52 protein-coding genes and 1 riboswitch (1 of these 53 running past the window's edge) are annotated in these 56228 nt (G+C 71.5%); of the genes, 33 read left to right on the top strand and 19 right to left on the bottom strand.

Annotation, left to right across the window (positions count from 1 at the left end; translation table 11 throughout):
* From AB0L37_RS25655 to AB0L37_RS25640, 4 genes are all read left to right on the top strand, one after another.
* Positions 1-1581, top strand: the 3' portion of a protein-coding gene (locus AB0L37_RS25655; protein ID WP_365509866.1) for a YifB family Mg chelatase-like AAA ATPase. Its footprint begins 39 nt before the window's first position; 1581 of the gene's 1620 nt are visible here — the last part of the coding sequence; the start codon falls outside the window, past its left edge; it ends in the stop codon at positions 1579-1581.
* The gene (gene dprA / locus AB0L37_RS25650) at positions 1578-2756 is read left to right on the top strand and encodes a DNA-processing protein DprA (RefSeq protein WP_365509863.1); all 1179 of its coding nucleotides are present in this window, start codon (positions 1578-1580) and stop codon (positions 2754-2756) included. The genes AB0L37_RS25655 and dprA overlap by 4 nt, the downstream gene beginning before the upstream one ends.
* Before the next feature lie 331 nt (positions 2757-3087).
* Positions 3088-3927, top strand: a complete 840-nt coding sequence (whiG, locus tag AB0L37_RS25645) for an RNA polymerase sigma factor WhiG (RefSeq protein WP_365509860.1) — start codon at positions 3088-3090, stop codon at positions 3925-3927.
* 119 nt (positions 3928-4046) lie between these two features.
* Positions 4047-4604: a helix-turn-helix domain-containing protein gene (locus tag AB0L37_RS25640; protein WP_365510110.1), complete on the top strand. Its 558-nt coding sequence runs from the start codon at positions 4047-4049 to the stop codon at positions 4602-4604.
* Between the two features lie 16 nt (positions 4605-4620).
* Here the strand turns inward: AB0L37_RS25640 and AB0L37_RS25635 are convergent, their stop codons facing one another.
* Positions 4621-5118, bottom strand: coding sequence for a M23 family metallopeptidase (locus AB0L37_RS25635; RefSeq protein ID WP_365509858.1), 498 nt, complete (start codon positions 5116-5118; stop codon positions 4621-4623).
* A gap of 297 nt (positions 5119-5415) precedes the next feature.
* Between AB0L37_RS25635 and rpsB the strand changes: the two genes are divergently transcribed.
* From rpsB to AB0L37_RS25585, 10 genes are all read left to right on the top strand, one after another.
* Positions 5416-6318 (top strand): 30S ribosomal protein S2, encoded by a 903-nt coding sequence (rpsB, locus tag AB0L37_RS25630; protein ID WP_365509855.1) that lies wholly within the window; start codon positions 5416-5418, stop codon positions 6316-6318.
* Positions 6319-6442: 124 nt separating this feature from the next.
* Positions 6443-7279, top strand: a complete 837-nt coding sequence (tsf, locus tag AB0L37_RS25625; RefSeq protein ID WP_365509852.1) for a translation elongation factor Ts — start codon at positions 6443-6445, stop codon at positions 7277-7279.
* A gap of 162 nt (positions 7280-7441) precedes the next feature.
* Positions 7442-8212, top strand: coding sequence for a UMP kinase (gene pyrH, locus AB0L37_RS25620; RefSeq protein WP_365509849.1), 771 nt, complete (start codon positions 7442-7444; stop codon positions 8210-8212).
* A gap of 131 nt (positions 8213-8343) precedes the next feature.
* Complete coding sequence (gene frr, locus AB0L37_RS25615) at positions 8344-8901, top strand: ribosome recycling factor (protein ID WP_365509846.1); 558 nt, start codon at positions 8344-8346, stop codon at positions 8899-8901.
* 32 nt (positions 8902-8933) lie between these two features.
* The gene (locus tag AB0L37_RS25610; RefSeq protein WP_365509843.1) at positions 8934-10199 is read left to right on the top strand and encodes a phosphatidate cytidylyltransferase; all 1266 of its coding nucleotides are present in this window, start codon (positions 8934-8936) and stop codon (positions 10197-10199) included.
* A 260-nt stretch (positions 10200-10459) separates the two neighbouring features.
* Positions 10460-10675 (top strand): DUF6243 family protein, encoded by a 216-nt coding sequence (locus AB0L37_RS25605; protein ID WP_365509840.1) that lies wholly within the window; start codon positions 10460-10462, stop codon positions 10673-10675.
* Positions 10676-10796: 121 nt separating this feature from the next.
* Positions 10797-11903 (top strand): 23S rRNA (adenine(2503)-C(2))-methyltransferase RlmN, encoded by a 1107-nt coding sequence (gene rlmN, locus AB0L37_RS25600; protein ID WP_365509837.1) that lies wholly within the window; start codon positions 10797-10799, stop codon positions 11901-11903.
* A gap of 24 nt (positions 11904-11927) precedes the next feature.
* Positions 11928-12033: riboswitch (TPP riboswitch) on the top strand.
* A gap of 94 nt (positions 12034-12127) precedes the next feature.
* Positions 12128-13222 (top strand): thiamine ABC transporter substrate-binding protein, encoded by a 1095-nt coding sequence (locus tag AB0L37_RS25595; RefSeq protein WP_365509834.1) that lies wholly within the window; start codon positions 12128-12130, stop codon positions 13220-13222.
* 56 nt (positions 13223-13278) lie between these two features.
* Positions 13279-14892: an iron ABC transporter permease gene (locus AB0L37_RS25590; RefSeq protein ID WP_365510107.1), complete on the top strand. Its 1614-nt coding sequence runs from the start codon at positions 13279-13281 to the stop codon at positions 14890-14892.
* Positions 14892-15965: an ABC transporter ATP-binding protein gene (locus AB0L37_RS25585; protein ID WP_365509831.1), complete on the top strand. Its 1074-nt coding sequence runs from the start codon at positions 14892-14894 to the stop codon at positions 15963-15965. Before AB0L37_RS25590 ends, AB0L37_RS25585 begins: the two co-directional genes overlap by 1 nt.
* Here the strand turns inward: AB0L37_RS25585 and AB0L37_RS25580 are convergent.
* From AB0L37_RS25580 to AB0L37_RS25550, 7 genes are all read right to left on the bottom strand, one after another.
* Positions 15962-16588: an LAETG motif-containing sortase-dependent surface protein gene (locus AB0L37_RS25580; protein ID WP_365509828.1), complete on the bottom strand. Its 627-nt coding sequence runs from the start codon at positions 16586-16588 to the stop codon at positions 15962-15964. The genes AB0L37_RS25585 and AB0L37_RS25580 overlap by 4 nt on opposite strands.
* Before the next feature lie 188 nt (positions 16589-16776).
* Positions 16777-17925 (bottom strand): LOG family protein, encoded by a 1149-nt coding sequence (locus tag AB0L37_RS25575; RefSeq protein WP_365509826.1) that lies wholly within the window; start codon positions 17923-17925, stop codon positions 16777-16779.
* Positions 17926-18050: 125 nt separating this feature from the next.
* Entirely contained in the window at positions 18051-18458 is a 408-nt protein-coding gene (locus tag AB0L37_RS25570) for a VOC family protein (protein WP_365509823.1), read from the bottom strand.
* Positions 18459-18552: 94 nt separating this feature from the next.
* A complete protein-coding gene (locus tag AB0L37_RS25565; protein WP_365509820.1) occupies positions 18553-19746 on the bottom strand; it encodes a hypothetical protein in 1194 nt (397 codons plus the stop codon).
* On the bottom strand, positions 19728-20477 hold the full coding sequence (locus AB0L37_RS25560) for an ATP-binding cassette domain-containing protein (protein ID WP_365509817.1): 750 nt from the start codon (positions 20475-20477) through the stop codon (positions 19728-19730). The genes AB0L37_RS25565 and AB0L37_RS25560 overlap by 19 nt, the downstream gene beginning before the upstream one ends.
* 188 nt (positions 20478-20665) lie before the next feature.
* Positions 20666-22045: an aspartate aminotransferase family protein gene (locus AB0L37_RS25555; RefSeq protein ID WP_338701049.1), complete on the bottom strand. Its 1380-nt coding sequence runs from the start codon at positions 22043-22045 to the stop codon at positions 20666-20668.
* Positions 22030-22548: an Lrp/AsnC family transcriptional regulator gene (locus AB0L37_RS25550; protein ID WP_338701051.1), complete on the bottom strand. Its 519-nt coding sequence runs from the start codon at positions 22546-22548 to the stop codon at positions 22030-22032. Before AB0L37_RS25550 ends, AB0L37_RS25555 begins: the two co-directional genes overlap by 16 nt.
* A 176-nt stretch (positions 22549-22724) precedes the next feature.
* On the opposite strand from AB0L37_RS25550, the gene AB0L37_RS25545 reads away from it, so the two are divergent.
* On the top strand, positions 22725-24164 hold the full coding sequence (locus tag AB0L37_RS25545; protein WP_365509812.1) for a gamma-aminobutyraldehyde dehydrogenase: 1440 nt from the start codon (positions 22725-22727) through the stop codon (positions 24162-24164).
* Entirely contained in the window at positions 24161-24640 is a 480-nt protein-coding gene (locus AB0L37_RS25540; RefSeq protein ID WP_365509809.1) for a DUF1990 domain-containing protein, read from the top strand. The genes AB0L37_RS25545 and AB0L37_RS25540 overlap by 4 nt, the downstream gene beginning before the upstream one ends.
* 75 nt (positions 24641-24715) lie before the next feature.
* On the opposite strand, the gene AB0L37_RS25535 is transcribed toward AB0L37_RS25540, so the two are convergent.
* Positions 24716-25276, bottom strand: coding sequence for a hypothetical protein (locus AB0L37_RS25535; protein ID WP_365509807.1), 561 nt, complete (start codon positions 25274-25276; stop codon positions 24716-24718).
* Positions 25277-25281: 5 nt separating this feature from the next.
* Positions 25282-25680 carry a hypothetical protein gene (locus AB0L37_RS25530; protein WP_365509804.1) on the bottom strand — a complete coding sequence of 133 codons (399 nt, stop codon included), beginning with the start codon at positions 25678-25680 and terminating at the stop codon, positions 25282-25284.
* 131 nt (positions 25681-25811) lie between these two features.
* Here AB0L37_RS25530 and AB0L37_RS25525 point away from each other — a divergent pair, with 131 nt between their 5' ends.
* Both AB0L37_RS25525 and AB0L37_RS25520 read left to right on the top strand, forming a co-directional pair.
* Positions 25812-26465, top strand: coding sequence for a response regulator transcription factor (locus AB0L37_RS25525; RefSeq protein ID WP_365509801.1), 654 nt, complete (start codon positions 25812-25814; stop codon positions 26463-26465).
* A complete protein-coding gene (locus AB0L37_RS25520; RefSeq protein WP_365509799.1) occupies positions 26462-27619 on the top strand; it encodes an ATP-binding protein in 1158 nt (385 codons plus the stop codon). The genes AB0L37_RS25525 and AB0L37_RS25520 overlap by 4 nt, the downstream gene beginning before the upstream one ends.
* Before the next feature lie 6 nt (positions 27620-27625).
* Here the strand turns inward: AB0L37_RS25520 and AB0L37_RS25515 are convergent, their stop codons facing one another.
* Positions 27626-28648, bottom strand: a complete 1023-nt coding sequence (locus tag AB0L37_RS25515) for an aldo/keto reductase (RefSeq protein ID WP_365509796.1) — start codon at positions 28646-28648, stop codon at positions 27626-27628.
* 168 nt (positions 28649-28816) lie between these two features.
* Between AB0L37_RS25515 and AB0L37_RS25510 the strand changes: the two genes are divergently transcribed.
* Together AB0L37_RS25510 and AB0L37_RS25505 are read left to right on the top strand one after the other, a co-directional pair.
* On the top strand, positions 28817-29668 hold the full coding sequence (locus tag AB0L37_RS25510; protein WP_365509793.1) for a helix-turn-helix transcriptional regulator: 852 nt from the start codon (positions 28817-28819) through the stop codon (positions 29666-29668).
* Between the two features lie 101 nt (positions 29669-29769).
* Positions 29770-30972 carry a spermidine/putrescine ABC transporter substrate-binding protein gene (locus tag AB0L37_RS25505; RefSeq protein WP_365509790.1) on the top strand — a complete coding sequence of 401 codons (1203 nt, stop codon included), beginning with the start codon at positions 29770-29772 and terminating at the stop codon, positions 30970-30972.
* A gap of 41 nt (positions 30973-31013) precedes the next feature.
* On the opposite strand, the gene AB0L37_RS25500 is transcribed toward AB0L37_RS25505, so the two are convergent.
* Positions 31014-32474: an MFS transporter gene (locus AB0L37_RS25500; RefSeq protein ID WP_365509787.1), complete on the bottom strand. Its 1461-nt coding sequence runs from the start codon at positions 32472-32474 to the stop codon at positions 31014-31016.
* A gap of 221 nt (positions 32475-32695) precedes the next feature.
* Here AB0L37_RS25500 and AB0L37_RS25495 point away from each other — a divergent pair, with 221 nt between their 5' ends.
* Both AB0L37_RS25495 and AB0L37_RS25490 read left to right on the top strand, forming a co-directional pair.
* On the top strand, positions 32696-33355 hold the full coding sequence (locus AB0L37_RS25495) for a TetR family transcriptional regulator (protein WP_365510104.1): 660 nt from the start codon (positions 32696-32698) through the stop codon (positions 33353-33355).
* Between the two features lie 9 nt (positions 33356-33364).
* On the top strand, positions 33365-33970 hold the full coding sequence (locus AB0L37_RS25490) for an HXXEE domain-containing protein (RefSeq protein WP_365509785.1): 606 nt from the start codon (positions 33365-33367) through the stop codon (positions 33968-33970).
* Here AB0L37_RS25490 and AB0L37_RS25485 read toward each other — a convergent pair.
* The 3 genes from AB0L37_RS25485 to AB0L37_RS25475 all read right to left on the bottom strand — a co-directional run bounded on the left by AB0L37_RS25485 (position 33954) and on the right by AB0L37_RS25475 (position 36973).
* Positions 33954-35099, bottom strand: coding sequence for a serine hydrolase domain-containing protein (locus AB0L37_RS25485; protein ID WP_365509782.1), 1146 nt, complete (start codon positions 35097-35099; stop codon positions 33954-33956). The two genes, AB0L37_RS25490 and AB0L37_RS25485, sit on opposite strands and share 17 nt — an antisense overlap.
* 115 nt (positions 35100-35214) lie before the next feature.
* Positions 35215-35892 (bottom strand): glycerophosphodiester phosphodiesterase, encoded by a 678-nt coding sequence (locus tag AB0L37_RS25480; RefSeq protein WP_365509779.1) that lies wholly within the window; start codon positions 35890-35892, stop codon positions 35215-35217.
* A 46-nt stretch (positions 35893-35938) separates the two neighbouring features.
* Entirely contained in the window at positions 35939-36973 is a 1035-nt protein-coding gene (locus AB0L37_RS25475) for an adenosine deaminase (RefSeq protein WP_365509776.1), read from the bottom strand.
* 107 nt (positions 36974-37080) lie between these two features.
* Here AB0L37_RS25475 and AB0L37_RS25470 point away from each other — a divergent pair, with 107 nt between their 5' ends.
* A complete protein-coding gene (locus tag AB0L37_RS25470) occupies positions 37081-37515 on the top strand; it encodes a DUF4190 domain-containing protein (RefSeq protein WP_365509774.1) in 435 nt (144 codons plus the stop codon).
* A gap of 21 nt (positions 37516-37536) precedes the next feature.
* Here AB0L37_RS25470 and AB0L37_RS25465 read toward each other — a convergent pair whose 3' ends face one another.
* Positions 37537-38091: an NADAR family protein gene (locus AB0L37_RS25465; protein WP_365509771.1), complete on the bottom strand. Its 555-nt coding sequence runs from the start codon at positions 38089-38091 to the stop codon at positions 37537-37539.
* A gap of 218 nt (positions 38092-38309) precedes the next feature.
* Here AB0L37_RS25465 and AB0L37_RS25460 point away from each other — a divergent pair, with 218 nt between their 5' ends.
* The 6 genes from AB0L37_RS25460 to AB0L37_RS25435 are packed head-to-tail and all read left to right on the top strand — an operon-like array spanning position 38310 to position 45549.
* Positions 38310-39815 carry a gamma-aminobutyraldehyde dehydrogenase gene (locus AB0L37_RS25460; protein ID WP_365509768.1) on the top strand — a complete coding sequence of 502 codons (1506 nt, stop codon included), beginning with the start codon at positions 38310-38312 and terminating at the stop codon, positions 39813-39815.
* Between the two features lie 55 nt (positions 39816-39870).
* Positions 39871-41130 carry a spermidine/putrescine ABC transporter substrate-binding protein gene (locus AB0L37_RS25455; protein ID WP_365509765.1) on the top strand — a complete coding sequence of 420 codons (1260 nt, stop codon included), beginning with the start codon at positions 39871-39873 and terminating at the stop codon, positions 41128-41130.
* A 59-nt stretch (positions 41131-41189) separates the two neighbouring features.
* On the top strand, positions 41190-42365 hold the full coding sequence (locus AB0L37_RS25450) for an ABC transporter ATP-binding protein (RefSeq protein WP_365509763.1): 1176 nt from the start codon (positions 41190-41192) through the stop codon (positions 42363-42365).
* Positions 42362-43294 carry an ABC transporter permease gene (locus tag AB0L37_RS25445; RefSeq protein ID WP_365509760.1) on the top strand — a complete coding sequence of 311 codons (933 nt, stop codon included), beginning with the start codon at positions 42362-42364 and terminating at the stop codon, positions 43292-43294. The genes AB0L37_RS25450 and AB0L37_RS25445 overlap by 4 nt, the downstream gene beginning before the upstream one ends.
* Complete coding sequence (locus tag AB0L37_RS25440) at positions 43294-44082, top strand: ABC transporter permease (protein ID WP_365509757.1); 789 nt, start codon at positions 43294-43296, stop codon at positions 44080-44082. The genes AB0L37_RS25445 and AB0L37_RS25440 overlap by 1 nt, the downstream gene beginning before the upstream one ends.
* Before the next feature lie 39 nt (positions 44083-44121).
* On the top strand, positions 44122-45549 hold the full coding sequence (locus AB0L37_RS25435) for an FAD-dependent oxidoreductase (protein ID WP_365509754.1): 1428 nt from the start codon (positions 44122-44124) through the stop codon (positions 45547-45549).
* Positions 45550-46418: 869 nt separating this feature from the next.
* Here AB0L37_RS25435 and AB0L37_RS25430 read toward each other — a convergent pair.
* Positions 46419-46793, bottom strand: a complete 375-nt coding sequence (locus AB0L37_RS25430) for a DUF4440 domain-containing protein (RefSeq protein ID WP_365509751.1) — start codon at positions 46791-46793, stop codon at positions 46419-46421.
* Between the two features lie 154 nt (positions 46794-46947).
* On the opposite strand from AB0L37_RS25430, the gene AB0L37_RS25425 reads away from it, so the two are divergent.
* Together AB0L37_RS25425 and AB0L37_RS25420 are read left to right on the top strand one after the other, a co-directional pair.
* The gene (locus tag AB0L37_RS25425; RefSeq protein WP_365509748.1) at positions 46948-47406 is read left to right on the top strand and encodes a hypothetical protein; all 459 of its coding nucleotides are present in this window, start codon (positions 46948-46950) and stop codon (positions 47404-47406) included.
* Between the two features lie 113 nt (positions 47407-47519).
* Positions 47520-49346: a glycoside hydrolase family 18 protein gene (locus AB0L37_RS25420; protein WP_365509746.1), complete on the top strand. Its 1827-nt coding sequence runs from the start codon at positions 47520-47522 to the stop codon at positions 49344-49346.
* Here AB0L37_RS25420 and AB0L37_RS25415 read toward each other — a convergent pair.
* Together AB0L37_RS25415 and gabT are read right to left on the bottom strand one after the other, a co-directional pair.
* Complete coding sequence (locus AB0L37_RS25415) at positions 49300-49839, bottom strand: phosphatase PAP2 family protein (protein ID WP_365509743.1); 540 nt, start codon at positions 49837-49839, stop codon at positions 49300-49302. The genes AB0L37_RS25420 and AB0L37_RS25415 overlap by 47 nt on opposite strands.
* A gap of 427 nt (positions 49840-50266) precedes the next feature.
* Positions 50267-51601 carry a 4-aminobutyrate--2-oxoglutarate transaminase gene (gene gabT / locus AB0L37_RS25410; protein WP_365509740.1) on the bottom strand — a complete coding sequence of 445 codons (1335 nt, stop codon included), beginning with the start codon at positions 51599-51601 and terminating at the stop codon, positions 50267-50269.
* 297 nt (positions 51602-51898) lie between these two features.
* Here gabT and AB0L37_RS25405 point away from each other — a divergent pair, with 297 nt between their 5' ends.
* Together AB0L37_RS25405 and AB0L37_RS25400 are read left to right on the top strand one after the other, a co-directional pair.
* Positions 51899-54265, top strand: coding sequence for an ATP/GTP-binding protein (locus tag AB0L37_RS25405; RefSeq protein WP_365509737.1), 2367 nt, complete (start codon positions 51899-51901; stop codon positions 54263-54265).
* 184 nt (positions 54266-54449) lie between these two features.
* The gene (locus AB0L37_RS25400; RefSeq protein ID WP_365509734.1) at positions 54450-56090 is read left to right on the top strand and encodes a PucR family transcriptional regulator; all 1641 of its coding nucleotides are present in this window, start codon (positions 54450-54452) and stop codon (positions 56088-56090) included.
* The last annotated feature ends 138 nt before the right edge of the window (positions 56091-56228 follow it).

The following is a 56228-nucleotide window of genomic DNA, read 5'->3' as shown; positions in this document are numbered from 1 at the left end:
GTCGAGGGCGTCGTCGTCGAGGTACAGGCGGATCTGGAGCCGGGCATCGCGGCGTTCACGCTCGTGGGGCTGCCCGACAAGAGCCTGGTCGAGAGCCGGGATCGAGTGAGGGCCGCCGTGGTCAACTCCGGGGCGGACTGGCCGCAGAAGAAGCTCACGGTGGGGCTCAGCCCGGCGTCCGTGCCCAAGGGCGGTTCGGGATTCGATCTCGCTGTCGCGTGCGCAGTTCTTGGCGCCGCCGAGCGGATCGATCCCCGGATCCTCGCCGACATCGTGATGATCGGGGAGCTGGGGCTCGACGGGCGGGTGCGACCCGTCCGGGGCGTGCTGCCGGCCGTCCTCGCCGCCGCCGACGCGGGCTACGAACAGGTCGTGGTTCCCGAGAGCACGGCGGGCGAGGCGGCCCTGGTGCCGGGGATCTCCGTCCTCGGAGTGCGCAGTCTGCGCCAGCTCATCGCCGTGCTCACGGACGAGCCCGTGCCGGAGGAGGAGCCGACGGAGCGGGGCCGCCCCGATCCGATGCTCGCCGGGCTCAGCATGCCGGGCAGCGGGGCGGGCACCGGTCTGGGCGGTCCGCTGAACGAGGGGCACGGGCTCGATCTCGCCGATGTCGTCGGGCAGTTGTCGGCCCGCACCGCGATCGAGGTCGCAGCCGCGGGCGGGCACCACGTGATGCTGTCGGGGCCGCCGGGCGCGGGCAAGACGATGCTCGCCGAGCGGCTGCCGGCCATCCTGCCGCCGCTCACCCGCGAGGAGTCCCTGGAGGTCACGGCGATCCACTCGGTGGCCGGGATGCTGCCGCCGGGCAAGTCCATGATCGACACCGCGCCGTACTGCGCACCGCACCACTCGGCGACCATGCAGTCCCTCGTCGGAGGAGGTCCTGGGGTGGCGCGGCCGGGGGCGGTCTCGCTGTCGCACCGCGGGGTGCTGTTCCTGGACGAGGCGCCGGAGTTCAGCTCGCGGGCGCTCGACGCCCTGCGACAGCCGCTCGAATCGGGGCACGTGGTGATCGCCCGCAGCGCCGGGGTGGTGCGGCTGCCCGCACGGTTCCTGATGGCCTTGGCCGCGAACCCCTGCCCCTGTGGGCAGTACCGGGCGCTGGGCGGCGAGTGCGACTGCCCGCCGGCTACCGTCCGGCGCTATCAGGCACGGCTCTCCGGGCCGCTGCTCGACCGGGTCGACCTGCGGGTCGAGGTGGACGCCGTCACGCGCAACGAACTGGCCGGGTACGGACCGCGGGGCGAGAGCACCCAGGTCGTCGCGGACCGGGTGCGCGAGGCCAGGGAGCGGGCCGTCGCGCGGCTCGTGGACACGCCCTGGCGGACCAACAGCGAGGTGCCGGGCCATGCCCTGCGCACCCGCTGGCCCACCGCGCCCGGCGCCCTGGACGAGGCCGAACTGGACCTGGAGCGCGGCTTCTTGACGGCGCGCGGACTCGACCGGGTGCTGCGGGTGGCCTGGACCGTGGCGGACCTCGCCGGGCACGAGCGGCCCTTCGCCCAGGACGTGGCCCTCGCGCTGCAGCTGAGGACCGGGATCTCGCGCGGGGTGCCGATGACGATCGGGGCGGCGGGGTGACGGGCGCCGGCGCGATCCCCGAGCAGCTGCGTCTCGCGCGGGCACGGCTGACGCGGATCGTCGAGCCGGGGTGGGAGCCGGCCGGGCGGTGGCTGAGGGAGTTCGGGGCGGTGGAGACGGTGCGGCGGATCGACGCCGCCGCCGACGGGGACGAGGAGCCGCTGCCCGGGGTGCGGGCCGAGCGCTGGGCGGGGCTCGTGGGGCGGGCCCGTGAAGCGCCGCCGCCCGAGCGGGACTTGGCGCGGGCCGAGGAGTGCGGGGTGCGGTTCGTGTGCCCGGGGGACGCCGAGTGGCCGGGGCAGTTGGACGACCTGGGGGACGCGAAGCCCCTCGGCCTGTGGGTGCGGGGCGGACCGAATCTGCGGATGTGGGCCCTGCGGTCCGTGGCGGTGGTCGGCGCCCGGGCCTGCACCGACTACGGGGTGCGGATGGGCGCGAGCCTCGGCGCCGGGCTCGCCGAGCGGGGGTGGGTCGTCGTCTCGGGCGGGGCGTACGGGGTCGACGCGGCGGCCCACCGCGGGGCGCTCGGGGCGACCGGTGCCACGGTGGCGGTCCTCGCCTGCGGGGTCGACCGTGCCTATCCGCGCGGGCACGCCCAGTTGATCGACCGGGTCGCGGAACAGGGCCTGGTGGTGGGCGAGTTGCCGCCCGGTGACCATCCGACGCCCAGCCGCTTCATCCTGCGGAACCGGGTGATCGCCGCCCTCACCCGCGGCACCGTCGTGGTCGAGGCGGCGTACCGCAGCGGAGCCCTGGGCACGGCCCGCTGGGCGCAACGGCTCGGGAGACATGCGATGGGCGTTCCGGGCCCGGTGACCAGCAGCGTCTCCGCGGGTGTGCATGAACTGCTGCGCAAGGAGGCTGTGCTGGTGACGGACGCGGCGGAAGTCGTGGAGCTGGTCGGGGAGATGGGGGAGCTGGCGCCGGAGCGGCGCGGGCCCGTGCTCTCCCGCGATCTGCTGGCACCGGCGGCGGCGCGGGTGCTCGCGGCGCTGCCGGCGCGCGGGACACGGACGGTCGCGGAGCTGGCGCGGGGGGCCGGGGCGACCGAGGACGAGACGATCGGGAGGTTGTACGAACTGCGCTCGTTGGGGTTCGTCGAACGACACGGCGACGGCTGGCAGTTGACACGCCAGGAGATCCGTTCGGTCTTTCCGGAAGGGGGAGTTCCCTGACGCAGAGTGTTCCGCCGTCCGAATGACCCCCGATGACCTTGGCAATTCCGGCAGTTGGCGCCTCGCACGGTCACCTACGGAGAGGGAGGCGTCGGCGCAAGTCGCTCAACGGAACGTATCTGCGCGCACACGATCCCCTCCCCTTCGCACACTGCGACACTCCAGTCACGCTACGCTCACCAGGATTCGGGTTCGTCCCCTCAAATCCGGAATCAGGCAGGCAGCTCGGCAGCAGTCATCACCAGACAGGCAACACGGCATTTTCACCAGTAAAGCGATCACTCCTCTTCCTCAGTCCCTCGGTACGCAGCAGAACGGCACAAGGCGGCGCATGCCACAGCACACCTCCGGGTCCGACCGGGCGCCGGTACCCCCCGCCGCCCGCGGCTCCAGCGTGCGGCCTCCGGCTCCCTCCTCCCTCGAGGAGCTGTGGAGGTCGTACAAGGCGACGGGCGACGAGCGACTGCGCGAGCAGCTGATCCTGCACTACTCGCCGCTGGTGAAGTACGTCGCGGGGCGGGTCAGTGTGGGGCTGCCGCCCAACGTCGAGCAGGCGGACTTCGTCTCGTCCGGGGTCTTCGGCCTGATCGACGCCATCGAGAAGTTCGACATCGGGCGCGAGATCAAGTTCGAGACGTACGCGATCACCCGGATCCGGGGCGCGATGATCGACGAACTGCGGGCCCTGGACTGGATCCCGCGGTCCGTCCGGCAGAAGGCGCGCAACGTCGAGCGCGCCTACGCCACCCTGGAGGCCAAACTGCGGCGCACCCCGTCGGAGAGCGAGGTGGCCGCCGAGATGGGGGTGGCGCTGGAGGAACTGCACGCCGTTTTCAGCCAGTTGTCGCTGGCGAACGTGGTGGCGCTGGAGGAGCTGCTGCACGTCGGCGGTGAGGGCGGCGACCGGCCGAGCCTGATGGACACGCTCGAGGACCACGCCGCGGACAACCCGGTGGAGGTCGCCGAGGACCGTGAGCTGCGGCGGTTCCTGGCGCGGGCGATCAACACGTTGCCGGACCGGGAGAAGACCGTGGTCACCCTCTACTACTACGAGGGCCTCACGCTCGCCGAGATCGGGAACGTGCTCGGGGTGACCGAGAGCCGGGTCAGTCAGATCCACACGAAGTCGGTGCTGCAGCTGCGGGCGAAGCTGGCCAGTTTCGGACGGTGAGGAGTGGCTGCTTCCCGGTGGTGAGGAATCGTCCCTGCCGGGCCGGGCGGACGGTGCGGCTCCCGCCATGAGCGGCGCGTCCGTAAAGTGGAGACGTGCCAAGGATTCGAGCGGCCTCTGTGGCCGAGCACCGGTCGATGCAGCGCGGCGCCCTTCTGGACGCGGCGCGTTCCCTGCTGTCCGAGGGCGGGACGGAGGCGCTGACCTTCCCCGCGCTGGCGGAGCGGACGGGGCTGGCGCGGTCGTCCGTGTACGAGTACTTCAAGTCCCGGGCGGCCGTGGTCGAGGAGCTGTGCGCGGTCGACTTCCCGGTGTGGGCCGCGGAGGTCGAGGCCGGGATGGCCCGGGCCGCGACGCCCGAGGGCAAGGTCGAGGCGTATGTGCGCGAGCAGCTGGCGCTGGTCGGGGACCGGCGGCACCGGGCTGTCGTCGCCATCTCCGCCAGTGAGCTGGATGCCGGGGCGCGGGAGAAGATCCGGGCCGCGCACGGTGGGCTCGTCGCGATGATCGTGGAGGCGCTGGGGGAGATGGGGCATGAGCAGCCCCGGCTCGCGGCGATGTTGTTGCAGGGTGTGGTCGACGCGGCGGTGCGCCGGATCGAGCTCGGGGCCGCCGAGGAGCCGGGCGTGATCGTGGACGCGGCTGTGGGGATGGCGCTGCGGGGCGTTCGGGGCTGACGTTGCGGCCGGGCTGCTACCAGACAGGGAGCAGTCTTGCCGGGGGCCTGCGCACCAGTGACGGGTCCAGCAGGGACAAGGGGTCCAGGTACGTGTCCGCTCGGCGGAGGCCCCAGTGCAGGCAGGACGGGGCTGTCGGCGGGCAGTGGCCCGTCGGGAGTTCGAGGGTGCCCAGGAGAGCGCCGGCGCTGACCTCGTCGCCCACGGCCACCGTCGCCGTCACCGGTTCGTAGGTCGTGCGAAGAGGTGGGTCCCCGGTGCCGGAGAGCTCCACGGACACCACGCCTCTGCCCGCTACCTGCCCCGCGAACGAGACGCGGCCGTCGGCCACGGTGCGGACCGGGGCGCCGATCGGGGCCGCGAGGTCGACGCCGCGGTGGCCTGGGCCGTAGGGCGTGGCCGGAGGGGCCCAGGGTCGGACCACCGTGGGGTGCTCGCCGGTCGGCCACAGGCGGGCGTCGCCGGCGGACGCGGGACGAACGGCAGTGACGTAGAAGAGAAGCGTCAGCGTCACGCAGAGTAGTTTTCTCATGCCTCGGATGATTCCGGAGCGGGGCGAATTCCGGGGATCATGGCCGGGAAACGTGGACTACCGGGCGGTTGTGGACAGCGGCGTCACCCGGTACCTCCAGGGTCCCGTACACTTCATGTGGCGATCCGGGCCACCGGATCGACTTCGCACGCCCCGACACCTGGACGCGAGTCCAGCGGGTGCAGCGCCCATCGGTCCCCGTACCAGCGAAAGCGACGTACGCGGCAGGCGCGCATCGGGGCGTCAGGAAACAACCGAGAACACCAGAGGAGTACGGCCATGGCCGTCGTCACGATGCGGGAGCTGCTGGAGAGCGGCGTCCACTTCGGTCACCAGACCCGTCGTTGGAACCCGAAGATGAAGCGCTTCATCTTCACGGAGCGCAACGGCATCTACATCATCGACCTGCTCCAGTCGCTGTCGTACATCGACCGCGCCTACGAGTTCGTCAAGGAGACCGTCGCCCACGGCGGCACGGTCATGTTCGTCGGTACGAAGAAGCAGGCGCAGGAGGCGATCGCCGAGCAGGCGACCCGCGTCGGCATGCCCTACGTGAACCAGCGCTGGCTGGGCGGCATGCTCACCAACTTCTCGACCGTCTACAAGCGTCTGCAGCGCCTCAAGGAGCTCGAGCAGATCGACTTCGAGGACGTCGCCGCGTCGGGTCTCACCAAGAAGGAGCTTCTCGTGCTCTCGCGCGAGAAGGCCAAGCTGGAGAAGACCCTCGGTGGTATCCGCGAGATGTCCAAGGTTCCCAGCGCCGTCTGGATCGTGGACACCAAGAAGGAGCACATCGCTGTCGGCGAGGCCCGGAAGCTCAACATCCCGGTCGTCGCGATCCTCGACACGAACTGTGACCCCGACGAGGTCGACTACAAGATCCCGGGCAACGACGACGCGATCCGCTCCGTCACCCTGCTCACCCGCGTGATCGCCGACGCCGTCGCCGAGGGCCTCATCGCCCGCTCCGGTGTCGCCACGGGCGACCAGAAGCCGGGCGAGAAGGCCGCCGGCGAGCCGCTCGCCGAGTGGGAGCGCGACCTGCTCGAGGGCGAGAAGAAGGCCGACGAGACCGCCGAGGCTCCGGCCGCCGAGGCCGCTGCTGAGGCGCCCGCCGCTGAGGCCCCTGCCGCCGAGGCGCCCGCCGCCGAGGCCCCGGCCGCCGACGCCGAGCAGGCCTGACCCTCACGGGTACGAGGTTCATGAGGTGACGGCGGGGGCCATGTCCGGTCCCCGCCGTCACCTGTGAACCTCTTCTTCAGACCTCGAGTCAGACTCCAGACTTCGTAGAGAGAAAACCAGGATCATGGCGAACTACACCGCCGCTGACGTCAAGAAGCTCCGTGAGCTCACGGGCGCCGGCATGATGGACTGCAAGAAGGCGCTCGACGAGGCCGACGGCAACGTCGACAAGGCCGTCGAGGCCCTGCGCATCAAGGGCCAGAAGGGCGTCGCCAAGCGCGAGGGCCGCTCCGCCGAGAACGGCGCCGTCGTCTCCCTCATCGCCGACGACAACACCTCCGGTGTCCTCGTCGAGCTGAAGTGCGAGACGGACTTCGTCGCCAAGGGTGAGAAGTTCCAGGCCGTCGCCAACGAGCTGGCCGCGCACGTCGCCAAGACGAGCCCCGCCGACATCGAGACGCTGCTCGCCTCCGAGATCGAGGCCGGTAAGACCGTCCAGGCGTTCGTCGACGAGGCCAACGCCAACCTCGGCGAGAAGATCGTCCTGGACCGCTTCGCGCAGTTCGCCGACGGCTTCGTCTACGCGTACATGCACCGCACCATGCCCGACCTGCCCCCGCAGATCGGTGTTCTGGTCGAGCTGGACAAGGCCGACGCCGACCTCGCCAAGGGTGTCGCGCAGCACATCGCCGCCTTCGCGCCGAAGTACCTCTCCCGTGAGGACGTCCCGGCCGAGGTCGTCGAGTCGGAGCGTCGCGTCGCCGAGGAGACCACGCGCGCCGAAGGCAAGCCCGAGGCTGCCCTCCCGAAGATCGTCGAGGGTCGCGTCAACGGCTTCTTCAAGGAGGCCACGCTGCTCGGCCAGCCGTACGCCCTCGACAACAAGAAGTCCGTCGAGAAGGTCCTCCAGGAGGCCGGTGTCACCCTGAAGCGCTTCGCGCGCATCAAGGTCGGCATCTGAGTCCGTACCGCGCCCGACGCGAGACCCCGCTAGGGTCGACAGCAGTCGTCCGGGTACGTGCCGGACGACCGCAGATGTGACGAGGAGGCCATTGCCGCGCATGGGATGCGAAACACCCCACCGGCAGTGGCCTTCTTCGTATGTGCACCACGAGGAGATTCCATGACCAGCACCCAGGCCGACAAGAGCGACAACAGCGACGACGGCAAAGGCGCGGGACGCTTCATGCTGAAGCTCTCCGGCGAGGCCTTCGCCGGGGGCGGGGGTCTCGGAGTCGACCCCGACGTGGTGCACGCCATCGCCCGTGAGATCGCGGCCGTCGTCCGCGACGGGGCCCAGATCGCCGTCGTCATCGGCGGCGGCAACTTCTTCCGCGGCGCCGAGCTCCAGCAGCGCGGCATGGACCGGGCCCGCTCCGACTACATGGGCATGCTCGGCACCGTGATGAACTGCCTCGCCCTCCAGGACTTCCTGGAGAAGGAGGGCATCGACAGCCGCGTCCAGACCGCCATCACGATGGGCCAGGTCGCCGAGCCCTACATCCCGCTGCGCGCCGTGCGCCACCTGGAGAAGGGCCGCGTCGTCATCTTCGGCGCCGGTATGGGCATGCCCTACTTCTCCACCGACACGACCGCCGCGCAGCGCGCCCTGGAGATCGACGCCGAGGCGCTGCTCATGGGCAAGAACGGTGTCGACGGCGTCTACGACTCGGACCCGAAGACCAACCCCGAGGCCGTGAAGTTCGACGCGCTCAGCTACGGCGAGGTCATCACGCGCGATCTGAAGGTCGCCGACATGACCGCGATCACCCTGTGCCGCGACAACAGCCTTCCGATCCTTGTCTTCGAGCTCCTCACGACGGGCAATATCGCGCGCGCCGTCAAGGGTGAGAAGATCGGGACGCTCGTGGGCGAGCAGGGCACCCGCGCCTGACCCTCCCGTCCGTAACACCCCGCGAGGGATGGACAATGTCCTGCCGGTCGGACACCGTGCAGGCAAGACACGCGACGCAGCCGGCCGCCCCCGTGCACGCCGGGCCTCACTCAAGACAGCAGGAGCAAGTGGTGATCGAAGAGACCCTCCTCGAGGCCGAGGAAAAGATGGAGAAGGCCGTCGTGGTCGCCAAGGAGGACTTCGCCGCGATCCGCACCGGTCGTGCGCACCCGGCGATGTTCAACAAGATCGTGGCCGACTACTACGGCGCGCTGACGCCGATCAACCAGCTGGCCTCGTTCTCGGTGCCCGAGCCGCGGATGGCCGTGGTGACCCCGTTCGACAAGAGCGCGCTGCGCAACATCGAGCAGGCGATCCGCGACTCCGACCTCGGCGTCAACCCGAGCAACGACGGCAACATCATTCGTGTGACGTTCCCCGAGCTGACCGAGGAGCGCCGCCGCGAATACATCAAGGTCGCCAAGTCCAAGGCGGAGGACAGCAAGGTCTCCATCCGCTCCGTCCGCCGCAAGGCCAAGGAAGCCATCGACAAGGCGATCAAGGACGGCGACATCGGCGAGGACGAGGGCCGTCGCGGCGAGAAGGAACTGGACGACACCACCTCCAAGTACGTGACCCAGGTGGACGAGCTGCTCAAGCACAAGGAAGCCGAGCTGCTCGAAGTCTGAGCGAGCGCGGAAGATCGAGGTTCGAGGAATCCGTGAACGACTCTTCCTGGGGGGCGCCGGCCGGGCCCGGACACTGGGGGCCCGCCGACCAAGGGCCCGCATACGGTCAGGGGCCCGCGCAGGCTCAGGACCCGGCCTACGGGCAGGGTCCGGGCTACGGTCAGGCACCTTCGTACGGTCAGGGACCTGCCTACGGGCAGGGGCCCTCGTACGACCAGGGGCGCGCCCCGGCGGGTCCCGCGTACGAACGGCACGCGGTTGAGGAGACTCGGCCCATGCCCATCGTGCCCGATATGCCCGACGTGCCCGCCGGTGGCGGTGACGACGACCAGGATGGCGACCGGGGGGCTGCTCGGCTGAGCGGCCCCCTGTTCCGCGACGAGACGCCCGCTCGGGCGCCGCAGACTCCGCAGGAGCCCATGCCCACCGCAGCACCGCAGCCGACGCCGCAGCCTCAGGCGGAGCCGGCTCCGAAGCAGAAGAAGAGCGCGGGCCGGGACCTCGGGGCGGCCATAGGGGTCGGTGTCGGGCTCGGCGCGGTGATCATCGCGTCGCTCTTCATCGTCAAGGCCGTGTTCATCGGCGTCATAGCGGTCGCCGTCGTCGTGGGGCTCTGGGAGCTGACCTCGCGGCTCGAGGAGCGCAAGGGCATCAAGGCGCCGCTCGTGCCGCTGGCCGTGGGTGGCGCCGCGATGGTCGTCGCCGGATACGTCCGGGGCGCCGAGGGTGCCTGGGTGGCGATGGCGCTGACCGCGCTCGCCGTCCTGGTGTGGCGCATGACGGAGCCGCCCGAGGGTTACCTCAAGGACGTCACGGCCGGTGTCTTCGCGGCCTTCTACGTCCCGTTCCTCGCGACGTTCGTGGCGCTCATGCTCACGGCGGACGACGGGGCGTGGCGCGTTCTGACGTTCCTGATCCTGACCGTGGTCAGCGACACCGGGGCGTACGCGATCGGCTGGCGCTTCGGCAAGCACAAGCTCGCGCCGCGCATCAGCCCCGGCAAGACCCGCGAGGGGCTGTTCGGCGCGGTGTCGTTCGCGATGGTGGCGGGCGTGCTGTGCATGCAGTTCCTGATCGATGACGGGACCTGGTGGCAGGGCCTGATCATCGGCGCCTGCGTCGCCGCGAGCGCGACCCTCGGCGACCTCGGCGAGTCCATGATCAAGCGGGACCTCGGCATCAAGGACATGGGCACGCTGCTGCCGGGCCACGGCGGCATCATGGACCGCCTCGACTCGCTGCTGCCGACCGCGCCGGTGGTGTGGTTGTTGCTGGTGCTGTTCGTGGGGTCCAGCTGAGGCGGTGTGACCCGCACACGGTGTCGTACGAGCCCTCGCCCTTCGTGGCGGGGGCTCGCTGCGTCGGGCAACCGAAAAGGCCGGCGCGCGGGGGCGACGCGACGGGGTAACGTCCTTGTCATGTTCTTCCCGACGCCGATGTACGAGTGAGCGCGTGACGGGCCCCGCCGACGTCTTTCCGATGTAGCCGCCCGTCCCCCACCGATGAATCCGCAGATCACCGCACCTCACTTCACTTCACCTCACCGCCGGGAGAACCCGTGACCGACAGCAAGAACATCAACAACCCCGTGGGCCAGGGCGGGGGCCAGCGCAAGAAGCAGTCCCGCGCCGAGCGGCAGAACCACGGTCCGCACCGCAACCTAGACCGCCGGCTCGCCGCCGACGCGAAGGCGGAGCTGGTGCGCAAGATGCGCGAGAAGACCGGCACGGCCGAGGGCACCGCGCAGGCGGCCGACGACGCCGCGCAGAGCTGACGCAGCCTCCCGCGGGGCGGCGCGAGCCGGCCGGTCGAGTCGCGGGGCGGTCGGGCCGTGGGGCGGTCGGAACTCTCGGGTTTCCGGGTCACCCCCATTCATCTGCGACACTGGATGAGCCATGCCTAAGCCCGGAGAACTCACTTTCGTCGCCCCCCGCGGAGCCAAGAAGCCGCCGCGGCACCTTGCTGATCTTTCGCCTGCGGAGCGGAAGGAAGCCGTTGCCGCGATCGGTGAGAAGCCGTTTCGCGCCAAGCAGCTCTCGCAGCACTACTTCGCGCGGTACGCGCACGACCCCGCGGAGTGGACCGACATCCCCGCCGGGTCGCGCGAGAAGCTGCGGGAGGCGTTGCTGCCGGAGCTGATGACCGTCGTGCGGCATCTGTCGACCGACCAGGACACCACCCGCAAGACGCTGTGGCGGCTGTTCGACGGGACGCTCGTCGAGTCCGTGCTCATGCGGTACCCGGACCGGGTGACGATGTGTATCTCGTCGCAGGCCGGGTGCGGGATGAACTGTCCGTTCTGTGCCACCGGCCAGGCCGGGCTCGACCGGAACCTGTCGACCGGTGAGATCGTGCACCAGATCGTCGACGGGATGCGGGCGCTGCGGGACGGGGAGATTCCCGGTGGGCCCGCGCGGCTGTCCAACATCGTCTTCATGGGGATGGGGGAGCCGCTCGCCAACTACAAGCGGGTGGTCGGGGCGATTCGCGCGCTGACCGATCCCGAGCCGGACGGTCTTGGCCTGAGCCAGCGCGGCATCACCGTGTCGACGGTCGGGCTCGTCCCGGCCATCAACCGGTTCTCCGACGAGGGGTTCAAGTGCCGCCTCGCCATCTCGCTGCACGCCCCCGATGACGAGCTGCGCGACACCCTCGTACCCGTCAATACGCGGTGGAAGGTGCGGGAGGTGCTCGACGCGGGGTGGGAGTACGCCGCGAAGTCGGGCCGCCGGCTCTCGATCGAGTACGCGCTGATCAGGGACATCAACGATCAGGCGTGGCGTGGGGACCGGCTCGGGCGGTTGCTGCGCGGCAAGCCCGTGCATGTGAACCTGATTCCGCTGAATCCGACGCCCGGCTCGAAGTGGACCGCGTCGCGGCCCGAGGACGAGAAGGCGTTCGTCGAGGCCATCGCCGCGCACGGCGTGCCGGTGACCGTCCGGGACACCCGCGGTCAGGAGATCGACGGGGCCTGTGGACAGCTGGCGGCCACCGAGAGGTAGCCTGGCCACCGTCATCACATCTGCATATTCCGACAGGGGAGCGCCACAGCGCTGAGAGTGCGGTAGCGACCGCAGACCCTCTGAACCTTGCCCAGGTCATTCTGGGTAGGAAGTTCGGACATCACTCAAGCTGTTGCGCCCTGCCCGCAAGCCGTCGCGATCCTCGCGAGGGTGCGCGGGCGGGGCCGCGTCTCTTCCTGGTCACTTCCAGGAGGAATGAATCAATGAGCAAGAACATGGGGCGGCGTCCGGTCTATGTCGCCGTGACTGTCGGGCTCGGGCTCGTCGCGCTGTCCGCGTGCGGGTCGTCCGACGACTCGGAGAGTGCGGCCGGCGGCTCCAAGACCGTCACCCTCGTCAGCCACGACTCGTGGGCGGTCTCGAAGAACGTCCTGAAGGACTTCGAGAAGCAGTCCGGGTACGAGGTCAAGGTGCTGAAGGACGGCGACGCCGGCGAAGCCGTCAACAAGGCCATCCTGTCCAAGGGGAACCCGCAGGGCGACGTCTTCTTCGGCGTCGACAACACGCTTCTGTCGCGCGCGCTCGACAACGGGATCTTCACCTCGTACAAGGCCAAGGGGCTCGGGGAGGTGGGGAGCGAGTATCAGCTCGATGCCGGGAAGCACCGGGTGACCCCGATCGACACCGGGTCCATCTGCGTCAACTACGACAAGAAGTACTTCGCCGAGCACAAGCTGACGCCCCCCTCCTCCTTCGCCGATCTCGCCGAGCCCGCGTACAAGAACCTGCTCGTCACCGAGAACGCCTCCACGTCCTCGCCCGGGCTCGGCTTCCTGCTCGGCAGTGCCGCGCAGTACGGCGACGACGGCTGGCAGGCGTACTGGAAGAAGCTCAAGGCCAACGGGGTGAAGGTCGTCGACGGCTGGGACCAGGCCTACAACGAGGAGTTCAGCGGCAGCGCCGGCGGCAAGAAGGCCGACGGTGAGCGGCCGCTCGTCGTGTCGTACGCCTCCTCGCCGCCCGCCGAGGCCATCTACTCCGACCCGCAGCCGAAGACGTCGCCCGTCGGCGTCGCGACCGGCACCTGCTTCCGGCAGATCGAGTTCGCGGGGCTGCTCGACGGGGCGAAGAACACCGAGGGCGGCCAGGCGCTGCTGGACTTCCTGATCTCCAAGGAGTTCCAGGAGGACATGCCGCTCAACATGTTCGTCGACCCGGTGACCAAGAACGCCACCGCGCCCGCCGACTACACCAAGTACGCCGTCAAGGTCGACGCCCCCGAGACCATGAGCCCCCGCAAGATCGCGGACAACCGCGACGACTGGGTGAAGTCGTGGACGTCGCTCGTACTGAAGTAGTCGCCCGCCCGTCCAAGACCAGGGCCAGGACCGGGAACGCGGCGCGGCTCGGGCTCATGGTCGTGCCCGTCGTGTTCTTCGGGGTCTTCTTCGCCTACCCCGTCGCCGCGATCGTCGAGCGCGGGCTGCACGTCGACGGTGCCTGGGAGTTCGGGCGGATCCTGGACGTCCTGGGTCAGTCGGACATCCGGCACGTGCTGTGGTTCACGGTGTGGCAGGCGGTGGCGTCCACCGCTCTCACGCTGCTGATCGCGCTGCCGGGGGCGTATGTCTTCGCCCGGTTCGAGTTCCCCGGCAAGCAGGTGCTGCGGGCCGTCGTGACGGTGCCGTTCGTGCTGCCGACCGTGGTCGTCGGCACCGCGTTTCTCGCGCTGCTCGGCAACGGCGGGCTGCTCGACGAGCTGTGGGGCGTGCGGCTCGACACCACGGTGTGGGCGATTCTCCTGGCACACGTCTTCTTCAATTACGCCGTGGTGGTGCGGACCGTGGGTGGGCTGTGGGCGCAGCTCGATCCGCGGCAGGAGGAGGCCGCGCGGATGCTCGGCGCCTCCCGGTTCGCGGCCTGGCGGACGGTGACGCTGCCGGCGCTCGGTCCGGCCGTCGCCGCCGCCGCGCTCATGGTGTTCCTGTTCACGTTCACGTCGTTCGGCGTCGTGCAGATTCTGGGCGGGCCCGGGTTCTCGACCCTCGAAGTCGAGATTTATCGACAGACCGCGCAGATCTTCGATCTGTCGACCGCCGCCGTGCTGACGATCGTGCAGTTCGTGGCGGTGGGGATGATTCTCGCCGTGCACGCGTGGACCGTGCGGCGGCGGGAGAGCGCGCTGCGGCTCGTCGACGCCGCGCACACCGCCCGACGGCCGCGCGGCGCCGGTCAATGGGCGCTGCTGTGCGGCGTGTTGGTGAGCGTCGCACTGCTGATCGTGCTGCCGCTCGGCGTGCTCGTGGAGCGCTCCCTCGACGCGCCGGGCGGGTACGGGTTCGCGTACTACCGGGCGCTGACCTCGGCCGACGGCGGCACCTTCCTCGTACCGCCGATCAACGCGATCGGGAACTCCCTGGAGTACGCGCTCGCCGCCACCGCCATCGCGCTGCTCATCGGGGGGCTCGCCGCCGCTGCCCTCACCCGGCGCGCGGGGCGGCTCGTGCGCGGGTTCGACGCGCTCCTGATGCTGCCGCTCGGGGTGTCCGCGGTGACCGTCGGCTTCGGGTTCCTGATCACGCTCGACGAGCCGCCGCTGGACCTGCGGGCCTCCTGGATCCTGGTGCCGCTCGCGCAGGCGCTCGTGGGGGTGCCCTTCGTCGTACGGACGATGCTGCCCGTGCTGAGGGCCGTCGACGGGCGGCTGCGGGAGGCCGCCGCCGTGCTCGGCGCGTCGCCGCTGCGGGCCTGGCGGGAGGTCGATCTGCCCATGGTGCGCCGGGCGTTGCTGATCGCGGCGGGGTTCGCGTTCGCCGTGTCGCTGGGTGAGTTCGGGGCGACCGTGTTCATCGCGCGGCCCGACAACCCGACCCTGCCGGTCGCCGTGGCACGTCTGCTCGGGCGGGCCGGTGACCTCAACTACGGGCAGGCGATGGCCCTTTCGACCGTGCTGATGGTCGTCTGCGCCGTCTCCCTGCTGCTGCTCGAACGTATGCGGCCCGCCAAGGCCGCGACCGGGGAGTTCTGATGGCGCTGCTGGAGTTGGCCGACGCGACCGTACGGTTCGGTGGGCGTCCCGTGCTCGACGACGTGGACCTGGAGGTCGCCGAGCACGAGATCGTGTGTGTCCTCGGGCCCAGCGGCAGCGGCAAGTCCACGCTGCTGCGGGCCGTCGCGGGGCTCCAGGGGCTCGACGGCGGGCGGGTGCTCCTCGACGGGCGCGACCAGGCGCGGGTGCCCGCGCACCAGCGGGGCGTCGGCCTGATGTTCCAGGACCATCAGCTGTTCCCGCAGCGGGACGTGGGCGGGAACGTCGCGTTCGGGCTGCGGATGCACGGTGTGCCCAAGAGCGAACAGGGCCACCGGGTGCGGGAGTTGCTCGCCCTCGTCGGGCTGCCGGGTGCCGAGCGGCGGGCCGTCGCCGCGCTGTCCGGCGGTGAGCAGCAGCGCGTCGCGCTCGCCAGGGCGCTCGCGCCGCGGCCCCGGCTGCTGATGCTGGACGAGCCGCTCGGGCAGCTCGACCGGTCGCTGCGCGAGCGACTCGTCGTAGAACTGCGGGAACTGTTCGGGGAGTTGGGGACCACCGTCCTCGCCGTCACGCACGACCAGGGCGAGGCGTTCGCGCTCGCCGACCGGGTCGTCGTCATGCGCGACGGGCGGATCGCCCAGTCCGGCACGCCACTTGAGGTGTGGCAGCATCCGGCGGACGCGTTCGTGGCCCGCTTCCTCGGCTTCGACAACGTCGTGGCGGCGACCGTCACCGGGGCCGTGGCCGACACGCCCTGGGGCAAGGTGCCGGTGCCCGCCGGGTCCGCGCAGGGGCCCGGCGAGATCCTCGTACGGCCGGCCGGCGTACGGCTCGTCGAGGCCGCCGACGCCCAGGTGACCTGCACCGTCGCCGCCCGTACGTTCCGCGGTACGCACGTGGCGCTCCAGTTGCAGCCGCACGGCGCGCCCCGCATCGAGGCGGCGTGCGCCCTGCGTGACGCGCCGGAGCCCGGCGCCGAGGTCGGTGTCGCCTTCGACGCGGCGGAGATCGTGGTGCTGCGCGAGAACGGGCCGCACCCCTCGGTGCGACCCGTTCTCAAGACAGCCGGTTAGCGCTGGGCAGCGCCCCGCTTGCGCAGGGCGAAGACCACGCCGCCGCCCGCGGCGACCAGGGCCACGGCGATACCGGCGAACAGGCCGGTGTTGGAGCTCGCACCCGTCTCGGCGAGGTCCGAACCGCCCGCCGGGGAGGCCGAGTTGGACGGGGCCGGGGCCGGGGCCGCGGCGGAGGTGGACGCGGAGGCCGACGGGGTCGGCTTCGCCGACTCGGACGGGGCCGAGGTGCTGGGCGCCGGGGTCGACGGCGACGGGGTCGCGGTCGTCGTGGCGCAGCCCTTGTCGGGCGCGGTCAGGTTCGGCTTGATGTCGTCGTCGACCTGGCCGCCGTTGGCCTTCACGTGCACGCGGTACGTGGCCTTCGGCTGCCAGTTCTCCTCGAACGTGACGGTGACGCCCTCGCGGGTGCCCTCCACGTCCTTCGTGCCGATGAGCTTCTCCGAGCCGCCGGCCTTGAGGTAGAGCTCCACGGTCGCCTTGGCGCCCGAGGGGTCCTTGTCGGTGACGGTGATGACGCCCTGCTCACCGGTGCAGGTGGCGGCGGCGGTGAACTCGCTGATGTTGCACGCCGACGCGGAACCGGCGACACCGAGGGTGAGCGCCGTCGCGGCGGCCGCCACACCGGCGAAGCGTGCGGCGCGTGCGGATATACGGGGGGTTACGGACACGGTTGTCCTTCACGGGATCAAGTGCAGATGATGGGGGGTGTGGTGAGGGAGCGCATGGCTCCTGCCTCAGCACCCTCACGGTCCCCTCACGTTTACAAGCGCCCGTGACGCAGCGTCAATACACAGACGGGGATGAGCGTTCAGTCTTGACTCGCGCTTGACCCGATCCGGGCCAGTGCGGCCGGCGCCTCCTCCACCGTGTCGACGAGCGCGATCCGTGACTCCATCGCACGGCCCCGCGCGAGGGATTCGAGGAGCGGCCACGTCGGCAGGCGCTCCGTCCAGTGGGCGCGGTCGACGAGGACCATCGGGGTCGGCTCGCCGCGCGACTCGTAGTAGTTGGGCGTCGCGTTGTCGAAGATCTCCTGCACCGTGCCCGCCGCGCCCGGCAGGAAGATCACGCCGGCGTCGGAGCGGGCCAGCAGGCCGTCCTCGCGGGTGGCGTTCGCGAAGTACTTCGCGAGGTGCGAGGCGAAGGCGTTCGGCGGCTCGTGGCCGTAGAACCAGGTGGGGATGCCGACCGAGGCGCCGCCGGCCGGCCAGCGGGTGCGGACCTCGAAGGCGGCGCCCGCCCAGTCCGTGATCGACGGCGTGAACGACGGTGACTTCGCGAGGAGTCGGAGCGCCTCGGTGAGCATCGCGTCGGCGAACGGCGCCGCGTACGCTCCCAGGTTCGCGGCCTCCATCGCACCCGGGCCGCCGCCCGTCGCGACGGTGAGACCGGAGCGCGCCAGCGTCCGGCCGAGCCGCGCCGCACCGGCGTACGCGTCCGTGCCGCGGGCCATCGCGTGCCCGCCCATGACACCCACCACCCGCTCACCGACGAGGAGTTCGTCGAGCGCGTCGGAGATCGAGTCGTCGTGGACGGCGCGCAGCATCGACGCGAACACGTCCCCGTCCGCCTTCGTGCGCTGGAACCAGGCGTAGGCGCGGGAGTCCGGCGTCGCCGCGTAGCCGTCCGGGGTGGTCAGGCCCTCGAAGAGTTCGTCGGGGGTGTACAGGCGCCCCCGGTACGGGTCGAAGGGGAGGCCGGGGACCGGCGGGAAGACCAGCGCGCCGCGGGCCCTGACCTGTGCCGCCGCCTCCTCGTGCATGGGGCAGCCGAGGAATATGGCGCCCGCGACGTCGGCGGCGAGCAGCCGGCCCGTACGGTCCGTCAGGTCGACGGCCTGGACCCGGTGGCCTGCGAGGGTGCCGTCCGCGGCGAGGACGGCGTCGAATTCGTCGAGCGTCTCGATCTCACGGTCGGAGGCGGTACCGGGCGCGGGGGGTTCAGTGGGTGGCTGCACGCCGCCATGCTAATCACCCACTGAAGCCCGCGAGTTGACCAGCCCACGGCCGGCCCTTGCCCAGCCCACGGCCGGCCCTTGCCCAGCCCACGGCCCACCCTTGGTCAGCCTACGGCCGGCCTTCGTCAGCCCTCCACGACCGACGGGTCCATCCACATGACCTCGAAGGTGTGGCCGTCCAGGTCGTCGAAGGCGCGGCCGTACATGAACCCGTGGTCCTGCTTCTCGCCGGTCTCGGTGCCGCCGGCGGCGATCGCGCGGTCGACGAGCTCGTCGACCTTCTCGCGGCTCTCGGCGCTCAGACACAGCAGCACCTCGCTGCTCGTCGTCGAGTCGACGATCGCCTTCTTCGTGAACCCGGCGTACTTCTCCTTCGTGAGCAGCATGATCACGATCTGCTCGCTGATCACGATGGAGCTGCAGGTGTCGTCCGAGAACTGGGCGTTGCGCTCGTAGCCCAGCTCGGTGAAGAACTTGGTGGCGGCAGCCAGGTCGTTCACGGCCAGGTTCGGGAAGATCATCTGCTGGTACATGGGGTCCGTCGCCTTCTTCTGACGCTGCTGTCGTCAGCGTGGGTGGGTCACTGTCGTGCCGTACGCAGAGATAGACGGCGGCCGGCCGCGAAACTCATCGGCCGGCCAGCGGAATCGCCGAAAGTTCTGCGACGGCCCAGGTCAGCGGCCCGAACACGGCGAGCAGCGCGCCCGCGCGCAGCGCCGCGGCGCCGCGCAGCATGGACGCGGGAGCGCCGAGCCGCAGCAGCGCGGACGTCGTGTGCCTGCGCGCCTGGCGGGCCTCGATGACGGCGGTCACCAGGGTGGCGACGGCGCAGCCGACCACGAGGATCGCGCCGAGCGTGGACAGCGGCCCGAGGTCCGGCGCCGCCTTGCCGCCCCGCTCGTACAGGACGCTCGCCGCGTACGCGCCCGACGCCACCGCGCAGACCACGCCGAGGGGGCGGCCGATGCGCCGCGCCTCCTCCTGGAGCACGCGCCCGGCGAGCAGCCGTACCGCTCCCGGACGGACGGCCTGCAACGCGCGCCCGCACTGATACGTGAGCCCCGGCCCGGCGAGCGCCAGGCCGAACGCGGTCAGCGCCCACCCGGCGAGCACCCCGCTCGGGCTGCCGCCGAGGCCGCCCGGCATGGGCAGGCCCGAGGGGCCGGGGGCGTGCGAGGCGTACGTCTCCACGGCGAGCCCGGCGGCGAGCAGCGCGACGCCCCACGGAAGGCCGGTCGGCGCGGCGGCCGGCTGGTCCTCCTGCGCCGGATCCTGCGCGGCGGCGTCACTCTGACGGGCGCCCTGACGGGCGGTGCGCGGGCGCAGCGTGAGGGCGCTGGCGGCGGACGCCGTGAGCGGGACGAGGGTGAGCAGCGTCAGCGCGGCGGCGAGCGGCAGCGGCTCGTCGGCGGCGAGGAGTTCGCGCGCCGCCCCGTCGAACGGGAGCCCCGACAGATCGCCCCGCAGATGCAGGAAGAACAGCAGCGCCAGCATCGAGCCGAGCGTGCAGGCGACGGCCGTGGAGATCGCGGCGAGCAGCGTGAGCCGGGCCGGGCCGAGGCCCACCGCGGACAGGCCCGGGCGCGGTTTCGTCCCCGGGTCGGACCGGGCCACGGCGACCGCGAAGTACACGGTGGCGGCGAGCGGCACCAGGCACCAGACGAGGCGGAGCACGGCGTCGGCCGCGGCTTCGGGGTGGCCCATCGCGTAGCCCAGCGTGCACAGCAGCAGGAACCCGGTGCCCGCCGACGCGGCGGCCACCAGGAGTCTGCGGAGCTGGACGAGCGGGTGGGCGCCGCGGGCTAGACGGAGAGCGAGCACGCGGCCCGGCCTTCCGTGCCGCCCACGTCGGTGAGCCCGGCGGGCAGGTGCACGGTGTTCACGCGGCGGCCGTCGAGCAGCGACACCGAGCGGTCGGCGAGGGCGCTGACCTCGGAGTCGTGCGTGGCGAGCACGACGGTGATGGCGTGCGAGCGGGCCGCCGCGGTCAGGGTGCGCAGCACGTGGACGCGGTCGGCGCGGTGCAGGGTCGCGGTCGGCTCGTCGGCGAACACCACGTTCGGGGCGTGCACCAGGGCGCGGGCGATGGCGACGCGCTGCCGCTCGGCCATCACGAGGGCGTGCGGGCGCTTGCGGGCGAGGTGGCCCACGTCGAGCCGGTCGAGCCACTCGTGGGCGGCGGTCTTCGCGGGGCGCCGGCCGCTGCCCCGCAGCATCAGCGGCAGGGCCGTGTTCTCCCACACGTTCAGCTCGGGGACGAGGGCCGGCTCGGGGTCGATCCAGCCGAACCGGTCGCGGCGCAGCCGCTCGCGGACGATCGGGCCCATGGTGTGCACGGGCGTGCTGTTGAACCACACCTCGCCCTGCTGCGCGAGGAGCTGTCCCGACAGGCACTTCAGGAGCGTCGTCTTACCGGCGCCGCGCGGGCCCGTGACGGCGAGGATCTCGCCCTCGCGGACACCGAGCGAGACGCCGGTGAGCGCGGGCGAGCCGCTGTGGGAGAAGTGCAGGGCGCGTGCCCAGAGCACGTCGTTGTCCGGCGGGGCCACCATGGCGTACACCTCGGTTCAGATCAGAATGCCGGGAAGTTCCCGTCCCCCTTCCGGGGGAACGAAGGCAGGGCCGATCGGTCACTGGGCACGGTAGGTACGTCCAAGGGGCGCCAGGGAAAAGGACGCGGCCCGGTCGCACCCATCTCACTCGGATGGGGCAACCGGGCCGTCGTTCACCGCAGTGGGGCTCAGATCTTGGTCCAGGCCTCCGTGAGGACCTGGCGGATGATGCCCTCGATCTCGTCGAACGTGGACTGGTCCGAGATCAGCGGCGGGGAGAGCTGGATGACCGGGTCGCCACGGTCGTCGGCGCGGCAGTACAGGCCGTACTCGAAGAGCTTCTTGGAGACGAAGCCGTAGAGCACGCGCTCCGACTCCTCGTCCGTGAAGGACTCCTTGGTGGCCTTGTCCTTGACGAGCTCGATGCCGTAGAAGAAGCCGTTGCCGCGGACGTCGCCGACGATGGGCAGGTCGTGCAGCTTCTGCAGCGTCTGCAGGAAGTTGGCCTCGTTGTCGAGGACGTGCTGGTTGAGGCCCTCGCGCTCGAACAGGTCGAGGTTGGCGATACCGACGGCGGCCGACACCGGGTGGCCACCGAAGGTGTAGCCGTGCAGGAAGGTGTTGTCGCCCTTGTAGAAGGGCTCCGCGATGCGGTCGGACACGATGGCCGCGCCGATCGGGGAGTAGCCGGACGTCATGCCCTTGGCGCAGGTGATGATGTCCGGGATGTAGCCGAACTTGTCACAGGCGAACATCGTGCCGAGGCGGCCGAAGGCGCAGATGACCTCGTCGGAGACGAGCAGCACGTCGTACTTGTCGCAGATCTCGCGCACGCGCTGGAAGTAGCCGGGCGGCGGCGGGAAGCAGCCGCCGGCGTTCTGCACCGGCTCCAGGAAGACGGCCGCGACCGTCTCCGGGCCCTCGAAGAGGATCTCCTGCTCGATCTGGTCGGCGGCCCAGCGCCCGAAGGCCTCCGGGTCGTCGCCGTGGATCGGGGCACGGTAGATGTTCGTGTTCGGCACCTTGTGCGCGCCTGGGACGAGCGGCTCGAAGGGGGCCTTGAGGGCCGGCAGACCGGTGATGGACAGGGCGCCCTGCGGGGTGCCGTGGTAGGCGACCGCGCGGGAGATGACCTTGTACTTCGTGTGGTTGCCGGTGAGCTTGTGGTACTGCTTCGCCAGCTTCCACGCGGTCTCGACGGCCTCGCCGCCACCGGTGGTGAAGAAGACCTTGTTGAGGTCGCCCGGGGCGTAGTGGGCCAGGCGCTCGGCCAGCTCCACCGCCTTCGGGTGGGCGTACGACCACACGGGGAAGAAGGCCAGCTCGGCGGCCTGCTTGGCGGCGACCTCGGCGAGTTCCTGGCGGCCGTGTCCGGCCTGGACCACGAACAGGCCGGAGAGGCCGTCGAGGTACTTCTGGCCCTTGTCGTCGTAGATGTAGGTGCCCTCGCCACGCACGATGGTGGGAACGGGCGCGTTCTCGTACGACGACATGCGGGTGAAGTGCATCCACAGGTGGTCGTACGCGGTTCGGCTGAGGTCCTTGCTCACGGCTATCGGGTTCCCCACATGTAGGTCTGCTTCTTGAGCTTGAGGTAGACGAAGCTCTCGGTGGAGCGCACTCCGGGAAGGGCCCGGATGCGTTTGTTGATGACGTCCAGAAGGTGGTCGTCGTCCTCGCAGACGACCTCCACCATCAGGTCGAACGAGCCCGCGGTCATCACCACGTACTCGCACTCCGGCATGGCCGTCAGCGCATCCGCCACGGGATCCAGGTCGCCCTCGACGTTGATGCCGACCATCGCCTGCCTGCGGAAGCCCACGGTGAGCGGGTCCGTGACGGCGACGATCTGCATGACGCCCTGGTCGAGCAGCTTCTGGACGCGCTGGCGCACGGCTGCCTCGGACAGGCCGACGGCCTTTCCGATGGCGGCGTACGGGCGCCTGCCGTCTTCTTGAAGCTGCTCGATGATGGCGAGGGAGACGGCGTCCAGCGACGGGGTGCCCCCGCCGTTCCTCGAACTGGGTCCCTTGGGGTCTGCGCTGCGACTGGCCACGACCTCACTGTGCACGAGAGGTCATCCGTTTCGCAACCCCGGACCGATGAAATTCGTTGTTTACGTTGTCGATACTCACGGATTTCGTAGGTCCGAGGCGGCAGGGGGTGTCGAAAACGTCGGTACGGGGATTAGGGTGGGTGTCTCAAGCAGTGGACATCCGTCAAACCCATCCGCAAGGAGGCCGGTCAGTGACCAGCGAGCTGCGTCGTCTGCGCAACTACATCGATGGCGAGTTCCGGGACGCCGCCGACGGGCGGACCACCGACGTGGTCAACCCGGCGACGGGCGAGGCGTACGCGACGGCGCCGCTGTCCGGGCAGGCCGACATCGACGCCGCCATGGCCGCCGCCGAGGCCGCGTTCCCGGCCTGGCGCGACCTGACGCCCGCCGAGCGCCAGAAGGCCCTCCTCAAGATCGCGGACGCGTTCGAGGAGCGGGCCGAGGAGCTCATCGCGGCCGAGGTCGAGAACACGGGCAAGCCGATCGGTCTGACGCGGAGCGAAGAGATTCCGCCGATGGTCGACCAGATCCGCTTCTTCGCGGGCGCCGCGCGCATGCTCGAAGGCCGCTCCGCCGGCGAGTACATGGAGGGTCTGACCTCCATCGTCCGCCGCGAGCCGATCGGCGTCTGCGCGCAGGTCGCGCCGTGGAACTACCCGATGATGATGGCCGTGTGGAAGTTCGCCCCGGCGCTCGCCGCGGGCAACACGGTCGTCCTCAAGCCCTCGGACACCACCCCCGCCTCGACCGTGCTGATCGCCGAGATCATCGGCTCGATCGTGCCCAAGGGCGTCTTCAACGTCGTGTGCGGTGACCGCGACACGGGCCGCATGATGGTCGAGCACCCGACCCCGGCGATGGCCTCCATCACCGGTTCCGTGCGCGCCGGCATGTCGGTCGCCGAGTCCGCGTCCAAGGACCTCAAGCGGGTCCACCTGGAGCTCGGCGGCAAGGCGCCGGTCGTCGTCTTCGAGGACACCGACATCGCCAAGGCCGTCGAGGACATCTCGATGGCGGGCTTCTTCAACGCCGGGCAGGACTGCACCGCCGCCACGCGCGTCCTCGTACAGGAGTCGATCCACGACGAGTTCGTGACGGCGCTCGTCAAGGCCGCCGCCGACACGAAGACCGGGCAGCCGGACGACGAGGACGTGCTGTACGGCCCGCTCAACAACCCGAACCAGCTCAAGCAGGTCTCCGGGTTCATCGAGCGCCTGCCGGCCCACGCCAAGGTCGAGGCCGGTGGCCACCGCGTCGGCGAGAAGGGCTACTTCTACGCCCCGACCGTCGTCTCCGGCCTCAAGCAGGACGACGAGATCATCCAGAACGAGGTCTTCGGCCCCGTCATCACCGTCCAGTCCTTCACGGACGAGGCGCAGGCCGTCGAGTGGGCCAACGGCGTCGACTACGCGCTCGCGTCGTCGGTGTGGACCAAGGACCACTCGCGTGCGATGCGCATGTCCAAGGTCCTCGACTTCGGCTGTGTGTGGATCAACACCCACATCCCGCTCGTCGCCGAGATGCCGCACGGCGGCTTCAAGAAGTCCGGCTACGGCAAGGACCTGTCGGGCTACGGCTTCGACGACTACACGCGCATCAAGCACGTGATGACGTCGCTGGACGCGTGAGTCTCACCTATACGGAGACCGGCGCGACCCTGACGGACGGTCGACTGCCGTCGGGGTACGCCCACATGGACCGCCGTGTCCGTCTCGGCTCGGGGCAGGAGTGCTTCGAGCGGGCGGGCGCGGCGGTTCTCTCGTGGGGTGCGCAGCGCGGCGCCGGTCTCTCCGTGACGCCGCCCGGCCCGGTCACCGAGGGCACGGACGTGGAGCTGCGCTTCTTCGGCCTGCGGATTCCCTGCCGGGTCGTACGGGTCGTGCGCACCGCCGAGCGGACCGGGTTCGCGTACGGGACGCTGCGCGGGCATCCGGAGTGCGGCGAGGAGGCCTTCCTCGTCGAGCGGGAGGCCGACGGCTCGGTGTGGTTCCGGATACGGGCCTTCTCGCGGCCGGGGCGGTGGTACGCGCGGGCCGCCGGGCCTCTCGCCCGGGCTGTTCAACTCCTCGTCACGCGACGGTACTTGAAGGCCATCGCGGGGTGACGTGTGCGGGGGTGCGGGCCCCTCTCCGTGGCCCGCACCCCCGCACGTTCCCCCCTCGGGTGCCCCGTCGGCCGGTCAGGCGCGGATGAATCCGGACAGGGACGGAGTCCCGTCGTCCTCGCCCGGGGCGACGCCCTGGTGACCGTGCTCGTCGGGGAGCTTGGGGTGGACGTGCCGGCGGCCGTCGCCGGGGTGCTTGGGCAGGTCGCCGGGGGCGGGGAACAGCGCCTCGTCGTCCGAGAACGTCACGCCCGCGTCCTCCAGCGGGCCCTTGCACGCGTTGAACGCGTCGAGGAACTCGTCGGAGGTCAGGTCCGGAATCGTCTTGCCCTCGGCCACGCCGACCCGCACCGTGAACGAGATGCCGCCGTCGGAATCCCTGGCCGCCCGGAACGTCGGGTACGTGTCCTGCCCGTGGTCCCGCATGCAGGCGGCGAAGTCGTCGTCGGCGGCGTTGAGATCGTCCGGCGCGTCATCGGTCGGCTGGTAGCCGATCGGCGCGCTTTTCGGGTCCTTCGGCGGGTTCGGGTCGGCGGTGCCCGAGGCCCGGGACGTCGTGACGGTGGCGAGCGTGATGGCGGAGATCATCGCCGCGGTCGCGAGGATGCGGCGCCTGGGCGCGGTGCGCGGAGCCATGAGGGTCAGTCCTTCCACTGGACGGGCGGGGCGTCGGACGTGTCCGGCAGGGGCCGTGGCCGCTCGGGCACGGTGATCCGGCCGTCCTGGAGATGGCGGCCGCACGCGCGGATGCCGCGGGCGTAGTGGCGCCGCTCGGCGCGGGTGCCGGGGACGGCGCGCAGTTCGAGGTGGCGGGTGCCCGCGGAGTCCGTGACGCGGTAGATCCCGAACTCCGGGAACTGCCGCTCCCCGTGCCGGGTCAGACAGCGCTCGAAGCGGTGCGAGGCGGACGCGACCGCCTCGCCGCCCCGGCGGGGCGGGCCGTCCGAGGCGAGCGCGGGGGTCGCGCCCACCGCGGTGACGGCCAGGGTGGTCAGTGCGGCGCCGGTCAGGGCCAGGCGCCTTCGACGTACGGGACGCATGTGCGGATACCTCCGGTGACGGGCCGCGGCGGGCTGCCGCGGCGCTGAACTCACTTCACCGGTACGGCGGTTACGGCACGGGAACGCCCGCGCTTATCCGTACGTAACCGCCGCGCCGCCACACTGACGGCATGCGTGTGCTGGTGGTCGAGGACCACGAAGAGCTCGCCGAGACCGTCGCCGCGGGGCTGCGCCGCCAGGGCATGGCCGTGGACGTGGTGTTCGACGGGGAAGCCGCCCTGGAGCGGGTCACGGTCCACAAGTACGACGTCGTCGTCCTCGACCGCGACCTGCCCGGCGTCCACGGCGACCAGGTGTGCCGCGCCCTGGTCGAGGGGGAGGGGCACGAGCGCGTCCTCATGCTCACCGCTTCCGGCGCCGTCGCCGACCGGGTGGCAGGGCTCGGCATGGGCGCCGACGACTATCTGCCCAAGCCGTTCGCGTTCACCGAACTGACCGCCCGTGTACGGGCGTTGGGGCGCAGGGCACAGCCCGCGCTGCCGCCGGTGCTGGTGTCCGGCGGCCTCCGGCTCGACCCGGCGCGCCGCGAGGCGGTCCGCGACGGGCGTCAACTCTCCCTCAGCCCCAAGGAGTTCGCCGTGCTGGAACTGCTGCTCGCCGCCCGCGGCACCGTCGTCTCCGCCGAACAGCTCCTGGAGCGCGCCTGGGACGAGGCCGCAGACCCGTTCACCCAGACCGTGAAGGTGACGGTGAGCCGGCTGCGCCGCAAGCTCGGCGAGCCGCCGCTCATCGAGACGGTCGACCGTGCCGGGTACCGGTTGTGAACCGCATCCGCCGCCTGCTGAGGTGCCTGCGGCCCCCCGGCAGTGTCCGGTGGCGGCTCACCCTCCTCTACAGCGGCCTGTTCGTGCTGGCCGCCGGGGTCCTGCTCGCCTTCGTCTACGCCATGGTCGCCCAGAAGTCCGGCAGCTCTGTCGCCCCGCCGTCCACGACCACGGGCCGCACCTTCGAGCAGAAGGGCTCCGTCAAGGCCGTCGTCGAGCACAGCCTCGAAGCGCAGCGCGACGGGCAGCTGCACCGCCTCCTCGTCGAGTCCGGCGTCGCCCTCGGCCTGATGGCCCTCGCCTCGCTCCTGCTGGGCTGGCTCGTCGCCGGTCACGTCCTCGCTCCGCTGCGCACCATGGCCCTCAAAGCCCGCCGGATCTCCGCCGACGACCTCCACGAACGGCTCGCGATGAGCGGCCGCCACGGTGAACTGGGCGATCTGGCCGACACGTTCGACGCCCTGCTCGCCCGCCTGGAAGGCGCCTTCGAGGCGCAGAAGCGGTTCGTGGCGAACGCCTCGCACGAACTGCGCACCCCGGTCACCCTCCAGCAGGCCGTCGTCGACGTGGCGCTCGACGACCCCGACGCGAGCGCCGAGACGCTGCGCGCCGCCTGCCGCCGGGTCCGGGCCGCCGCCGAGGAGCAGGAGCGCACCATCGAGGCCCTGCTCATGCTCGCGCGCAGCCAACGGGGCCTGGAGCAGCGGGAGTACGTGGATCTCGCCGACGTCGTACGGGACGTGCTGCCGGGCAGTATCGGGCCCGTGCGGGTCACCGCGGACCTTGCCCCGGCCCCGCTGCTCGGCGACCGGCACCTGGTCGAGCGGCTCGTCGGCAACCTCGTCGACAACGCCGTACGCCACAACAGGCCCGACCAGGAGGGGAGTTGGGTCGCCGTGTGGACCGGGCGGCACGACGGACGGCCCACGCTGCGCGTCGGCAACAGCGGTCCGCCCGTCCCCGCCGACCAGGTCGCCTCGCTCTTCGAACCGTTCCGCAGGCTCGGCGCCGAGCGGACCCGGCGCCGCGACGGTCTCGGGCTCGGCCTGTCCATCGTCGCCGCCGTGGCCGCGGCGCACGGCGGACGCGTGCGGGCCTGGCCGGGCGGGGACGCGGGCGGCCTCCTCGTCGAGGCCGCCTTCCCCGCCGTGTGACGCAGATCAGGCCAAGTGGGCCAGGTCCTGCGCGGTCAGTTCGAGCCGCGCCGCCTGCGCCCAGTCCGCCATCTGCTCGGGGCCGCGCGCGCCCGCGATCACGCCCGTGACGCCGCGCCGGGCGAGCGCCCAGGCGAGGGCGGCCGAGCCGACCGTGGCGTCGTGCCGCTCCGCGACCGTGCGCAGCCGTTCCACGATCTCCAGGTTGCGGTCCAGGTCCCGGGTGAAGTCCGGGTGGGTGCGCCGCCAGTCGCCGGCGTCGAGCGCCGCCGCCCGCTCCCTGGTGAACGTGCCGGACAGCAGCCCCGAGTGCAGCGGCTGGTACGCGATCACGCCCGTGCCGTGGTCAGCGGCCCAGTCGATCTCCGGCTCCGCCGCACGGTTGATCAGCGACAGGGGCGGCTGGATCGCGTCGACCGGGGCGACGGCCGCCGCCGCGGCGAGCTGCGCCGGGTCGTGGTTGGACAGCCCGATCGCTCGGACCTTGCCCTCCTTCTTCAGGTCGGCCATCGTCTGCCAGTACTCCTCAAGGGGCGTGACCTGCGGGGCGGCCGCGCCGTCCGCGCCGTTCGCGTCCCAGTCCAGGGCGGCGCCGGTGTCCGGCCAGTGCACCTGGTAGAGGTCGATCGCCTCGACGCCGAGGCGGCGCAGCGAGTCCTCCAGTTCGCGGCGGACACTGTCGGGCCGCATGATCCGGCGCGGCGCCGCCGTCGGGTTCCGCGGGTCCCACACCAGACCGACCTTGGTGAACACGAACGGCCTGCGGTTCTGCGGGAGTTGGGCGATCGCCTTGCCGACGACCTCCTCCGAGTGGCCGAGCCCGTACACGGCGGCCGTGTCGATCCAGTTGACGCCGAGATCCACCGCGGCGTGCACCACGGAGATCGAGCGGGCGTCGTCCTGGCCGCCCCACGAGAAGCGCCATCCCTCGCCCCCGAAGGCCCAGCTGCCGAGGCCGATCGTGGACAACTCCATGCCGGTGGTGCCGAGTTCGCGGCGGGGCAGTCCGGTGCTGCTGACGGTCGTCATCGTCGTACGTCCTTGCTCTCGATGTCGTTGGCGAGCTCGTCGTGCTTGCCGTGTGTCCTGCTGACGGAGACGACTGTGCGCCCCGGGCGCCACCCCCTGACAGGCACAGCCGAGAGGGGGGAAAGACTTGGCCACCCAGGGGCGCACGGCGCGGGCGATACTCGGGGCATGGACGCCTCCGTGGACCGCCGCGCCGAACTCAGCCAGTTCCTCCGCTCGCGCCGTGCCCGCCTCCAGCCCGCCGACGTCGGCCTCGTCCCGTACGGGCCACGCCGCGTGCCCGGCCTGCGCCGCGAGGAGCTGGCGCAGCTCGCAGGGGTCAGCGTCGAGTACTACGTACGCCTGGAGCAGGGGCGCAACCCGCACGTGTCCGACGCCGTCCTCGCCTCGGTCGGCCGGGCGCTGCGCCTCGACGACGCCGAGCAGAGTCATCTGCGCAACCTGGCGCGGCCCGACCGGGCCCGCCCGGCGGCCCGCGACCGCGCGCTGCCGCGGCCCGAGCCGGTGCGGCCCGCGCTGCAACGCCTGATCGACGCACAGCCGGGTCCCGCCTATCTCACCGGACCGCTCACCGAGGTCGTCGCCTGGAACCGGCAGGCCGCGGCGGTCTTCGGCGACTTCGGCCAACTCCCGGAGCGGCAACGCACGTTCGCGCATCTGGTCTTCCTCGACGACGCCTACCGCGCGCTGTTCGCCGACAGCCGGCAGGCGAAGGCCGAGTCGACGGTCGCCTTCCTGCGGGTGGGCGTCGGCCGGCACCCCGACGACCCCGCCCTCGCCTCGCTCATCGGCACGCTCGCGATGAAGAGCGAGGAGTTCGGCGCGCTGTGGGCCCGCCAGGACGTCCGCGACAAGGAGGCCGGACGGTACGCGCTCAGGCACCCGGTCGTCGGCGCCCTCGACCTCGACTTCGAGATCCTGCACCTGCCGGACGCCGGACAGGTCCTGGTCAGCTACCTTCCCGCGCCCGGCACGGACGCCGCCGAGAACCTCGCTCTGCTCGCCAGCTGGACCGGCTGACCGCCCGCCGGCCGGACGATCGACAGGGTGTCGCCCGGCGGGCGGCGCGCTCGACGAGGCGTCCATTGCCCGGCCGAGCTGCCCGGCGGCATCCTGCGCAGGTGCGAGCCAACATCACCACCCCCCATGTCACCCGTCGTTCCCTGCTGCGCGCCCTGGGCGGTGGTGCCACGGCCGCGGCGGTCGGCGCCCTCGCCACGGGGTGCGGGGTGCCCGCCGCGTATGTCGCGCCCGGTGACCGCGCGGCCCAGGACCTGTCCACCGACGACCGGCGGCTGACCTGGGCGAACTGGCCCCTCTACATCGACGTCGACGACGACGATCCGGGGCGGCGGCCGACGCTGGACGCGTTCGAGAAGCGGACCGGCATCCAGGTCAAGTACACCGAGGAGATCAACGACAACGACGAGTTCTTCGGGAAGATCAGCCCCTCCCTGATGAACCACCAGAAGACCGGCCGCGACCTGATCGTCATCTCCGACTGGATGTGCTCGCGCTTCGTACGGCTCGGCTGGGTGCAGGAGATGGACCGCGCCCACCAGCCGCACGTCACCCGGTACCTCGACCCGCTGCTGCGCTCTCCCGCCTTCGACCCGGGCCGCAAGTACACGGTGCCGTGGCAGTCAGGGATCACCGGCATCGCGTACAACAAGCGGAAGCTGGGCCGCGAGATCCGGCACGTCTCCGATCTGTGGGCGGCCGACCTGAAGGGGCGCGTCACGCTCCTGTCCGGGCTCGACGAGTCGTTCGCGCTCCTCATGCAGGGCAACGGCGTCGACATCACGAAGTGGCAGGCCGACGACTTCCACCGGGTCTGCGACCAGGTCGAGAAGCTCGTGAAGTCCCAGCACATCCGCCGCTTCACCGGCAACGACTACATCAAGGACCTCTCCAGCGGCGACGTCCTCGCCTGCCAGGCCTACAGCGGCGACATCATCCAGCTCCAGGCCGACGACCCGGACATCGAGTTCGTGGTCCCTGAGGAGGGCGCCGAACTCTGGGCCGAATCCCTGATGATCCCCAACCTCGCCGACCACAAGGCCAACGCCGAGAAGCTGATCGACCACTACTACCAGCCCGAGATCGCCGCCGAACTGGCCGCATGGGTCAACTACGTCTGCCCGGTCCCGGCCGCCCGGGACATCCTCGCCTCCGCCAAGGACGAGGAGACGGCCGCCCTCGCCGAGGACCCGCTGATCTTCCCCGACGACGCGATGCGTTCCCGCCTCGCGATCGCCCGGGACATCCGCTCGTCGGAGCGCACGGAGTTCGCGAAGCGGTGGAACGCGATCGCGGGGTTGTAGGGGAGCGCATCGCGGGGCCGTGGAGCGCGGCTCGCTCGGTCTCAGCCGTGCTCCTCCACCGCGTGCGAGTTCGTCAGCGTGAAGGCGCCGCCCGCCGCGACCAGGCCGACGATCACCGCCAGGACGGCGTACGTGATGCGCTCGCCGTGGAAGAAGGACTGCACCAGGTCGCTGCTCCACACGCCCGCGGGCAGCTGGGTGGTGACCAGGCCGGCGATCATCGTGCCGACCACGGCGGTGCCGACGCTGGAGCCGACCTCCTGGGCGGTGTCGTTGAGCGCGGTGCCGATCGAGGTGCGGTTCTCCGGCATGGCCTCGACCAGGGCGATGGCGCAGATCGTCATGACGGTGCGCAGCCCGATGGTCATGACCACCATGCAGACGGCGATGGCGGCGTACCCGTGGTCGACGCCCCAGGCGAGTCCGGCCAGCGCACCGGCCAGGCAGGCGGCGCCGACGAGGCAGGCGACGCGGTGGCCGAACCGCTTGGCGAGCCATTCCGACAGCGGAGTGGCGGCGATCATCGTCATGATGATCGGCAGGTTCGCCAGGCCGGCCTTCATCGGGCTCCACCCGTAGGCGTACTGGAAGTGGAGGATCAGCCCGAACATCACGCCGGCCATCGCGATGGACGTGCCGATCTGGGCGATGGCCGCGCCGCGGACCGTGCCGCTGGAGAAGATCTTCAGGTCCAGCATGGGCGCCTTGCTGGTGCGCTCGTGCCAGACGAAGGCGATGCCCGAGGCCACCGCGCCGAGGATCGAGGCGAGGGTCGCCGCGGAGAGCCAGCCGTGCTCGACGCCGCTGGTCAGCGAGTAGCAGGCCAGGCCGATGGCGAGGACGCTCAGGGCCGCGCCGGGCAGGTCGAGCTTGTCCTTGGTGAGATCCTCGGGCCGGTCGGCCGCGACGCCGAACCGTACGCCGATGCCCGCGATCAGCGCGATCGGCGCGTTGATCACGAGCAGCCACTGCCAGCTCACGTGGGCCAGCGCGGTGCCGCCGAGCAGCGGGCCGAGGACGAACCCGGACATGCCGACGACGATCATCAGGGTCATGGCGCGCAGGCGCAGCGCCTGGTCGTCGAAGAGCCGGAAGACGAGCGAGTTGGTGATGGGCGCCATGGCCGCGGCGGCGACGCCGAGCCCCGCCCGCAGGGCGATCAGCTGCCCGGCCGAGTCGACGGCGACCACACACAGGCTGAGCAGGCCGAACGCGCCGAGGCCGACGAGAAGTACGCGCCGGCGTCCGAGCCGGTCGGCCATCGAGCCGGCCGTCAGGAGCAGGCCGCCGAACGTCAGTGAGTAGGCGCCGGTGACCCATTGCAGGGCGGTGGTGCCGCTGCCGAGGTCGCGGCCGATCGTGGGCAGCGCGATCGACAGCAGCGTGTTGTCGACCATTTCGACGAAGAAGGCCAGGCAGAGCGCGGCCAGGGGGATCCACGCCGCGCGCAGCGACGTATAGGTGCCGGATCGGGGCACGGCGGGTTCGGTGGTCGTGCTCATGGCCGACCTCCTCTCTGAACGTCGCCGAGCGGAAGGCAAGGAACGACGCTCTACGTGGAACGGGATTCGATGAACGAACATCGTTCGATAATGGAACGTGGTTCTACAGTAGAACGTCGTTCGATGTTGACGCAAGCTGTGATTGGATGAGAGTCATGACGCCCCCGCGCACCCGCACCGCCGAAGGACCCGCCCGCGGGCGCAAGCGCGCCTCGCACTCCATGGAGGCCGTCCTCGCCGCGGCCGTGGCCCTGCTCGACGAGGCCGGCGGCCAGGCCCTGACCTTCCGCGCCCTGGCCGCACGGCTCGGCACCGGCGTCGGGACCCTCTACTGGTACGTCTCGAACAAGGACGAGCTGCTCGACCGCGCCACCGACCACGCGATCGGGGGAGTCCTCGCCGTCATCGAGGCGCAGCCCGAGAGCGACGACCCGATCGCCGACCTGCGCGCGATGGCGGTGGCGCTGTTCGACGCGATCGTGGACCGGCCGTGGCTCGCGGCGTACTTCATGCGCAACACCGAGGTGCAGACCAACACGCTGCGGCTCTACGAGAAGCTCGGTCAGCAGACGCTCCGGCTCGACCTCACCCCGCGTCAGCGGTTCCACGCGGTGTCGGCGATCGCCGGCGTCGTCGTCGGCACCGCCGCCGACCTGGGCATGGAGATCCCGCAGGAGCTGCTCGACGGCGACCCGGACCGCGACGCGTACCTCGGCCGCTTCGCCGACGCGTGGCGCACGCTCGACTCCGAGGACTTCCCGTTCGTGCACGAGATCGTCGACGAGTTCGCCGGGCACGACGACCGGGACCAGTTCCTCGCCGCCCTGGACCTGACCCTGGCGGGCCTGCGTCTTCAGGCAGGAGCCGGGCCCGTCAAGTAGCGTGCGGGCATGGGGAATTCAGCGGCCGATGAAAGAGCGGCCGACGGGAATGTGGCCGATGAAGAAGCGACCGACGGGAAAGCGGCCGAGGGGAAAGTGGCCGCCGCCGTCACGCTCGGCCTCTTCGCGGCCTGGGCGCTGCACGACACCGAAGAGCTGCTCGCCGCCCCGCGCTGGATCCGGGACCGCGTACCGGAGTTGCGCGAGCGGTGGCCCGAACTGCCCGAGCGGCTCTGGCAGGTGATGGAGGGCGTCGACGAGCGCGAGTTCCGGGCCGCCGTCGGTGTCATGGCCGGCATCGTCGGCGCCGGGGCGGTCGCGGGGTGGGCCAGCGGCGGGCGCAGCGCGGTGTATCAGGCGATGCTGAACGCGTTCGGACTGCACGGGCTCGTCCACCTCGGCCAGGCCCTCGCCGTACGGGGATACACCCCCGGCGTCGCGACCTCACCGACGCTCGTCGTGCCGTTCACCCTGTGGGCGCGGCGCCGGCTCGCGCGCGCCGGGGTGCTGCGGCCCGCGCGCGGCCGGGACGTCGCCGCCGGGATCGCCTGGGCGGGGGCGGCGACGGCCGTCTCGCACGGGGTGGCACGGCGCCTGGTCAGGCGGCGTTCCTGATCGCCGCCATGACGATCCGCTGGGCGACGGGGTTCATCCCCTCGCCCTTCGCGTCCGTGGCGTTGACCGAGTAGACGGCCGTACGGGACAGGTCGCGGGTCGCCGCGATCGCCGTCGCGTACCCGTAGCGGGCACCGGACTTGCCCCAGTACACGGTGCCGTTCAGCTCCATCCGTTGCAGGCCCGCGCTCATCGTCGCGCCCTCGATGCCGGACGGCACGGTGAACATCTCCCGCAACTGCGGCCTCGGCACGATCCGGCCCCGGAACAGCTGCGTCAGGAGCCGCTCCAGGTCGGCCGTCGTGGAGATCATGTCGCCGGCCGCCAGACGGTCCGCCTGCACCCACTGCGTCACGTCGACGAACGCGCCGTCCACGAGCTGGTATCCGCGGTTGTGCGGACCGCGGAGGGAAGGGTCGCTGCCCGGGAAGTACGTGTGCCGCATCCCGGCCGGACGCAGCACGAGCCGCGTCGCCACCTCGTCGTACGGGCGTCCCGTCACCCGCTCGATCAGCAGGCCGAGCAGCGTGTAGTTGATGTTGAGGTAGTCCTGCCGGGTGCCCGGGTCGAACGCCGGGCCCTTGGCGAGCGCTGACGTGACGACCTGCTCCGGGGTGAGGACGTCGAAGCGGTGCGCGTACTGGTCGGCGAACGCGTCGCCCCACCCGTCACCCGCCTGGATACCGCTGGTGTGGTTGAGCAACTGCCGTACGGAGATGGGCCGGTGGAAGTCCGTGCCCTTGAACAGTGCGGGCAGATAGCGCTGCACCGGCGCGTCCAGGTCGACTCTGCCGTCGGCCGCGAGACGCAGCACCGTGGCGGCCGTGACCACCTTCGTCGTCGACCCGGCCCGGAACTCGGCGTTCTCCAGGGCCTTCGCGCCGGTCCGCAGATCCCGTACGCCCGCGCTGCCGTGCCACGAGCCACCGGTGCCGCCGACCCGGACGAGGGCCGCGGTCGCGTCGTCGTCCGGCAGCCCCGCGAGGGCCGCCGCCAGGGCCTGCCCGTCCGGCGCGCCGGGCGCGGGGGCGACCGCCGCCGGGCGCGCCCCGGCCGCTGAGGCGAGCGGGGCCGACAGGACGCCGAGCGCGAGGGCGGTGGACACGGCGAGGGCGACGCGACGCTTCAAGGGAGCCTCCTGGGAAGGGAGTCGGCCCGTGCGGGCCGACACGGACCATCCTCGGCGCCGCCCCGCGGCCGCAGCTCGTCGCCGGGGATGATCCGCACCCTGGTCCGCTGCCGCGCTATCCCTTAAGGGACGTCAGGACGTCGATGCGGTTCGTCGTGATCGAGTCCACGCCGACGTCGAGGAGCCGGCGCATCGCGCTCTTCGTGTCCGGGGTCCAGGCCGAGACGAGGTATCCGTCGCGGTGGACGCGCGCCGCGAGGTCCCGACTCACCAGCGGGAAGCGGTAGTTGAGCCAGCGCGGGCGGACCGCGTCGAGCAGCGCGGGGCGCGGCGGGGCCAGCGTCGTCCAGGTCAGGGCGATCTCGGCGGCCGGGTCGGCGGCGCGGACCCGGAGCATCGTCTCGGCGCCGGCGCAGTAGTAGACCCGCTCCTCGGCGCCGCAGTCCCGGATCACGCCGACGACCCTGCGCACCGCCTTCGCGCTCGCGCCGGGCAGGTCGACCATGAGCTGGGTATCCCCGGCCGCGGCCAGCGCGTCGACGAGGGTCGGCACGCCGCCCGCCGTCAGGCCGCGCACCTCGTCGGCCGAGAGCGCGGACAGCGGGCGGTCGTGCTTCCACAGCCGCTCCAGCGTCGCGTCGTGCAGCAGCACGGGCACGCCGTCGCGGGTCAGTCGTACGTCGATCTCCACCGCGTCCGCGCCCCGCTCCAGCGCGGAGCGCAGGGAGGGGAGGGTGTTCTCGCGGACGCGGTAGGGGTCGCCTCGGTGGGCCACGGCAGTCACGGTGCGCATGGCCACCATTGTGCGGGGCGCGGGCGCCCCGGCCTGGTCAGGGCACTCAGGCGGTCAGCCAGTTGTCCGTGTACGTGTCGATCTCCGCGGCGATCCGCTCCTGCCCGGCCTTGTCGAGGAACGAGGCGCGCACCGCGTTCTTGGCCAGGTCGGCGAGGCCCCGCTCGTCGAGGCCGAGGAGGCGGGCCGCGACGCCGTACTCAGTGTTGAGGTCCGTGGAGAACATCGGCGGGTCGTCCGAGTTGATCGTGACCGTCACGCCCGCGTCGACGAACTGCTTCAGCGGGTGCTCCTCCAGGGTGCGCACCGCGCGCGTCGCGATGTTCGACGTCGGGCACACCTCCAGCGGGATGCCGTGCTCGGCCAGGTGCGCGAGGAGCTTCGGGTCCTGCGCCGACGACGTGCCGTGCCCGATGCGCTCGGCGCGCAGATACGTCAGCGCGTCCCACACCGTCTCCGGGCCCGTCGTCTCACCCGCGTGCGGGACCGAGCGCAGGCCCGCCGCGATGGCGCGGTCGAAGTACGGCTTGAACTGCGGGCGCGGGACGCCGATCTCGGGGCCGCCGAGCCCGAACGAGACCAGGCCCTCCGGGCGCAGCGCGTCGTCCGTCGCCAGCCGCGTCGTCTCCTCGGCCGCCTCCAGACCCGCCTCGCCGGGGATGTCGAAGCACCAGCGCAGGACCGTGCCGAACTCCGACTCGGCCGCCTTGCGGGCGTCCTCGATCGCGTCCATGAACGCGCGGGCGTCGATACCGCGCCGCGTCGACGAGAACGGGGTGAGGGTCAGCTCCGCGTACCGCACGTTCTGCCGGGCCAGGTCGCGGGCCACCTCGTACGTCAGGAGGCGGACGTCCTCCGGCGTACGGATCAGGTCGACGACCGACAGGTACACGTCGATGAAGTGCGCGAAGTCCGTGAACGTGAAGAAGTCCGCGAGCGCCTCGGGGTCCGTCGGCACCTTGGAGTCGGGGTGCCGGGCGGCCAGCGTCGAGACGATCCTGGGGGAGGCGGAGCCCACGTGGTGGACGTGGAGTTCGGCTTTGGGCAGTCCGGCGATGAAGGTCTGCAGGCTCTGGCTCACGGGTTCCTCCCCAGGAACTTGTCTGATCGGCTGATCGGGGTCCCGGTCATCGTATGCGGGGCCTGAACCGGCTCCCCGCGCGCCCGGGGCCCGCCTAGCATGGCCGGATGAGCGAGCACGACCCGTACGGGACCGGGTACGGGAACGCGTACGGCTACGCCAACCCGTACGCCCCGCCCGGCGAGCCCGTGCCCCCGCCGCCCATCGGCCCGGAGGGTCCCGGCGTCTTCCCCTATCCCGCGTACGGATACGGACAGGGATACGGGTACGGCAACGGCTGGCCCGGGGCGCCGGCCGGGCCGCGCAACGGGTTCGGCGTCGCCGCGCTCGTCCTCGGGATCGCCACCGCCGTCGGGTTCGTGCTCTGGCCGCTCGCGATCGTCACCGGCGTGCTCGCCGTCGTCCTCGGCGTGCTCGGGCGGCGCCGGGCCGGGCGCGGCGCAGCGACCAACGGCGGGCAGGCCCTGGCCGGGTTCATCTGCGGCCTCGGCGGTCTGCTGCTCGCGCTGCTGCTGGCCGTGGTGTTCGTGGCGCGGCACTGACGCGGCCCCCTGCCGGAAGCCTTACGCCGCCAGCCTCGCCCGCGCCTCCATCAGCGCGAACCCCAGCAGATTCGGCCCGCGCCACTTCCGCGGGTCCTCCGCCGCCGCGTCGTCCGCGGCCAGGCCTATGCCCCACACCCGGTCCACGGGGCTGGCCTCCACCAGGACCCGGTCGCCCGTGTTCAGGAGGTATTCGCGCAGCGCCGGGTCCGAGGCGAACTTGTGGACGCTGCCCTCGACCACGACGGCGAACCGCTCCCGCTCCCACACCGCGTCGTCGAAGCCGCGCACCATCCGCCCCGCCTTCTTGGCCTGCGAAGGGTGCCCCGCCGCTATCGCCCGGCGCTCGGCCTCGGCGTCACCGAACAGCCGGGCCTTGCCCGCCATCATCCAGTGCTCCGCCGTCGCGTACTCCACGCCGTCCACCGTGAACGGCGACGGCCACCACTGACTCAGACAGCTCGGCCCGAGCGCCCCGTCCTTGCGCGGCGCGTGCCCCCAAAAGCGCAGGTACTTGACCCGCGCCCCCGCCTCCAGAGCCGCCACCAGCGACTCCCTGTCGTTGATCGTCCCCATGCACGCGAGTCTGGCACGCACCACTGACAGTCCGTCCTGGGTTTTCCAGGCCCACTCGACAGTCAGTCGACAGATTCCGTCGCGTAACCAAAAGGCAACAACGGAATCACTTGTTGGAGTACTGCTCCTCTGTCAGGATCGGCACTCAAATCGAGCTGGAGCCACGTCGGGGCCCGTGGAACGGGACGCCGGCGGAGGAGAGCGAGAGCGAGAACCTCATGCACAACCCCTTCCCCGCGCAGGAACGCTTCGCCGACGGTGCCAACTTCATCGCGGGCCGGCTGACCCCGGGCACCTCGGGCCGTACCCACGCCGTCGTCGACCCGGCCACCGGCAAGGACGTCTACACGTACGAGCTCGCGGGCACGGCCGACGTGGACGCCGCCGTCGCGGCCGCCGCCGACGCCTTCCCGGGCTGGGCCGGCGCGACGCCGGGCGAGCGCTCCGACGCGCTGCACGCCTTCGCCGGGGTGCTCGCCGAGCGGGCCGAGGAGTTCGCGCAGGCCGAGTCGCTCCAGTGCGGCAAGCCGATCAAGCTGAGCCGCGAGTTCGACGTGCCGGGCACCATCGACAACACGGCGTTCTTCGCGGGCGCCGCCCGTCACCTCCAGGGCCAGTCCGCGGGGGAGTACAGCGGCGACCACACCTCGTACGTACGCCGGGAGGCGATCGGTGTCGTCGGCTCCATCGCGCCCTGGAACTACCCGCTCCAGATGGCCGCGTGGAAGGTCCTGCCGGCCATCGCCGCGGGCAACACCATCGTGCTCAAGCCCGCCGAACTCACCCCGCTGACCTCGCTCCTGTTCGCCGAGGCGGCCACCGCGGCGGGCATCCCGGACGGCGTCGTCAACGTCGTCACCGGCGCGGGCAGGGACGCGGGCGAGCACCTCGTCGGGCACCCCGGCGTCGCCATGACCTCCTTCACCGGTTCCACCGGCGTCGGCAAGCGCGTCGCCGAGGTCGCCACCGCCACGGTGAAGCGGCTCCACCTCGAACTCGGCGGCAAGGCCCCGTTCGTGGTCTTCGACGACGCCGACCTCGACGCCGCCGTGCACGGCGCCGTCGCGGGCTCCCTCATCAACACCGGGCAGGACTGCACCGCCGCGACCCGCGCGTACGTGCAGCGCCCCCTCTACGACGCGTTCGTCGAGAAGACGGCCGCGCTCATGGAGACCGTGCGGCTCGGCGACCCGTTCGCCGCCGACACCGACCTCGGCCCGCTCATCTCGCACGCCCAGCGCGACCGCGTCGCCGGGTTCGTCGACCGCGCCCGCGGCTACGCCCGCGTCGTCACCGGCGGCGAGGCCCTCGACCACCCGGGCGCCTACTACAAGCCCACCCTCATCGCCGACGCGGCGCAGGACAGCGAGATCGTGCAGTCCGAGATCTTCGGCCCGGTCCTCGTCGTGCTGCCCTTCGACACCGACGACGAGGGCATCCGGCTGGCGAACGACACCCCCTACGGTCTCGCCGCCTCCGCCTGGTCGACCGACGTCTACCGGGCCAACCGCGCCACCCGCGACATCAAGGCGGGCTGCGTCTGGATCAACGACCACATCCCGATCCTCAGCGAGATGCCGCACGGCGGCTACAAGGCATCCGGCTACGGCAAGGACATGTCTGCCTACTCCTTCGAGGAGTACACGCAGATCAAGCACGTCATGTTCGACAACACGGCGGTGGTCCGCAAGGACTGGCACCGCACGATCTTCGGGGACCGATAGTCGTCAGGCCGCACCGACCAGCGGCCGTCCAACTCCCGAAAGGGCAACCACGCGCATGGAGCAGTACGAGCCCGACCGCCTGTCCCCGGCCCAACTGGCCGCCATGCAGCGCAGCTTGAGGAACGGCAAGGCTAGAGCCTCGATGTCCCGCCGGTCCCTGCTGCGCGCATCGACCGGCGGCGCGCTCGCCATCGGCGGGCTCGGCACCCTGAGTGCCTGCGGCATCCCGGCCGCGAGCAAGTCCCAGGGCGGCATATCGTCCGAGGACCACTCGGCCAAGGAGAAGACGATCAACTTCTCCAACTGGACCGAGTACATCGACCTGAGCGACGACGAGAAGCACCGGCCGTCCCTGGAGGCGTTCACCAAACGCACCGGGATCAAGGTCAAGTACACCGAGGACATCAACGACAACGTCGAGTTCTTCGGCAAGATCAAGCCCCAGCTGGCCGCCGGCCAGGACACCGGGCGCGACATCGTCGTCCTCACCGACTGGCTCGCCGCGCGCCTCATCCGCTACGGCTGGGTGCAGAAGCTCGACGCGGCGAACCTGCCGAACGCGTACACCAACCTGTCCTCCCAGTTCCGCAACCCCGACTGGGACCCGGGCCGCGCCTACTCCTACCCCTGGCAGGGCATCGCGACGGTCATCGCGTACAACACCAAGGCGACCGGCGGCAAAGAGGTCACCTCGGTCTCGCAGCTGCTCGACGACCCGAAGCTCAAGGGCAAGGTCGGCCTGCTCTCCGAGATGCGCGACACCATCGGCATGACGCTCCTCGACATGGGCAAGGACCCGCGCGACTTCAAGGCCGACGACTTCGACGCGGCCGTCGCCCGCGTGCAGAAGGCCGTCGACAGCAAGCAGGTCCGCCGCTTCACCGGCAACGACTACATCGCCGACCTCTCCAAGGGCGACCTCGCGGCCTGCCTCGCGTGGGCCGGTGACGTCGTCCAGCTCCAGGCGGACAACCCGCACGTCAAGTTCGCGATCCCGGACGCCGGTTACATCTCGTCGACCGACAACATGCTGGTCCCGAACAAGGCACGTCACAAGACGAACGCCGAGAAGCTCATGGACTACTACTACGAGCCGGCCGTCGGCGCCGAGCTCGCCGCGTGGATCAACTACGTCACGCCGCTCGAGGGCAGCATCGTCAAGCCCGAACTCGCCAAGATCGACAAGGACGTCGCGAACGACCCGCTGATCGTCCCCGACAAGGCCATGGCGGCCAAGGCGCACGGCTTCCGCTCGCTCACCGCCAAGGAAGAGACGGCGTTCGAGGAGAAGTTCGCCCAGCTCACCGGCGGCTGAGCCGACGCACGTCCTCGCGCCCCTGCCCGACCGACACTCCTTGACTCCTTGGACTCACCATGACGACTCCTCCCCAGAGCGACAACGGCGGCGACGTCCGTCTCACCGGGATCAGCAAGACGTACGACAACGGCTTCACCGCCGTACGGCCGCTCGACCTCACCGTGCCCCAGGGCTCCTTCTTCGCCCTGCTCGGCGCCTCCGGCTGCGGCAAGACCACGACCCTGCGCATGATCGCCGGCCTGGAGGACCCGACCACGGGAACGGTCCACCTCGGCGACCAGGACGTCACCAACCTGCCGCCCTACAAGCGGCCGGTGAACACCGTCTTCCAGTCGTACGCGCTCTTCCCGCACCTCGACATCTTCGAGAACGTCGCCTTCGGCCTGCGCCGCCGCGGCATCAAGTCCGTGAAGAAGCAGGTCGAGGAGATGCTCGACCTCGTCCAGCTCGGCGAGCACAAGCGCAAGAAGCCGCACCAGCTCTCCGGCGGCCAGCAGCAGCGCGTCGCCGTCGCCCGCGCCCTCATCAACCACCCGAAGGTGCTCCTGCTCGACGAGCCGCTCGGCGCCCTCGACCTCAAGCTGCGCCGCCAGATGCAGCTGGAGCTCAAGCGCATCCAGACCGAGGTCGGCATCACCTTCGTCCACGTCACGCACGACCAGGAGGAGGCCATGACCATGGCCGACACCGTCGCCGTGATGAACGCCGGCCGCGTCGAGCAACTCGGCGCCCCCACCGACCTGTACGAGAACCCGGGCTCCACCTTCGTCGCCAACTTCCTCGGCACCTCGAACTTCATCGAGGCCGAGATCACCGGCACCGCCGGCGACGACCTGACGCTGCGCCCCGCGGGCGCCGACGGCAAGCTCACGCTGCCCAGCGCCCGATGTTCCGCGCCCACCGGCGCCGGCAGCCGCGTGCTGCTCGGCGTGCGCCCGGAGAAGATCTCGCTCGCGCACGCCGACGACGCGACCGCGATCCCCGACGGCCGCAACCGCCTCACCGGCACGATCGCCGACTCCAGCTTCATCGGCGTCTCCACGCAGTACGTCGTCGAGGGCCCGGCCGGCGACACGTTCGAGGTCTACGCCCAGAACATCGAGCGCGACAGCCGCCTCGCGCCCGGCGCCGAGGTCGTCCTGCACTGGAACCCGGCCCACACCTTCGGTCTCGACGCGGCCCAGGACGCCGCGGCCGGCGTGGAGAAGGTCTCGGAGGACGCGTCCGCATGAGTACGGTCACCGACGCGCCCCCGCTGGCGCCCACCCCGAAGAAGACCCCGCCCAAGAAGACCCGCAAGCGCGGCCGCCTCGTCCCGTACTGGCTGCTGCTGCCCGGCATCCTGTGGCTCGTCGTCTTCTTCGCGCTGCCGATGGTCTACCAGGCCTCGACCTCCGTCCAGACGGGCTCGCTGGAGGACGGCTACCAGGTCACCTGGCACTTCGCCACGTACTGGGACGCCCTGTCCGACTACTACCCGCAGTTCCTGCGCTCGGTCCTGTACGCGGGCTGCGCCACGATCCTGTGCCTGGTGCTCGGCTACCCGCTGGCCTACCTCATCGCGTTCCGCGCGGGCCGCTGGCGCAACGTCGTCCTGATCCTCGTCATCGCGCCGTTCTTCACCAGCTTCCTCATCCGCACCCTTGCGTGGAAGACGATCCTCGCCGACGGCGGACCGGTCGTCGGCGCCCTCAACTCGCTGCACGTCCTGGACGTGACGAGCTGGATCGGCATGACCGAGGGCGACCGCGTCCTCGCGACACCGCTCGCCGTGGTCTGCGGACTCACGTACAACTTCCTGCCGTTCATGATCCTGCCGCTCTACACCTCACTGGAGCGGATCGACGGCCGGCTGCACGAGGCCGCGGGCGACCTGTACGCCTCCCCGGCCACCACGTTCCGCAAGGTGACCTTCCCGCTGTCGATGCCCGGCGTCGTCTCCGGAACGCTGCTCACCTTCATCCCCGCCGCCGGTGACTACGTCAATGCCGACCTGCTCGGATCGACCGACACCCGCATGGTCGGAAACGTCATCCAGACGCAGTTCCTGCGCATCCTCGACTATCCGACAGCGGCCGCACTCTCCTTCATCCTCATGGCGGCCATTCTCGTCATGGTCACCGTCTACATTCGCCGTGCCGGAACGGAGGACCTCGTCTGATGCGCTGGCTGCGGAAAAACCTCGTGGTGATAGCGGGCCTGATCACGCTCGGCTATCTCCTGCTGCCGAACGTCGTCGTCACGGTCTTCTCGTTCAACAAGCCCAAGGGCCGGTTCAATTACGAGTGGACGGCGTTCTCGCTCGACGCCTGGAAGAACCCCTGCGGCGTCGCCGACATGTGCGGCTCGCTCTCGCTGAGCCTCCAGATCGCCTTCTGGGCGACCATCGGCGCGACCGCGCTCGGCACGATGATCGCCTTCGCCCTGGTGCGTTACCGGTTCAAGGCGCGCGGCGCGGTCAACTCGCTGATCTTCCTGCCGATGGCCATGCCGGAGGTCGTGATGGCGGCCTCGCTGCTCACGCTCTTCCTCAACATGGGCGCCCAGCTGGGCTTCTGGACGATCCTCATCGCCCACATCATGTTCTGCCTCAGCTTCGTGGTGACGGCCGTCAAGGCGCGCGTGATGTCGATGGACCCGCGCCTTGAGCAGGCCGCGCAGGACCTGTACGCGGGCCCGGTGCAGACGTTCGTCCGCGTGACCCTGCCCATCGCGGCGCCGGGCATCGCGGCGGGCGCACTGCTCGCCTTCGCGCTCTCCTTCGACGACTTCATCATCACGAATTTCAACGCGGGCTCGACCGTGACGTTCCCCATGTTCGTCTGGGGATCGGCGCAGCGCGGTACGCCCGTTCAGATCAATGTCATCGGTACGGCCATGTTCCTCGTCGCCGTACTGTGCGTCCTTGCCGGAATGATGCTCGGCAAGCGCAAGAACAAGGTTTCCTGAATTACAGGGAACTGCTGAATTTCTGAGGGAGTTGGAATCATGGCCGCTGGCGCCATGAATCGTAAGGCCGCGTCGTTGAAGTCGCTCGCGGACGCCAAGCCCGTCTCGTACTGGCTCGACGACCCCGGCCGCCCCGAGCCGCGCCCCGCCCTCACCGGCGACGAGCGCTGCGATCTGCTCGTCGTCGGCGGCGGCTACAGCGGCCTGTGGACCGCGCTCATCGCCAAGGAACGCGACCCCGCGCGGGACGTCGTCCTCGTCGAGGGCAAGGAGATCGGCTGGGCCGCCTCCGGGCGCAACGGCGGGTTCTGCGCCGCCTCCCTCACGCACGGCACCGCCAACGGGCTCGCCCGCTGGCCGAAAGAGATCAAGAAACTGGAGGAGCTGGGCGCCGCCAACCTCGACGCCATCGAGGCGGCGGTCGCCCGCTACTCCATCGACTGCGACTTCGAGCGCAGCGGCGAACTGGACGTGGCGACGCAGCCGCACCAGGTCAGCGAACTGCGCGAGTTCTACGAGGAGTTGGAGGCGGCCGGTCTTGCCGACGGCCTGGAGCTCCTCGACGGGGAAGCGACCCGAGAACAGGTCGGATCCCCCACCTTCCTCGGCGCCCTGTACGACCGGCGCGGCGTCGCGATGCTCCACCCCGCGAAGCTCGCCTGGGGCCTCAAGCAGGCCTGCCTCGACCTCGGCGTCCGCATCTACGAGCACACCCCGGCGACCGCCCTGGCCTCCAACAGCACCGGGCTCGCCGTCCGCACCCCGTACGGCCGGATCTTCGCGCAGTACGCGGCGCTCGGTACGAACGTCTTCCCGTCCCTCGTCAAGCGGGTCCGCTCCTACACCGTCCCGGTGTACGACTACGCGCTGATGACGGAACCGCTGAGCGCGGCCCAGCTGGAGTCGGTCGGCTGGAAGAACCGCCAGGGCCTGGGCGACTCGGCCAACCAGTTCCACTACTTCCGCCTGTCCGCCGACAACCGCATCCTGTGGGGCGGCTACGACGCGATCTATCCGTACGGGGGACGGGTGCGGGCCGAGCACGACGACCGCCCGGAGACGTACGCGAAGCTCGCCGACCACTTCTTCACGTGCTTCCCGCAGCTGGAGGGGCTGCGCTTCACGCACGCGTGGGGCGGGGCCATCGACACGTGTTCGCGGTTCTCGGCGTTCTTCGGCACGGCGCACGCGGGCCGGGTCGCGTACGCGGCCGGATACACGGGCCTCGGCGTGGGCGCGACCCGTTTCGGCGCGGACGTGATGCTGGACCTGCTCTCGGGTGAGCGCACGGAGCGTACGGAACTGGAGATGGTCCGCTCCAAGCCCCTCCCGTTCCCGCCGGAGCCGTTCGCCTCGATCGGCATCGGCCTGACGAAGTGGTCCCTGGCCCGGGCCGACGCGAACGGCGGCCGCCGGAACCTGTGGCTGAAGGCGATGGACGCGGCAGGCTTGGGCTTCGACAGCTGAGCCCGGCGGGGGTGCGGTGCGGGTGGCTGCGGTGCGGCGGGGTTGCGGTGCGGGTGGCTGAGCCCGGCGGGGCTGCGGTGCGGGTGGCTGAGCCCGGCGGGGCTGCGGTGCGGGTGGCTGGGGTGGTGCTGAGCTGCGGTGCGGGGCGCGGGAGTCTCGCGTCCCGCCGTCTCCGCCGCCGGGCGCCGTTTCCCCACCCACCCGCCCCCACCTTGTCGCAGGGGGCTCCGCCCCCTCCGACCCCGGCGGGCGGCATGCAGGGGCTCCGCCCTCGAACCCCGGTGGGAGGGGTGTATGGGCTCGGCCCTCGGGCCTCGGCGGGAGGGGCTCCGTCCTCCGATCCCGGCGGGAGGGATGCCGGGGCTCCGTCCTTCGGCCTCGGCGGGAGGGATGCCGGGGCTCTGCCCTCGGGCTTCGGCGGGAGGGCTGGTGGGGCTCGGTGGAAGGGCTGGAGGGGCTTGGCCCTTCGGCCTCAGCGGGGGGTATGCCGGGGCTCCGTCTTCCGACCCCGGCGGGAGGGCTGGAGGGGCTCGGCCCTCCGATCCCGGCGGGAGGGATGCCGGCGCTCCGCCCTCGCGCCTCGGCCGGCCGGGCCGTAAGGGGTTCGTCCCTGGCCCCGCCCGATCCCAGTGGTTTCGCCGCCTCCGACTCCGCGGGAGCGGCCGCAAAGGGCTCCGCTCCTTCCCGCCGCGAGGGACAGTCGCTGGGGCCCAGCCCCTGCCCCGTCTGATCGCAGGGGCCCGCCCCTCCGGCCCCGGCTCGCCCCCCGCCTGGGGCGGCACCCCGGTGCCGGCAAGCGCTTCGACCGGGCGGGTGTGCAGCGCGGGGCGGAGCGGAATCGTGACTCGCCGGCCCGGCCGCCGTGCCGGTCAGCTGGCGGTCGGCGTCCCCTGATGGAAGTACATCCGCCACCCCGCCCCCGGATCGTGCCGCCACAGTGAACTCCGGCGCACCCGGCGCCCGTTGTGGTCGGCGTGGTACGTCAGATGGACGACGCCCGGCGCGAGCACCGCACCCGCCATCTCCGTCACCTCGACCGGCCGGTCGTCCGCCGCGGGCGCCGCCCCCGTCACCTCCAGGACCGACGCCCGGTCCCAACGCCGCCCTGACGCCCCGAACTCGAAGAACTCCGGGTCGAGCAGGGCCGTCACCCGCGCGTCATCGGCCCGCACGGCCGGATCGAGGAGCCGCAGTTCCCCCTCGATGGCGGCCTCGATCTGCGCCTGCGCCTCCCGCGTGGTCATCCGCGCTCCGTCCTTGATCAACCGGCGTACGCCCTGATGGGCCCCTGTGACCCGGTTCACTACCTGAAAGTAACCGGAACTCGCGTAATGCTCGGGCCCCCGCCCCCCTCTCGTTCGTGACCAACAGCGTCGAGACGAACAGGGAGGTCCCGAGATGAGTGGCTCCGGGGCGAAGTCGGCGGTCGAGTGGCTGGTGTCGGTGGCGCCGGATCCGGAGGCGTGCCGCTGGGAGTGGGAGCGAAATCCGCTCGGGGTGGCCCTGCTGCCCGCGGGCAAGGAGTGGGACGTGCTGATCCTGCCGGGGGAGTTGGGCTATCCGACCCTCGATGTCCTGACCCGGGTGATCGACCGCCCGGGTCCGGTCCTCGCGGACTTCGGCGACGCGCGCATGGGCTTCTTCGTCCCGGCGGGCACGGTGGCCCGCTGGCTCGGCACCGGGGTGCGGGGTGCGGGCAGCGGCACCTGGATCGTGGTGCCGTACCCGGGCCGGACGACCGGCGGCGTCCGCTGGCTGGTGCCGCCGGACGGCTCCGGCACGCTGACGGACCCCGCGCTCCTCGAACTCGCGATGCACGAGGCGGCGGCCCAACTGGCCAGGGATGTGGGGGAGTAGGGGTGGAGCGTGAGCCGAGGGGAGGCGTCCTGAGGTCTTGACAACTCAATTGGTCTGGACCAAGTTGGGCGCGCTCCACCGCGCCCGTTCCCCCGCCACGCCCGGAGGCAGCCATGCCCACCCCCAGACGCACGCGCATACACCACAGACTTCTGACCGCGCTCACGGCCGGCGCGCTCGCCGTGACCGGCCTCACCGCCCTCGGCCCGGCCGCCGCCCACGCGGCCGACACCGACCTCGCCCGCAACGGCGGCTTCGAGTCGGGCCTGGACGGCTGGACCTGCACGGCGAACACCGGAACGGCCGTCAACTCGCCGGTCCACAGCGGCACTTCATCGCTGCGCGCGACCCCGACCGCCGCCGACAACGCCCAGTGCGCCCAGACGGTCACGGTGCGGCCGGACTCGACGTACACGCTCTCCGGCTACGTACGCGGCAGCTACGTCTACCTCGGCGCGAGCGGCACCGGCACCACGGACGTGTCGACGTGGACGCAATCGGCCCCGGACTGGCAGCGGTTGACGACGACGTTCCGCACGGGCCCGGCCACCACGAAGGTCACCATCTACACGCACGGCTGGTACGGCACCCCGGCCTACAACGCCGACGACCTCACGCTCCTCGGCCCCGGCGGGCAGGTCCCCGTCCCGCCGGCGGCGCCCACGGGCCTCGCGACGGGCACCGTCACGTCCACGAGCGTCGCCCTCTCCTGGACCGCGGTCCCCGGTGCGACGAGCTACGCGATCTACGCCAACGGTGCCAAGTCCCGTACCGTGACCGGCGCTTCGGCGACCGTCACCGGCCTCACCGCCTCGACGGCGTACAGCTTCCAGGTCACGGCCCTGAACGACGCGGGCGAGTCCGCGAAGTCGACGGCCGTCACCGCCACGACGACCGAGGGTTCGACGGGCGGCGGCTCGGCGGATCTGCCGGCCCACGCCCTGGTCGGCTACCTCCACGCGAGCTTCGCCAACGGCGCCGGCTATACCCGCCTCGCCGACGTCCCCGACAGCTGGGACGTCATCGACCTCGCCTTCGGCGAGCCCACCTCCACGACGTCGGGTGACATCCGCTTCAACCGCTGCCCGGTCACCGAGTGCCCGAACGTCGAGTCCGACGCCGACTTCAAGGCGGCGATCAAGGCCAAGCAGGCGGCGGGAAAGAAGGTGCTCATCTCCATCGGCGGGCAGAACGGCCAGGTCCAGCTGACCACGACGGCGGCCCGCGACACCTTCGTGTCGTCCGTCTCGAAGATCATCGACGAGTACGGTCTCGACGGCCTGGACATCGACTTCGAAGGCCACTCGCTCTCCCTCAATGCCGACGACACGGACTTCAGGAACCCGAAGACCCCCGTCATCGTGAACCTGATCGCGGCGCTGAAGACCCTGAAGGCGAAGTACGGCGCGAAGTTCACGCTCACCATGGCCCCGGAGACCTTCTTCGTCCAGAACGGCTACCAGTTCTACGGCACCGGCAAGTGGGGCGGCCAGGACCCGCGCTGCGGCGCCTACCTCCCGGTCATCCACGCCCTGCGCGACGACCTCACCCTGCTCCACGTCCAGGACTACAACTCGGGCCCGATCATGGGCCTCGACAACCAGTACCACTCCATGGGCGGCGCCGACTTCCACATCGCGATGACCGACATGCTCCTGACGGGCTTCCCGGTGGCCGGCGACGCGAACAACGTCTTCCCGCCGCTGCGCCCCGACCAGGTGGCGATCGGCATGCCCGCCTCGACGAACGCGGGCAACGGCTACGTCACCCCGACGGAGACGAACAAGGCCCTGGACTGCCTCACCAAGAAGACCAACTGCGGCACCTACCCGACCCACGGCACCTGGCCGGCGCTGCGCGGCCTGATGACGTGGTCGGTGAACTGGGACCGCTTCAACAACGGGGAGTTCCAGAAGAACTTCGACGCGTACTTCGGCTGAGGACGAGGGCGGCGACGTAGAGCAGCACCGCCGCCAGACACCAGCTCCCCACCACGTCCACCGGCCAGTGATACCCCTGCCGCACGAGCCCCAGGCCCACGGCCGCGTTCACCGCGACGCAGCCGTGGGCCGGGCCGCGTCGTCGCAGGGCCAGCACGCACAGGCCGTACGCGACGGCCGCCGTCGCCGCGTGGCCCGACGGGTAGAAGCCCGTCTCCGGGGACATGGGCGGCGGGCCGGGGCGGGCGAGGAGGGATTGGAGGGGGGCCACCAGGGCCGGGACCAGGGCCATGGTGACGGCGGCAGTTGTCGGGGTGCGCCAGTCGCGGGTGTGCCAGGTGACGTACGCGAGGGTCGCCGCCAGGATCGGGAGGGCCACCGTCAGGTTGCCGAGGTCGGCGAAGAACTCGGCGGGGGGTGAGGGGATCGCGCTCGTGCGGAGCGCGTTGCCCACGCGTTCGTCGAGGGCGAGGAGCGGGCCGTCGGCCGCCACCTGCCAGGTGAGGAGCGCGAACAGGAGGGCCGCGAAAGCCGTGAGGAAAATGGCCGGGCGCCCCGGAGCAGGGGGGGTAGCTCCGAGGCGCCCGATCTGATCGGCGTGCCGCGCGCCCCGGGGGGTTTGGGGCGGGCGACCGTCCGATCGGTGAGGAGTTCCGGAGCCGGAAGCTCCGGGTGTGTGCGCGAGGGCACGACCAGGGCGGGGCTGGGGAGGCTCCGACCCGGCGTCGCCCACAGTCCCCTGTGGGCGAGGTGTTTCTCTCATCTGCAGAAACCGTACGTCAGGGGTTGGGGGCGCGACAGCCGGTTGGCCAACAACCCATCGTGCCCCCACACCTTCTTCACACGGCCCGACCGTTACCGCAGGTCACGGAATGGTTACCGGTTCAACCGTCGCGGGGACGGGCGTGTGACGGGAGGGATCAGAGGGCCGCGAAGGCGCTCTCGATGATGTCGAGGCCCTCGTTGAGGAGGTCCTGACCGATCACCAGCGGGGGCAGGAAACGCAGCACGTTGCCGTAGGTGCCACAGGTGAGGACGAGCAGGCCCTCGGCGTGACAGGCCTTGGCGAGGGCGCCGGCCGCCTCCGGGTTCGGCTCCTTGGTCGCCGGGTCCTTGACCAGCTCGATGGCGATCATCGCGCCGCGGCCACGGATCTCACCGATCTCCGGGAACTTCTCCTGCATGGCGGAGAGACGGGTCTTCATCGTCGACTCGATCTCCTTCGCCTTGGCGTTGAGGTCGAGCTCCTTCATCGTCTCGATGGCGCCGAGCGCACCGGCGCAGGCCACCGGGTTGCCGCCGTACGTGCCGCCGAGGCCGCCCGCGTGCGCGGCGTCCATGATCTCGGCCTTGCCGGTCACGGCGGCGAGCGGCAGACCGCCCGCGATGCCCTTGGCCGTCGTGATCAGGTCGGGGACGATGCCCTCGTCCTCGCACGCGAACCACTGGCCGGTGCGGCAGAAGCCGGACTGGATCTCGTCCGCCACGAAGACGATGCCGTTGGCGGAGGCGAATTCGCGGATCGCCGGGAGGAAGCCCTTGGCCGGCTCGATGAAGCCGCCCTCGCCGAGCACCGGCTCGATGATGATCGCGGCGACGTTGTCCGCGCCGACCTGCTTGGTGATCTGGTCGATCGCCTGGGCGGCGGCCTCGGGGCCCGCGTTCTCGGGGCCGGTCGGCCAGCGGTAGCCGTAGGCCACCGGTACCCGGTAGACCTCGGGGGCGAACGGGCCGAAGCCGTTCTTGTACGGCATGTTCTTCGACGTCAGGGCCATCGTCAGGTTCGTACGGCCGTGGTAGCCGTGGTCGAAGACGATGACGGCCTGGCGCTTGGTGTACGCGCGGGCGATCTTGACGGCGTTCTCGACGGCCTCGGCGCCCGAGTTGAACAGCGCGCTCTTCTTGGCGTGGTCGCCCGGGGTCAGCTCCGCGAGGGCCTCGGCGACCTCCACGTAACCCTCGTACGGCGTGACCATGAAGCAGGTGTGGGTGAACTCCTGGAGCTGGGCGGAGGCCCGGCGGACGACCGCTTCGGCCGACGCGCCGACGCTCGTCACCGCGATGCCGGAGCCGAAGTCGATCAGGCGGTTGCCGTCGACGTCCTCGATGATGCCGCGGTCCACGCGGGCGGTGAAGACCGGCAGCGTGGAGCCCACGCCCGCGGCGACGGCGGCGACGCGGCGCTTCTGCAGCTCCTGCGACTTCGGGCCGGGGATGGCGGTGACGAGGCGGCGCTCCTGCGGGATGTCGCTCATGCGGGGCTCCTGGTTCATGAGGCGGCGTGGCACGGGGCGGGCGCGAGTCCGTGGCTCGGTTCCGGTTCCGGTTCCGCCGGGTTGTACGGGGGGTTTCCTCGCAGGTTAGGGGCGCGGCAGGGGGGCGGTCATGCTCCATGTGGGTGGGGTTGTGCGACGGCGTTGTCCGAGTTGGATACATGCATCCGCCGTCACGTACCGGCCGACGGGGCGCGTACACGGTGAACTCCCTTGGCGCGGGCACTAGATTGAGGCCGGATCGACGCGGACGGACCGGCAGGTCAGGGGGCAGGAGCCATGGACACCGAGGGCACGCACGGGACGCAGGACCCGTCAGGCAGGGAGCAGGCCGCCCCGGTGCCGCGCCCCGCGCAGCCGCCCCGCCCGGCCGGCCCGCCGATGCCCCGGCAGGCCCCGGACGCCGCCCGGTCGTCGGTCGGGCAGTGGCTGTCGGTACGCCGGCCGAGGACGGAACCCGGCGTGTGGCGCTTCGGGTACGTGCCCCGGCCGCCCCGGCAGGACGACGCCGCCGTCGGCCGCAAGCTGCTCGCGTGGATGGCCGGCTCGTTCCTGGTCGGCATGTTCCTGTGGAGCCTGTGGCGGCGCGGCACGCTCCCGTACCAGTGGACGCCGCTGAAGGTGTTCACGCCGGACGCCTGGTGGTGGCCGGGGACCACGAGCGCCCGCGACCCCAAGGCCTACGACGCGCTCGTCGTCTACGAGGGTGTCTCCTTCGGTGTCCTCGTCTTCCTGGTCGCCCGGTTCGGGGCCTGGGCGGAGGGCATCAAGCACTTCGTGATCCGGCGCCCGCAGCCCGCCCGCGCCGTCATCGCGTCGGTCGCCGCGGTCGGCGTCCTGATCTTCGTGTGGCCGGACGCGCTCGGGCTCGACTGGCGGCCCCTCCCGGTCGCCGACCCCGTCCTCTCGCTCGTCGTCCTGATCACCGGCGGCTACGGCTTCTTCAAGGTGCCGGTCCTCGCCTACACCCTGTACGCGCTGATCACGCTGGGCGTGCTGTGGCCGTTCGCCCGGATCGGCGGCTGGCTGGAGGTCTGGGCGGGGCGGTCAGGGCGATCCCGCCGGCAGGCCCCGGCGCGGCCCGCCGCCCCGCCGTCCGCCCGCGCCCAGTGGGCCGAACTGCGCGCCGCCGGCCAGGACAAGGCCGCCGACGTGCTCACCTCCGAGGTCGCGGCCGGCCGGATGAACGACGTCGACTGCGTCCGTGTCACCCACGCCTGGCGCACCCGCTCCGGCGACCCGGACGGCTTCGCCGACACCGTCGTACGCCAGGGCGCCGCCGCCTGGACCCACCCCTCCGGCCAGCGCGACCTGCCCGCCCGCGCCGCCACGCACGACCTGCTCGTCGGCCAGGTGCGGATCGGCCGCTACGCGCACGACGAGCGCAACCCGTACGCCCTGCGCGGCATCGGCGCCGCCCTCGACCCGTCCGTCCTCGGCACCTCGCTGCTCGCCGTCGGGCCCTCCGGCGCGGGCAAGACCGCCGGGGTGGTCAAGCCGGTCGTCGAGTCGCTCGCGCTCCAGGCGCTGACCGGGCAGTGCGCCGTCCTCGTCGTCGGCGCGGCCGGTGCGGGGCTCGGCCCCGAGGACGCGTACGACGTCGTCGTGAAGCCGGGCGACGCCACGTCCGCCTACGACCTCGACCTGTACGCGGGCGCCGCCGACCCCGACGAGGCCGCCGGGTTCCTCGCGGAGGGCCTGGTCGGAGACCTGGAGGGCGTCGACACGCGGCGCGCCGCCACCGCCCTCGCCCAGCTGATCGGCCCGTACCGCGCGGCCCACGACCGCTTCCCCTCCGTACCGGTCCTGCGGGAACTCCTCGAAGGGGACCCCGGCGCCCTCGACGACCTCCGGGCGAGGCTCACCGACCCCGCGCTGCGGCGCGAACTCGACGCCCGCGCACGGCAGTCGGGCACCGCCGCCGACCCCGGGCCGATGCTCGCCGACCGGCTCGCGCTGCTCGACCGCCCGGTGTTCGCCCGGTTCTTCGACGCGGGCGGCGAGGGCAGGCCGTTCTCCGTACGGGCGCTCACGCACCACCCGGTGCGGGTCCGCGTCGACCTGCCGGAGCAGGGGCACGAGGAGGCGTCGCGGCTCCTCGCCCGGCTGCTGCTCGCCCAGTTCACGACCGTCGTACAGGGCGCGGGAAAGCGCTCGCACTTCGCCTGCCTGGTCCTCGACGACGCGGCGCGCACCGTCACCGCCGAGACCGTACGGGCGATCCAGCGGCTGCGGTCGCTGAACGCCGGTGTCGTGCTCGGCCTGCGCACCATCGGCGAGGTCCCCGAGGCGCTCCAAGGTCCCCTGTACGCGGCGGTCGGCTGCCGGATGGCGTTCTCCGGCGTCACCACCTGGGACGGGCGGCGGTTCGCCGAGGCCTGGGGCACCGAGTGGGTGGAGACCGAGGAGGTCGCCCAGCACACGGTCTTCGCCAACCAGCCGTTGACCAGGGCGTTGCACAAGATGCGCAAGATGGTCACCGGGAAGGCCGTGACGACGGACGCCGTGACCGTGCGCAAGGTCGAGCGCGAACGCTGGTCCGCCTCCGACCTCGCGCACGCCGTGCCGCCCGGCCACGCTGTGCTCTCGCTCACCACGGTGCGCGGCGAGCACGCTCCGCCGCTGCTCGTGGACCTGCGGGGCTGAGGCGGCACCTGAAGGTTGGCTGAGGATCGTGGGGGCGCGCCCCCGGAGTACGTACGGTGAGGCAGAATCGGCACAGGGCGTTCATACGGACCGGCCAAAAGCTTCACATCCGGTTCCGGTCTGGGCGTCCCGCTCCCTCCCCGATCCCTGACCCGCCTGCACCCCCAGCTCACCTGAAGGCCCCATGCCGCCCACGCTCGCCTCGCTCGTCCACCACTCGGCGCTCAAGCTCACCGTGCGCGCGGGCGAGGAGCACCTGGACACCCCCGTCCGCTGGGCCCACGTCAGCGAGCTCGCCGACCCCGTCCCCTACATGGAGGGCGGCGAACTCCTCCTCGTCACCGCCCTCAAGCTGGACGCCGAGGACCCCGAGGCGATGCGGCGGTACGTGAAGCGGCTCGCCGGCGCGGGCGTCGTCGGGCTCGGCTTCGCGGTCGGCGTCAACTACGACGCCGTACCGGACGCCCTCGTCGAAGCCGCCCGCCACGAACGGCTCCCGCTGCTCGAAGTGCCGCCGCGCACCCCCTTCATCGCGATCAGCAAGGCCGTCTCCGCGGCCATCGCCGCCGACCAGTACCGGGCCGTGACCTCCGGCTTCGCCGCGCAGCGCGAACTGACCAAGCAAGCCCTGAACGAAGGCCCCGAGGGGCTGCTCGCCGTCCTCGCCGGACAGGTCGACGGATGGGCCGCGCTGTACGACGCCTCGGGCGCCGTCGTCGCCACCGCGCCGGAGTGGGCGGGACGCAGGGCCGCCCGCCTCACCGCCGACGTCGAGCGGCTGCGGGAGCGGCCCGCGCCCGCCAGCGCCGTCGTCGCCGGAGGCGCGGACGACCGGGTCGAACTCCACTCCATCGGTACGGGACGGCGGGCGCGGGCCGCCCTCGCCGTGGGCACGGCGTCGGCCCTCGGCACGGCGGAGCGCTACGCACTGCACTCGGCGATCGCCCTGCTCACCCTGACCACCGAACGCTCGCGCGCCCTGCACGCCGCCGAACAGCGGATCGGGGCGGCGGTGCTGCGGATGCTGCTCGCCGGAGAGCCGGATCATGCGCGGGCCGTCGCCGGAGACCTGTACGGGGCGCTGCTCGACGCGCCGTTCCGGATGGTGCTCGCCGAGACGGTCGCACCGCCGCCGAGCGGGGTCGCGGGGCCCACGGTCCCGGCGTCCGGCACGGCGTCCCTGCTCGCCGAAGCCGTGACGGGGGCGGGCGGCGACCCGCTGCCCGTCCTCGCCGACGTCGTCGAGTCCGCCGCCGCACGCGCCGGCGAGGCCGTCCTCGTCGTACCGGACGGAGAGCGGCTCGTCCTGCTCGTCGTCGACGGGGGCGCGGCCGCGGAGGCCTGCGGGCATTACGCCGAGGCCTTGGAGGCGACCCGTACGGGGGGCTCCGCCGAGAGCGGGGACGAGCTCGTCGTCGGTCTGTCCGCGCCGGCCGGGCCGATCGCCGCGGCGACCGCCTTCAAGCAGGCCGAACAGGCGCTGTCCGTCGCGCGGCGGCGCGGGCGGGTCCTGGTCGAGCACGAGGACGTCGTGGCCGGGTCGGTGCTGCCGCTGCTCGGGGACGACGCGGTGCGGGCGTTCGCGGACGGGTTGCTGCGGGCGCTGCGCGATCATGACGCGACGGGCCGGGGTGACCTGGTCGAGTCGCTCCGGGCGTGGCTGTCGCGGCACGGGCAGTGGGACGCCGCCGCCGCGGATCTGGGGGTGCACCGGCACACGTTGCGGTACCGGATGCGGCGGGTCGAGGAGATTCTGGGGCGGTCGCTCGACGACCCGGACGTGCGGATGGAACTGTGGCTGGCCCTCAAGGCGACCGGGGCCTGATCGACGCCGGTTCGCCGTGGGTGTCCGGGGTACGTTCGCGGGTGCCGCTTTCGCCGTGGCTGGTCGCGCAGTTCCCCGCGCCCCTGGGGAGCTGCGCGCATACCACAAGTGGTGGGACGGGAGTTCCTGGGGACCCAG

This window comes from Streptomyces sp. NPDC052225, from assembly GCF_040679615.1.
In the GTDB taxonomy this organism is placed as follows: domain Bacteria; phylum Actinomycetota; class Actinomycetes; order Streptomycetales; family Streptomycetaceae; genus Streptomyces.
This window is presented reverse-complemented; position numbering and strand designations above follow the sequence as displayed.

Bases quoted from the DNA above. Each gene is read 5' to 3' on its own strand.
- AB0L37_RS25585 (WP_365509831.1), top strand. From the start codon at position 14,892: ATGGCGCTGCTGGAGTTGGCCGACGCGACCGTACGGTTCGGTGGGCGT.
- AB0L37_RS25490 (WP_365509785.1), top strand. From the start codon at position 33,365: ATGGGGAATTCAGCGGCCGATGAAAGAGCGGCCGACGGGAATGTGGCC.
- AB0L37_RS25510 (WP_365509793.1), top strand. From the start codon at position 28,817: ATGGACGCCTCCGTGGACCGCCGCGCCGAACTCAGCCAGTTCCTCCGC.
- AB0L37_RS25495 (WP_365510104.1), top strand. From the start codon at position 32,696: ATGGAGGCCGTCCTCGCCGCGGCCGTGGCCCTGCTCGACGAGGCCGGC.
- AB0L37_RS25460 (WP_365509768.1), top strand. From the start codon at position 38,310: ATGCACAACCCCTTCCCCGCGCAGGAACGCTTCGCCGACGGTGCCAAC.
- rlmN (WP_365509837.1), top strand. From the start codon at position 10,797: ATGCCTAAGCCCGGAGAACTCACTTTCGTCGCCCCCCGCGGAGCCAAG.
- AB0L37_RS25430 (WP_365509751.1), bottom strand. From the start codon at position 46,793: ATGACCACGCGGGAGGCGCAGGCGCAGATCGAGGCCGCCATCGAGGGG.
- AB0L37_RS25560 (WP_365509817.1), bottom strand. From the start codon at position 20,477: ATGGTGGCCCCGCCGGACAACGACGTGCTCTGGGCACGCGCCCTGCAC.
- pyrH (WP_365509849.1), top strand. From the start codon at position 7,442: ATGACCAGCACCCAGGCCGACAAGAGCGACAACAGCGACGACGGCAAA.
- AB0L37_RS25470 (WP_365509774.1), top strand. From the start codon at position 37,081: ATGAGCGAGCACGACCCGTACGGGACCGGGTACGGGAACGCGTACGGC.
- gabT (WP_365509740.1), bottom strand. From the start codon at position 51,601: ATGAGCGACATCCCGCAGGAGCGCCGCCTCGTCACCGCCATCCCCGGC.
- AB0L37_RS25440 (WP_365509757.1), top strand. From the start codon at position 43,294: ATGCGCTGGCTGCGGAAAAACCTCGTGGTGATAGCGGGCCTGATCACG.
- AB0L37_RS25515 (WP_365509796.1), bottom strand. From the start codon at position 28,648: ATGACGACCGTCAGCAGCACCGGACTGCCCCGCCGCGAACTCGGCACC.
- AB0L37_RS25465 (WP_365509771.1), bottom strand. From the start codon at position 38,091: ATGGGGACGATCAACGACAGGGAGTCGCTGGTGGCGGCTCTGGAGGCG.
- AB0L37_RS25405 (WP_365509737.1), top strand. From the start codon at position 51,899: ATGGACACCGAGGGCACGCACGGGACGCAGGACCCGTCAGGCAGGGAG.
- tsf (WP_365509852.1), top strand. From the start codon at position 6,443: ATGGCGAACTACACCGCCGCTGACGTCAAGAAGCTCCGTGAGCTCACG.
- AB0L37_RS25535 (WP_365509807.1), bottom strand. From the start codon at position 25,276: ATGGCTCCGCGCACCGCGCCCAGGCGCCGCATCCTCGCGACCGCGGCG.
- AB0L37_RS25435 (WP_365509754.1), top strand. From the start codon at position 44,122: ATGGCCGCTGGCGCCATGAATCGTAAGGCCGCGTCGTTGAAGTCGCTC.
- AB0L37_RS25445 (WP_365509760.1), top strand. From the start codon at position 42,362: ATGAGTACGGTCACCGACGCGCCCCCGCTGGCGCCCACCCCGAAGAAG.
- AB0L37_RS25480 (WP_365509779.1), bottom strand. From the start codon at position 35,892: ATGCGCACCGTGACTGCCGTGGCCCACCGAGGCGACCCCTACCGCGTC.
- whiG (WP_365509860.1), top strand. From the start codon at position 3,088: ATGCCACAGCACACCTCCGGGTCCGACCGGGCGCCGGTACCCCCCGCC.
- AB0L37_RS25500 (WP_365509787.1), bottom strand. From the start codon at position 32,474: ATGAGCACGACCACCGAACCCGCCGTGCCCCGATCCGGCACCTATACG.
- AB0L37_RS25570 (WP_365509823.1), bottom strand. From the start codon at position 18,458: ATGTACCAGCAGATGATCTTCCCGAACCTGGCCGTGAACGACCTGGCT.
- AB0L37_RS25530 (WP_365509804.1), bottom strand. From the start codon at position 25,680: ATGCGTCCCGTACGTCGAAGGCGCCTGGCCCTGACCGGCGCCGCACTG.
- AB0L37_RS25425 (WP_365509748.1), top strand. From the start codon at position 46,948: ATGAGTGGCTCCGGGGCGAAGTCGGCGGTCGAGTGGCTGGTGTCGGTG.
- rpsB (WP_365509855.1), top strand. From the start codon at position 5,416: ATGGCCGTCGTCACGATGCGGGAGCTGCTGGAGAGCGGCGTCCACTTC.
- AB0L37_RS25455 (WP_365509765.1), top strand. From the start codon at position 39,871: ATGGAGCAGTACGAGCCCGACCGCCTGTCCCCGGCCCAACTGGCCGCC.
- AB0L37_RS25595 (WP_365509834.1), top strand. From the start codon at position 12,128: ATGAGCAAGAACATGGGGCGGCGTCCGGTCTATGTCGCCGTGACTGTC.
- AB0L37_RS25525 (WP_365509801.1), top strand. From the start codon at position 25,812: ATGCGTGTGCTGGTGGTCGAGGACCACGAAGAGCTCGCCGAGACCGTC.
- AB0L37_RS25420 (WP_365509746.1), top strand. From the start codon at position 47,520: ATGCCCACCCCCAGACGCACGCGCATACACCACAGACTTCTGACCGCG.
- AB0L37_RS25400 (WP_365509734.1), top strand. From the start codon at position 54,450: ATGCCGCCCACGCTCGCCTCGCTCGTCCACCACTCGGCGCTCAAGCTC.
- AB0L37_RS25590 (WP_365510107.1), top strand. From the start codon at position 13,279: ATGGTCGTGCCCGTCGTGTTCTTCGGGGTCTTCTTCGCCTACCCCGTC.
- AB0L37_RS25450 (WP_365509763.1), top strand. From the start codon at position 41,190: ATGACGACTCCTCCCCAGAGCGACAACGGCGGCGACGTCCGTCTCACC.